This window comes from Bacteroidota bacterium (genome assembly GCA_016213405.1).
GTDB lineage: Bacteria > Bacteroidota > Bacteroidia > Palsa-948 > Palsa-948 > Palsa-948.
This window is the reverse complement of sequence record JACRAM010000095.1, coordinates 1-42,655: the sequence shown is the minus strand read 5'-3', so window position 1 is coordinate 42,655 and position 42,655 is coordinate 1. Positions and strand designations below refer to the sequence as shown.

The following is a 42,655-nucleotide window of genomic DNA, read 5'->3' as shown; positions in this document are numbered from 1 at the left end:
CCCTCCATGAGGGGGACAAACAACATCTTGTGAATGGACTTTCTCTCCTTCTTACTTCTTGCTTTCTAACTCCTTTTTCACAAACTCAATCACCGCTTTGCTGTCGTGAGGAGAGAACCATTTTATCTCTTTGTCTTTTCTGAACCAGGTCATTTGCCGTTTGGCATAGTTGCGCGTGTTTTGCTTGATGAGTTCTACCGTTCGGGAGAGGTCTTGCTTGCCTTCAAAAAAATCAAACACTTCTTTGTATCCCACCGTGTGCAGCGAGTTGCGGTGGCGGTGCGCTTTAAGTTTTTTTACTTCTTCAACCAATCCATCGCTCATCATTTTATCAACGCGCGCGTTTATGCGTGCATAAAGTTCTTCGCGCCCGAGTTCAAGTCCGATTTTTATTGGGGTAAACAAAGCCCCCTCCCTGACGCTTCGGTCAGGGCTGATAGAATCGTCAGCCCGACCTCCCCCATTAGGGGAGGAATCCTTCTTTCTGAATTCGGAATACGGTTTTCCTGTTATCAGGCAAACTTCTATCGCCCGAATGAGGCGGTGGGGGTTTTTAATATCCACTTTACGATAATGCTCGGGGTCTAATCTTTTTAATTGTTGCTGCAGTTCTTCAATTCCGTATTCTTTATATAATGCGGTAAGGTTTGCTCTCAGTTCTTTGTCGGCTTGCGGCACCGGGTCAAAACCATTGAGCACCGCATTAATGTATAAGCCGGAACCGCCAACCATCACAGCCACCCCCTCCTGAATCCTCTGCCCCCTCCTGAATCCTTTGCCCCCTCCCCCGATGCTCCGATTGGGGCAAGCTGACCTCCCCCATTGGGGGAGGACTTGTATTACTTTCTCCCTCCCTAATGGGGAGGGATGGGGTGGGGCTAATATTTTTTCAAGCACCTGCAGTGCATCGCGCTCAAACATTCCCACATTATAATCATCTGTTACGGAAAGGGAGTTTATGAAATGATGCTTTACCTGTTTGAGTTCTTCGGCAGAAGGTTTTGCGGTGCCTATGTTCATCTCGCGGAAGAACTGGCGGGAGTCGGCAGAAATAATTTCTGTGCCAAGCGCTTTGGCAACTTCAATGGCAAGAGCGGTTTTTCCAACTGCGGTGGGTCCGAGGATAACGATTAATTTTTTTTCGGATTGCATTAGCGGGAAAAGTTAAATAAGTTAAAGGGTTGATTAGGTTAAATGGTTAACTAGTTGATTAAGTTAAATGGTTAATTATAGCTGTTACTCAATCAACTTAATTAACCTAATCAACCCAATCAACCCAATCAACCTAATTAACTCAATTAACTAAGTCAACTCAATTAACTTATTCAACATCCTCCTCCTCAAATCCTTCCGAACTTTCTCCTTCTTCCTCTTCTTCTTCAGCGCCTTCTTCTTTTTCTTCGCCTGTATCCACCTCTTTGTCATCCAGCGGAAGCAATCCTTCCACTTCGTCATCATCCGAAATTTTTTCTTCTCCCGGTTCCACAATTATTTCTTTTTCATCTTTCAGGTTTAGTATAGCATCATCGTCATCTTCTACCGGGGGCGGAGGCAGGTTGGTTGCTTTGTATTGCTTTGGCGAAGTGCCAGCGCTTTTCACGCAGAGAGGATACTCTTTCTTTTCGTCAGGAATTATTTTCAAGAGTTCAACGGTGAACGTCCATTCTTTTTCAGGATCGAAAACATAAATAAACTTTTGATGCGGGTGGTTTACGTGATCGGAAATTATTTTTTTGGAGGGCGGCTCTTCTTTTTTATCTCTTCTTTTTTTTTCTTCCCCGCTTGTGTTTATGGAAATGATTTCTTCTTCTCTTCTCCAGTAATCATCGCTCATATGAAAGGTTGCCTGCTTTGAATTATCAAACGCTATTGCCTGCTGAATGGCGGTGTGCAATTCCATGAACGACTGAGAAGATTTTATCTCAATGTCGCGGAACACATCTTCGTGGTCTTCGTAAGTTATTCGGAAGCGGTATATCATATCTGCAAAGAGTGAATGAGAGGATTACTGAATTGCTTCATCAATACAAAAATATAAATACTATTCATAGTGAGAAGGTGAGAAAGTTAGCTCCGAAGGTCCGAAGGACTCCTTCGGAGAGTCCCTTCGGGAAAAGTTAATACGCTCTCACACTCTCACCTTCTCACTCCCTCACTTTCTCCCTAATCCCAGTTCCTTGCCTTTCTGAATCATGTATTCAAATGCTTTTTCATATTCGTTGGGAATGACTCCGTCAAGAATGGCTTCGCGCACCGCGTCTTTGATGATGCCGATGGTCTTTGAGGGAGGTAGATTAAAAGTTTTCATCACAATTTCTCCTGTGATGGGTGGCTGCCAGTTGCGCATCTTGTCTTTTTCTTCCACTTCTTTTAATTTCACGCGCACAATTTCAAAGTTGCGCATATACTTTTTCACCTTCTCCGGATTTTTGGAAGTGATGTCGGCATCACAAAGCATCATCAGGTCGTCAATGTCATCGCCCGCTTCAAACAATAATCTTCGCACGGCTGAATCGCTGACTTCATTCTTGGCGAGTACGATAGGGCGGAGGTGAAGCAGAACAAGTTTCTGCACGTACTTCATTTTTTCATTGAGCGGAAGTTTTAACTCGGCAAATATTTTAGGAACCATGCGCGAGCCCCTGTCTTCGTGCCCGTGAAAGGTCCATCCGTGCCCTTCTTCAAATCGTTTTGTCTGCGGCTTGGCAATGTCGTGCAGCACGGCAGCCCATCTCAGCCATAGATCATTTGTGTTTTTTGAAATATTGTCGAGCACTTCCAGCGTGTGGTAGAAATTATCCTTGTGCCCTTTGCCATCGGCATATTCCACGCCTTGCAGGAGAACCAACTGCGGAAATATCAGATTGAGCAATCCGGTGTCGAACAGAAGTTTGAATCCGACTGATGGTTTTGGCGAAAGAATTATTTTGTTCAGCTCATCGGCAATTCTTTCTTTGGAAATTATTTTTATCCGCTCTTTGTTCTTTGATATGGATTCGAAAGATTTTTTTTCAATGGTGAATCCTAACTGTGAAGCAAACCGGATGGCGCGCATCATTCTCAAAGGGTCATCGGAGTAAGTGATGTCAGGATTCAATGGCGTGCGTATGATTCCCGAGTTCAGGTCTTTTATTCCCCCGAATGGGTCCAGCAGTTCTCCGTAATTTTTTTTGCCGAGAGAAATTGCCAGCGCATTGATGGTGAAGTCGCGCCTGTTCTGGTCATCTGCCAAAGTGCCGTCTTCCACCACGGGCTTACGGGAGTTTCTGTCATACGATTCTTTTCTTGCTCCTACAAATTCTATTACATAATCCTCATAAGTAATCTGCGCTGTGCCGAAGTTCTTGTAAATAGTTACGTGATAATTATCTCCCAGCTTTTTTGCCACTCGCTCTGCCAGATCAATTCCGCTGCCGATGCAGACAAAATCAATGTCCTTGCAGTCTCGCTTCAATAATAAATCGCGCACCCAGCCGCCAAAGACATATGCATCCGCATTCATCTCCGATGCGCAGTCGGAAACAATTTTGAAGATGGGATGGGATAATTTATCTTTCACAGGTAGTAAGAAGGTGAGAGAGTTAGAGTGTGAGAAAGTTCAGTACGTACATAAACATTTTAGCTTTTTAAGAAGCCCGTTATTGAGTGCTGAGAGTTCGTTTATCTTTTCCATGATTGTATCATTTTCTTTTTGCGTGATGAACTCAAGTTGTAACAACAGTTCGCAGATGGTGTCTGCTTCTGCAATCGAGCCGTTGGTAATTCCAAGAAATTGCATGAATTCTTTCTGGTGATTTCTTCCTGCTCCTTCGGCAATATTAAGAGAAATTGAAACTGCGCATCTCCTGAGTTGAGAGGTGATTCCGTATTTTTCAGTTGATGGGAATTTTTCTGAAAGTTTATAAACGTAAACACAAAAGGCGATACTTTTCTGCCATAAAATTAATCTCCTATGTGGTTTTTGTGATGTAGTCATGACATGTACATTGAATTGTTTTCTTATTTATGTATTTGTCTTTCCTGCTTTCTAACCTTCTTACTTTCTCACTATCAAGAATTCTCCGTTCATCTTTAACTTAATAATGGAAGAAGGTTTTGATTTTGAAAAATCATCTTGTCTCCAGTTTGCAATATAATCTATTTTGCTTTTTATCCCTTCTGAAATCTCATCATAGTTCTGCGGAGCTTCGGTGCCGCTTATGTTTGCTGAAGTTGATACAAGCGGCTTTCCAAACTTATGTATTAATCGCTGGCAGAAATCATCTTTCACAATTCTTACACCAATGCTTCCGTCTTCCGCCAGAATATTTTTTGCAAATCCTCTTCCTGAATCATAAATGATTGTGAGCGGAGTGTCGCTTACTTCAATTAAATCCCATGCCTGTGCGGGAACATCTTTTACAAATCGGTTCAGCATTCCTTCATCGCTTACTAAAACAACAAATGATTTGCCCCCCGTTCTTGCCCCCCGCTCTAAAGGGAGCCCGGACAAATTGTTTTCATTCATCTGTATTTCTCCTTTCAGGGCAGGGGCTTCTTCTTTCCTTTCCTTTATTGCTATAACTTTTTCCACTGCTTTTTCATTCGTGGCATCGCAGCCGATTCCCCAGATGGTATCGGTAGGGTAGAGGATGGTTCCGCCTGTCCGGAGAACGTCAATTGCCTTTTTTATTTCTTCGTCCATCTATTCAGAATATAGCTTCATCATTTGCGATGCAATAGTTTCCGGAAGAAAGTTCTTTGCATGTTCAAATCCTTTTTCACTCATTTCTTTTCTTTTACCTGGAGAGGATAAAAGATGGGTGATTTCATGTGCGAGCTGCTCTGTGTTCATAGGGTCAATATAAACCGAATCACTTCCTCCTGTTTCTGTAAAGCAACCGCCTTTTGTCGTGATGACCGGAGTTTTGCGGGTGAGCGCTTCAATAACCGGTATTCCGAATCCTTCAAAGAGCGATGGATAAATAAAAATTTCTGCTCCACTGTAAATGGCAGGCAAATCTTCGGTTGGAACATTCGCAAGGAATAAAATTCTTTTTTCTATTTTTTCTTTTGCTATAAACTCCTGCACCTTTTTGAAATACGTTTTCTTTTTTCCAACCACCACCAGCGGAATGTCTTTTATATTTTTTATCGCTTTAACAATTGTCAGAAGATTTTTTCTTTCTTCAATGGTTCCTACATTCAGGAGATACTTTGCAGGGAGACCGTATTTGGTTTTTACTTTATTGATTTCTTCTGTTCTGTATTCTGTGTGAAATAGATCATCGCAGCTCTGGTAAACTACTTTTATCTTTTTGGAATCAACCGAGTAAAATTCCTGTATGTCATTCTTTGTCTGTTCGCTTATCGCAACTATCACATCGGCTAATTTGCAAGCAGACATACACTTCTTGTTGTACATCTTTCTGTCAATGAACGGATAAAGTTTAGGATGACGCAGGAAAATCAAATCATGAATAGTGACAATCTTCTTTCCTTTGAACTTCTGAATGTTGAACGGAAGCTCATTGCTTAATCCGTGATAGACATCAATATTGCCCAGCAGCTTTGTAATTCCATAAGAACGCCATCTTGAATTCAGCTTTGTATCAACAATTCCTTTTGGCTGGATGATAGATACATTCTTCTTTCCGGAAATAAATTCACTGAATGTTGATTTGTTTTTCTTTGTTGTGAAGAGGGTGTAATGGTTCGCAGAAAAATTCTGCACAAGCGATGTAATCACTGTTCGCGAATAGTTTCCCAGCCCGCTGGAATTCAGAAAAGCGCGCTTGGCATCAAATCCAATATTCATTGTTGAAAGGGTTCAAAAATAAAACGTGAAGATAAGTAGAATCTGCTATTTGGAAGAAGCTGATTCAGCGCATTCAATTTCCCTTACATGAAGAACCTGTCCCTGCTTCAATCTTACATATTGCTTGGGTGCTATGGCATTCAGCTCGCGTAGTTTTTTTGTAGTGGTAGCGTAATGTGTTGCAATCTCAGCGAAGGTTTCTCCTTTTTCCACAGTATGAAATTCTGTATCGGGATGAAAAGCGGCAAGCAATCCGCTCTTATTCTTTTTCAGAATAACTGTATTGAAAAGTAAGTTCCCGTAGTCGAAGGAAATAAAATACTGCGGGTCAACAGGCGCACCCATGAAGCGGACTTCAAAGTGAAGGTGTGGTCCTGTAGAATGACCGGTGCTTCCGGCAAGCCCGATTAAATCTCCTGCCGAAACTACATCGCCATCTTTCACTTTTATTTTCCATAGATGCGCGTAAACAGTTTCGAGTCCGTTGTAGTGACGAACAATCACTACGTTTCCGTAGCCACCCTGCTTTTTAGCGAAGCGCACCATTCCGTCAAAAGCAGAAGTAATAGTGTCTCCTTTTCTCATCTGGATATCTATTCCTTTGTGGTAGCGGTTGTGTCTCCATCCGAAAGTTGAAGACACAGGTCCCCATGAAGGCATGTTGAAGCACCCGAACTCTGTGTTTTCAAGTTCAAGTGTATAAGTAGCATCTAAAGTAAATTCATCTTTAAAAAGTGTGGAAAGGTCTTCATCCCATTCATTGTAATAATTTGAAGCGGGGTGAAGGAACATCATGTCAGGATCAGAAAAGGGGGCAACAGAATCAGGAAGAAGTTTTTCAATGTGCAGTCCTGATGGCTGAGAGCAGGTTTCATCCACGTCTGATTCAAATCTGTTTATCTTGCTCAGGTTTCTTTTTGCTGTTTCCATCATCACTTCGCTCCATAGGTCAGACGGCATATAAGTTGCCTCAAACATGTGGTCGATGAGAAGCATCAACTGTTCATCGCTCATTTTTTCAATCAAAGGAGAAGTGGATTCTTCATGTTTGTGCCTGAACAAGGGTTTTCGAGAAGTGGCGGACAAACTGTCTCCTGAGGTCTTTTTCCCTTTAGGAGAAAAACAATAACCTGCATGAGGCATCACGCAACTAAATACAAATGCTATTGACAAAAATAATTTCATAACAAATGAATGTGCGAATGAACTAAAAATAAATCAAATAAAAAAGCCGTTCTTACTATTATTAAGAACGGCTTTATGTGAAAAATAATGCGTCAGAAAGGAGAATTATTTGCTAACAATCATTTTTCTTGTGATTTGGTTGTCACCGGCTTTTACTGTGTAGAAGTAGATTCCAGAAGAAAGTTTAGCCGTGTTCAACTTAATAGTGTGCATACCTGCTGACTGGCTTCCGAAGTTAATCCCATCAACTTCTTGTCCCATGATGTTTCTTACAGTAAATGCAACATCGCTGCCAGAAGACAGAGTAAAGTTGATGTTTGTGTAAGTAGCAGAAGGATTAGGATAATTCTGAGAAACAGAGAAAACATTTTCATTCAGGTTGCTTGTTCCAACTGTATTAGAACCCTGAATGTTCACTTTGATCATCAAATCTTCAGCCGAGTTGTTTCTGAAAGCAGCCCAGTTTCCGCCAATGATTTCATAGTTGCGGTTTGAAAGCGGTAATGATGGGTCAGTGCCAATGTTGCTGAGAGAGTCTCCGTTCTCCAGCCAGCTTACATATATTCCACCTGAAGTGACAGTAAGAGGTGCAACGAGCGTTTTTACATTCCACTGATTGATGATGGTTGCTGTTGCTGAAATCGAATCATTAAAAAGGAGTGTTCCGGCTGAGTTGTTTACTCCATCATCATCATTGATTTGAGTAAGGTGGTAATCTGCTGCGTTAGTTCCGGTATTAACAGGAAAGTATTCTACTGAAACAACTGTTGCAGGATAGAAAGGCGGCTCAACATAAATGCCCTGTCCGCCATTGCCGCCCCATCCGTTTCCGGTAGTGGCTGTAGTGGCAGTAACATATGATAACCCTACAGTTGCCAATGTAGTATCAACTACTACCATTTCAACATCTGTAATGTCATTACCCGGATTCATATCGGCAGGCGTAGCGTTAGATGTTGTTGTGCGGTAAATGTAGGTTCCAAAAGTGTTTGAAGTGTAGGGTGTTCCGTAAGTAATCACTGTATCAGCTCCTGCCAGAAGAGAAGAAACAGATGCACTGCTGGTCCAAACCTGAGATAAGCTGATATCAAACAACTGCCCCATAACGCCTATGCCGCCTATAGTACTATTGCCGGCATTTCCAATATCAGTAGTCATATTGAGTGGTGCCGCATAGGGACCCGATACAAAAAATCCTCCATTGGCAGTATTTTGATTCCAGTTAGGAGTTGCATCATACACCTGGTAAGTAACAGGGTTAGGATAGTAAAACTTAACTGCTGTGAGCGCTGTAGGAAATGTTAAACTTGGCAATACCTGAAGCCCAATAGTGCCTGTTGAATTGCTGATGCCTGTTGCGCTGCCTTCAGAAGCTGTATAAGCAGGAGTTCCTGCAGTTGCCACTTTGTATTGAAACGTGATTGAACTGTCAGCACCGCTTAAGATAACCTGAAAGGTATACCTTCCGGCAAAACCGTTGGCAGTGTTCACCCAGTAAGGAACTGAATCGTATTGAACAATCATGGTGTCAACGTTATTTGACCAATACCATGCGCTGGTGCCGGGAACCGGCTGAGAATTTGTTTTAGTAAAAGTTAAGTCAGCCAGCAGGGGGCAAATGGTATTTTTTGCCGCTCCGGAGTTAGGTAGCGTAGGAAACGGAGCCGCAATGTTTGCAGGTGCACCGGGAAAACCAATCCATCCGTTTGAACCCACTGTTATTTTGTTGTAATCTGTCCAGTAAAAGTGAAAGGGCCAGTTAAGTTGAATGTTGGCAACTACGTTATCATCGCCAAGACCTGTGATTTGGGTTCCGGTTGCTTTGATGTCGTTCCACAAATAAGCTGGACCGGCAACATCAGCGCTGTTTTTCCAAACGTAGCCATACGCATCGGGGCCACCAGAAGTCTGAGCAAATAGTGTGCTGCCGAAAAAGAGAGCAAATGAAATTGCTGAAAGTACTTTTGTTTTCATGAAAGTTGATTTTGGTTTAAGTGGTTTAAAAATTTGAGGCGCAAAGATATATAATATGAATTAACAGACAAATTTTTTATTCCACCACAATAACAAGGTATTTTGAAGCGCTCCAGAATTCTTCTGAACTGGTGATAATTAATTTTTCCACTTTTCCGTCTTGCCCGTCAAATTTATATGACCCGCTTGGATGGTTGGTGATAAGTTTTGCTTTTTTGCAGGCAAGTGGAATAGAGGTTGTTTCAGTAGCATCAATTTGAGTGAAATAACTTTTATTGAAATCGTCTTTAAGTTTTTCTGCTTTACCTATGCCGATGAAACCGCCTTCTTTCGTGAGCACACCTTGCTTGATTAATTCTTTTGAAGTTCCGAAAGCATAAAACGCTTTGTTGAGCTTATCTGTTTTCTCTTCCAGCATTTGCTGTGCCGCTTCATAGTTCATCGCAACTTCCGAAAGCTCAATGTTCAGCTTTTCCAGCTGGCTTTTCAGTTCTGAAATCTCCACATCTTTTTCTGCAATCTGGTTATTTAATCGCTCAATCATCTGCTCGAACTCGGCAATTTTCAGATTCGCCTTTTTTAATTTCTTATTCATAGAGCCAAGCTTCTGCTTGTTCTTCACCATCAGATCATAAATAGATTGTATGTCGCCAATGATTTTGTCTTTCTGATTCTGGTCAAGTTCGCCTGACTGGCTGGAAGTAGTGAGGAGTTTCTCCTTGTCCTTAATCACATCCAGATTATCCTGAATTTCGTTGAAAGCGCGGATGAACCCGAAGATGGCAGAATCTTTTGCCACCACTTGCCCGCTCAGATTTTGATTCACGTTTTTCAGACTGTCTTCGCGTGCTTTTTCAGCGTCTTCTTTTCCATTTCCGCAGGAAAAGAAAAAAGGAGCAGCAACAATCAGCAGGAGAAATAATTTTTTCATAGTTTGAAAATTTATTTGCGAAGATATAAGAAATTCATTTGCCTCCTTCTGAAACCTATTGCTTCTCTTTCTTTTTTTTCTTCTTCTCTTTTTTAGGTTTCAGGGGCTCTTCATGAAAGTAATAACGAAAATCAAACGTGAGATAATTTCCTCCCAGTTTCATTCTTGCTATTTCCTGATTAGGAGTATAGTTGATGGAAGAAACGTAAAAGTAGGAGAGAGGCAAATGATACGAAGCTCCAATATAAAAGTATCCGCTTTTCTCCGTGCGGTATTCATAGCCAAGATTTGCGAGAGCGGAGCCTTGAAAAAGAGAGTGTCGTTTGGCGTTATGTTTAAAGTAGGTGTCTTTAGTAGTAATATTTGAAGGATACATATCCCACGACAATCCCATAGATGTATTGATGAATCCTTTTTTTGATGCCTGTAAAAATATCAAAAGCTGAACAGGGATTTCGTAGCCTATGATGGTGAAATCGGATTTGCCGGTGAAAGATGTATCGGTAATGCTGAGACCGAAATTCCGTTTCACATAATTTATTCCTGTTTCCATTGATAATCTTTTCGTAAATCCTCTTCTCAAAACCATTCCTGCACAATAGCCGAACTTCTGAGAAATGGAAAAATCAATTCCGTTCTGCGAAACAGTTTTTATTCCGGTGCTGAAAAATGCACTGGAGAAAATTGGTTTGTATTGAAATCCTGCCGTAAAAATGTTTGTTTGAGAGTAGCAAGTAGCAAGCAGCAAGTAGGGAATAAAAGCCAGAAAGAAAATGCAACGGACAGCGGTCAACGGGCAACTGACGAAAGAAATTCTTTTCATACTCTGATTCCTATTATTAATATATCATCCACCTGCTCAAGATTTCCTCTCCATGTTTCAATAGTTTTATCAAGAATTATTTTTTGCACATATCCCTAAGATTATTTTAATAAATTAGAAAAACAAAATATTTCTCTATAAAGATGGCAACAAATATACTTCAAATCACCAAACAGTTTAACACACAGAGGAAATGTGTGTCTTACCTGCGAAAAATACGATGGGGAAAAACTGTAAAGTGTCCTTTTTGCGAAAGTAAAAAGGTAAGAGTCGTAGATTCAGAACGGGGGGCGATACTTTTGTAAAACCTGTAAAGAGCAGTTTTCTGTTTTCACAGACACTATTTTTGAAGGAACGCTCATGCCATTGCCTGAATGGTTCGCCACCATTGCGTTGGTTTTAAATGCCAAAAGTGGAATGGCAGCCAAAGAAGTTCAGCGCAATATCGGAATGACCTATAAGACCGCTTTCTATACCTGTATGCGCGTGCGCGTGGGTATGCTGATGCCCGCGACCAAACTACACGGAATAATTGAAATGGATGAAGCATATTTCGGAGGAAAGGCACGAAAAAGAAAAAACATTGCCGACAGCCAGCCCAGCATATCGGACAAGGGAATAAAATTAAAGCGCGGACGAGGAACAAATCGCGTTTCGGTGGCTGCAATGGTACAAAGGAAAGGAAATGTGAAAAGCAAGGTGATTGAAAAACTTACCAAAAGAAATCTTTTAGCCATGCTGAAACATTATGCGAGCAATGAAAATTCAATACTCGTAACCGATGGCTTTAAGTCATACAAGGCGTTGGAGGACTACATTGAAAGATTGGTAATAATTCACAAAAAACAATTCAGCAAAGGAATAGTTCACATCAATACCATAGAGGGATTTTGGAGTTATGTAAAGAATGGCATCAAGGGAAGTTACAAAGCCATCAGCAAAAAATATCTGCCGTTTTATCTGGTAGAGTATGAATGGAAATACAATCACAAAACTTTTCGGGGAAATGAGTTTGAATCGTTCCTAAAAAATGCGCTCCATCACCCGAAAGAATTATATCATTGGAAAGCAACATCAACGGAACAAGTAAAACAAGTAGCGTATGGAAAATAAAAAAAAGATAAAAATTTTACGCCCAAGTCGGGACATTTTAACAAAATGGAAAAAGGACATTGATTACAGAGTTAATATGGATTTTGACAATGAGGAATTATTGATTTCTTACTATTGGAATGTAGGGTATTTAATGAGAATGGGCTTGGAGTATTATATACAATCCTACCTTGACAAGAAAGGAAATTTGCGTTCATTTTTAAATACTACGGAAAGGGAATTTTTAATCATGGGAATTGAAATAATAAAGAAAGGGAAAATTAATAAACTATTGAATGGAATATTTAAAAGAAGGACTATGAAACAGGGAAAAATTCAGGATGGTCATAATATATAACATCATGCAAAAAAGAACAATCATAACTAACTACCTTCAAATAATCTCGCCCGATATAATTCTTTTTATAGTGAGTATTGTCTCTGGGATTATTGATACATACCATCAAAGATTCTGTATCTCTAATAATGTTTTCAGTAATTCTTCCGAGAGAGCAATCTTTAATGTATCCAAGCCAAATAACAAGTTTATCAGCAGGATAATCCAATTTGCGAATAGTGTTTTTTACTTCCTTATCCACTGGTTGATACCAAGCAATACCAATATAAAGCAACGTATTACTTTTTGTAAAAGCATAGAAAAAGGTGTCTTTAAATTCAGAAAGTTCTTTAATATTAGTTTTCTCCCATTCCAAATAAATTATATCCATACTGTATTTTTTGGAGAATAAAGATAATAAAAAAATAATCTTAGGGATATGTGCATTATTTTTTGTTCATCCATTCTTTTTTCAGAAGTATTCAAAAGTAATTGCTGAAAGTTCTTGTATTTTAATTTTTTCCCTTTTTCTCCTCCAAACTGGTCGGCATAGCCATCCGTGAAGGAATAAACCAAGTCGCCTTTTTGCAGTTGAACTTTCTGCAACGTAAACGGTTTGTTTTCTCCCTGCATCCCAATTGGAAATTTATCGGGTTTGAATTCAAGCCATTGATTGTTGCGTAAAATCCACAAAGGATTGTTGGCGCAGGCAAATTCAAGTTTCCCTCCGTCTGGTGATGGATCAAAACTGCAAAGCACCGCATCCATTCCATCTTTTCCTTCTTCGTTGCCTTCAGGGTTTAACGCTTTGATGATTTGTTCCCGCAGGGAATTAAAAATCAAATCGGGCTGAGCAATATTTTTTTTCTTTCGTGATTTCATTGAGAAAAGAAATTCCGAGCAGACTCATGAAAGCGCCCGGCACACCATGCCCTGTGCAATCGCAGGTAGCAATTAAAAATTTATCACCGCATTTCTGAGCCCAGTAAAAATCTCCGCTCACAATATCTTTTGGCTTGTACAAAATAAAATGTTCAGGAAGATTTTTATTGAGAAGAGAATCGGATGCCATCAGCGCTTTTTGTATTCTCTTTGCGTAAGTAATTGAATCGGTTATGTCTTTATTTTTTTCTTCCAGTAATTTTTTCTGCAGGTTTATTTTTTCATTAAACTCGAGGTTTTCTACTTTAAAAAGTTTTATTCCCAGAAAAATCAACAGTCCGGCAAATAAAAGATTGGTCAATCCGAAAACCCCTCCTGTAGCAGAAACATCATAGAATGGCGTGAAGTACTTGTAAATAAATGTGGATGCTGTCAGCAGAATCATAGATAGAATAAAATAAAACAATGCTGTTTTTTTGCTGTCAAACACTATCATTGCCGCCATAGGCATGAATAAAAAATAGAGATGCGCCTGATTTGTTTCACCAAGGACGATTGCGAAACTAAATATGAACATCATTCCGTTGATGATACCGAAGTGATAAGAAAAAATGTATTTGCGAAGATGAGTTATCCATAAGTTAAAAGCAAAAAATAATACTTCCAGCAAAGAAAGAAATGAAATAAGATAAAGTTCCTGTATGATTCCTAATACAGAATAAAAAATGAGAATGGATGAAACAACAAGACAGGAAATGTTGAAAATCCTGATTTTGCTTTGTTCCTTGAAATTTAGTTCAGGATAAATGCCTGTATTGATAATCCGTTTAAACATATTCTTACTTAAAATATTATGTGTTTGCAGCAGATTTCATTTCTATAAAATACATATCCACTTCTCCAATGTTTTTTGCTGGAATTTTTCCTCTGTGCTTCACTTCCCATCCCTTTTCCACAAGCACTGGGGAGATAAACTGGTATGTGTTTCCCGATATATTTATTTTCCCGGATTCACCTGATTGCTCCATTCTTGCAGCTATATTCACGGTATCTCCCCATATATCATAAGCGAATTTTTTATTACCCACCACTCCTGCAGTGACAGGTCCAGTATGAATGCCGATTCTCAATTGCCACTTTCCGTTTTGACTGGTCATCCAGTTTTGCATTTCTAAACTTGCGTTAACGATATTCTCAGCATGATTATTATTCGGAGTAGGAAGTCCGCTTGCACACATATAAGCATCTCCGATTGTTTTTATCTTTTCTATTTGATAGTTAGAAATGATTTCATCAAACTTTTTGAACAAAAAATCCAGCTCGCTTACTAATTCTTCAGCAGAAAGTTTTTCTGCAATGTTTGTAAATCCTTTAAAATCGGTGAACATCACGGTAACCTGCTCATAATGTTTTGCTTTTGCCTTTCCCGAAGTTTTGAGTTCACGTGCTGTTTCAATGGGCAAAATATTCAGCAGTAGTTTTTCGCTCTTTTTTCTCTCACGGAATATGAAGAAAGCAAACACTGCTGTAAATAGCAGTCCGAAAACTGTAAACCCTGTAATTAATTTCTGTTTCCGACTTTCTGCATTTGCTACTGCGTCTTTTTTATCCTGAACGGACTTTATGGACTGTTCTTTTTTTTCAAAATCATATTGCATTTGTTTCTTTACCGATGACTTGCGTGTTTCTTCATTACTAATACTATCTGCCATTTTCTTAAACAGCACTTGCATTTCAAACGCCTGTTTGAATTTGCTCTGCACTGAATAAATATTGCTCAGCTGATTGCTTGCATTGCGAATGCTCGCGGGGAAACCAATTTCTTTTGCTAATTGCAGAGAGCGGATAAAATATTTTTCTGCTTTGCTGTAATTTTTTTGTATAAAAAAAATACCACCAATGTTAATGAGTGTGTTTGCAATTCCTGCTTTATCATTTATTGTTTCCCGTATCGCTAAACTTTTTTGATAATATTCAAGCGCTTTACTAATGTCGCCCGCCTTATGATAAATTGTACCGATGTTACTTAATGCTCCCCCTATGCCGTTTTTATCTTTTAGTTCTTCGTGTAAGGATAAACTTTTTTGGAAACATTCAAGTGAATTTGGAACATCCCCCTTTTTATTATAGACAACTCCGATATTATTTAGTGATTGGGCGGTTCCTGCTTTGTCTTTTATTTCTTCACGTATTGTTAAGCTTTTATGAAAATATTCAAGCGCCATTGTAATGTCGCCCTGGTTATCGTACACATAGGCAATATTATTTAATGAATTGGCAATTCCGATTTTGCTTTCACGAACTGCAGTTGAATCGGTTTCTTGTACAGAAAGTTCTTCCTGAATTTTTAAACTTCTGTGGTAATATTCAAGTGCCTTTGGAATATCGCCAAGGTTCATGTAGGCATAACCAACATTGTTAGAGGCATCAGCGATTCCTTTTTTATAATTTAATTTTTCGGCAAGTTGCATAGACTGCGAAGCGTAGTTGAGAACATCTCGGTCATCATTAGATTCTTCGCTTAACTGATAAAGAATATTCACCTTGTCTGTATTCTCTCTTAGGGTTTTTAGTAAATTCTTTAAAGAATCAATTGGGTTTTTTTGTGCGTAAAATGGTAACAAGAGTGCAGTTGTCAGAAAGTAAAATAAAACAAGAATTATTTTTTTCAGGAATTCAGATTTTAAATTGCACATCTTAAATAATACGTTAGGCATCACATATTTCTTCTGTATTGCCCGCCAACCTCAAATAATGAATTAGTAATTTGTCCGAGCGAACAATATTTTGCAGCAACCATCAGTTCGGCAAAAATATTTTTGTTCTGCACAGCTGCCAGTTGAAGTTTCTTCAGCGCATCATCAGATTCTTTTGAAAATTTCCTATGAAGATTCTCAATCGTTTTTATCTGCTCTTGCTTTTCTTCTTCTGTTGCTCGTATCACTTCTTTTGGAAGAATGGTGGGTGAACCTTTTGACGAAAGAAAAGTATTTACTCCAATGATCGGAAATTCTCCTGTGTGTTTCAATGTTTCATAATACAAACTCTCCTCTTGAATTTTACTTCGCTGATACATGGTTTCCATTGCTCCCAAAACTCCTCCGCGCTCGGTGATTCTGTCAAATTCTGCACACACAGCATCTTCCACCAGATCAGTCATCTCTTCTATAATGAATGAACCTTGCAGTGGATTTTCATTCTTTGCCAGTCCTAATTCTTTATTGATGATGAGTTGAATCGCCATTGCCCTGCGCACACTTTCTTCTGTCGGAGTAGTGATAGCTTCATCATACGCATTCGTGTGAAGTGAATTGCAGTTGTCGTAAATTGCATAAAGCGCCTGCAGCGTAGTGCGTATATCGTTGAAATCAATTTCCTGCGCGTGCAAACTTCTGCCCGATGTTTGTATGTGATATTTCAGCATCTGCGAACGTTCATCCGCACCGTATTTATATTTCATCGCCTTTGCCCAGATTCTTCGCGCAACCCTTCCTATTACTGCATATTCTGGATCAATTCCGTTCGAGAAAAAGAAAGAAAGATTCGGACCGAAGTCATTGATGTTCATTCCGCGATTCAGATAATATTCCACAAATGTGAAACCATTTGCCAGCGTGAAGGCAAGTTGTGAAATCGGATTCGCTCCTGCTTCTGCTATGTGATAGCCGCTGATGGAAACGGAATAAAAATTTCTTACTTTGTTATTGATAAAATATTCCTGCACATCTCCCATCATTCGCAGCGCGAACTCCGTAGAGAAAATACAGGTGTTCTGCGCCTGATCTTCTTTTAAAATATCTGCCTGCACCGTTCCGCGAACTTGCTTCAGTGTTTCGGTTTTGATTTTTTCATAAACATTTTTCTCAAGAATATTGTCTCCGGTAATTCCAAGCAGCATCAAACCAAGCCCGTCATTACCTTCTGGCATGGGTGCATTGTATTTCGGGCGAATGCATTTTTTTTCTTTGTAGAATTTTTCAATCTTCTTTTTTACTTCTTTTTCCAGTCCATTTTGTTTAATATATATTTCACATTGCTGGTCAATAGCTGCATTCATGAAGAATCCGAGCATCATGGGAGCTGGACCATTGATGGTCATGCTCACAGAAGTTTTAGGGTTGGCAAGATTGAAACCGCTGTACAATTTTTTTGCATCATCCAGACAGCAAATGGAAACTCCGCTGTTGCCGATTTTTCCATAGATGTCCGGACGATAATCAGGGTCATTTCCATAGAGCGTTACGCTGTCAAACGCGGTGGATAATCTTTTCGCTGGCAATCCTTTTGAAACATAATGGAAGCGCTTATTGGTTCTTTCAGGGCATCCTTCACCAGCGAACATTCTTGCAGGGTCTTCGCCTTCGCGCTTGAAAGGGTAAATTCCTGCTGCATAAGGAAATTCTCCGGGCACATTTTCTGCAAGCGACCATCTGAGAATTTCTCCCCACGATTTGAATCTTGGAAGAGAAACTTTCGGAACCTGAGTATGTGATAAACTTTCAGAATGAGTTTTGATTTTAATTTCCTTGTCGCGGACTTTGAAAATGTAGTTTTCGTCTTTATATTTTTTAATTTTCTTCTGCCAATCCTCAATAAGTTTCCAGTTATGAGGATCAAGAGTTTCGAGTGTTACAATAAATTTTTTTGTTAGAGTTTTTAATAACTCCCCTCCTTGTAAAGGATGGGCAGGGGTGGTTGTATTTTCCCATCCATACGCTTGTATAATTCCTTCAATAACAAAATTTGTCTGCTCAAAAATCATTTTGTTTTCAAATCTTAATACTTTTATTCCATAAGTATTAATAAATATTGTTCGCTCATAATCGTAATCCGCTCCAACTGCATTATAATGATGGTTTCCATCAACCTCTATTGCTAATTGTTCTTCCGGACAGAAAAAATCAACTATGTATGGTCCAATGGAATGCTGCCTTCTGAATTTTCTTCCTTTAAGCTTTCTGCCTTGTAATATTGTCCAGAGTTTTGCTTCGGCTGGAGTCAATGCATTTCTTTTTTCTTTGCGAAAAGTTTTTAAAACGGGATGATTCATTAATCCTTTCGAGTATTTTCCTGTAAAATCTCCTCCCCCTTTCAAAGGGGGAGAGCCATGTAATAAATCCGGACCGCCAAACAATAAAATTGTCTGATGCAACACATAAAGTTTTTCTGCAATCTCGCTCTGAGTTCTTACCCATTCATCGTATTTGCGGTTGTTATCTGTTATATCGGAGAGATAGCGTGTGCGTGAAGGAGGAATGATGTAAATCTTCTCGCTCATTTCTTTTGTGATAGCAAATTTTGATATAAACTTTGTACCCTTCCTTTCATTAATCTTGTCAATAACAGATTTGTAGAGTGAATTTGTTCCCGGGTCGTTGAACTGTGATGCGATGGTTCCGAACACAGGAAGTTTTTCGTCAGCAACCTTGAAAATATTTCTGTTGCGTTTGTATTGCTTGCGCACATCACGAAGCGCATCCATTGCACCGCGCTTATCAAATTTATTTATCGCAATCACATCAGCAAAATCAAGCATATCAATTTTTTCAAGCTGCGATGCAGCGCCAAATTCAGGAGTCATAACATAGAGCGAAACATCCGCATGGTCGGTAATTTCCGTATCGCTCTGCCCGATGCCGGATGTTTCTACAATTATCAGATCGAATCCTGCTGCCTTGAGAATATTCACAGCATCATCCGCGTGCTTGCTGATGGCAATGTTGCTTTGGCGTGTGGCAAGCGAACGCATGTAAACATGTTCGTTGAGGATGGCATTCATACGGATTCTGTCTCCCAATAATGCCCCACCGGTTTTTTTCTTCGATGGGTCAATAGAAACAATTCCGATATGTTTGCCCGGAAAGTCAAGAATAAATCTTCTCACCAATTCATCTATGAGAGAGGATTTTCCAGCGCCACCTGTTCCGGTGATTCCAAGAACTGGAGTATTGATGGCAGCGCTTTTCTTTTTTATTTTTGCAAGAATCGGTTTGCTTTCATGAGGAAAATTTTCAGCAGCAGAAATTAATCGCGCAATGTTTTTTTTATCCTTCACCGAAATAGGTGTGAATTCTCCATTCAAATTATTTCCGAATGGATAGTCGCAGGATTTCAAAACATCGTTAATCATTCCCTGCAAACCCATATGGCGTCCGTCATCAGGATGATAAATGCGCGTGATGCCGTACTTCTGCAATTCTTCAATTTCGCTTGGAAGAATTGTTCCGCCTCCGCCTCCGAAAATTTTTATGTGCTCCGCTCCCTTTTTCTTCAGCAAGTCATACATGTATTTAAAATATTCAATATGTCCGCCCTGATACGAAGTCATTGCAATGGCGTGCGCATCTTCCTGAATGGCGCAATCCACCACTTCTTCCACCGCGCGGTCGTGCCCAAGGTGAATCACTTCAGCTCCTGTGCTCTGCATAATCCTTCGCATGATGTTGATGGCGGCATCGTGACCGTCAAACAGCGAAGCGGCAGTAACAATGCGGATTTTATTTTTCGGGTGGTATGGAGTTTCGGTATTCATATATATGAGAAGAGCAAATTTAAGAAAAGTATGTGTAGTGGTGGCAGGGAACGAAAATCACTTACGATTCATCAATGAGTTTTCCATCCATTTTGCATTGGCTGGTCTCTCAGAAAGAAAAACAAATCTGTAAACTGCCAGAGAAGTAATAACGCCAATTAGTGAGCCAGCATAAACATCGTTCAGAAAATGCTGAGAGAGGTACACGCGGGAAAATCCAACAGTGAGAGCAATCGCAAACATCAGGAACTTGAGCATTTTATTTTTCACCACCAATGCAAGACAAAAAAAAGTAGTGAAAGCTGACGTGCTGTGTCCGCTCGGGAAGCTGTTGTAGAGATAATTTTCAAATCCGGGCACAAGGTTTAAAGTATTCATTCCTTCAAAAAATTTTTTTGGTCGCACAACATCATCAAAGATGGAATGCTTAAGCGATTGAGTTATACCCGCTGACAAAATATTACTCCCACCCACCAGAATTGCAAATCGATATTTATAAAGACATAGCAGAAATGTAACTGCAATTACTGTTACAAAATCTCCGAAAAAAGTAATGTATCTGAAAAAATAATCAAGGAATTCTGATCTGTACTGGTTGAGCAGTATATGTGCTTCGGCTTTTGAATGAAGGGAAAGAAAAATTCCTGCAGAAATGAGAAATAACAGGTAAGGAAGAAGAAAGGCAAGGTTCTGCAGAAGGGTTTTTTTCATTCGGAAGGAAGAAGTAGCGAGGGAGGGAGTTGAACCCTCGACCTCAGGGTTATGAATCCTGTATTTGCCTTAATTTATTTGTTTTTATTGTTTTTTCGGGTGCAAATGTATGCAAAACCCTACAATATCCCACCCAGAAATCCCACCCAGTTTGCTTTTGCCTCTCAACTATTCTTTGCAACAATCAATTCATAAATAACAACCCTAAATCAATTCACAATGCAAACATCAAATCAAAAACAACCGAATCGGAAAAGCCCTGCCGAGCAAGTAGTATTCATCGAATACTCCTCTGCTGAAAAAGGGCAGCACTTCATGACCGTCATGGGCAAGGAAAACGGCAGACGAAAAATTGAAGCCAGAATCTTCCGAGCGTTCGATCCTGCGGAAAAGAAAATGAAGTACACCGCCAAAGACCGTGAGGACAAGGAAATCTTCCCCTCGGACTTCAACCTCTACGCTCTGAAGAAAAAATTCATTGACAAGGCGAAAGAGAAAGCGCGGATGATAACCCAATCACTGTCTGAAACACCGATGACCGGAGGTGAAGAACCTGAAAAGGACAAAGTGATTGAAACAATGAAGCGAGAGAGCGAAGTGCAAGAAATCCGCAATGGAAAAACAAAAAGCAAAGGGCAAGAACTATCCCGCTAAACAAAATATGTTCAACCAAAAACCACACAACATGGAAAATAATCATCTGAGCTACACAGGCGGAATTTACGATGCGATATTGGAAAATTATCTGGAAGCGGAACATCAGAAGTTACTTGAGAAAGCCCGCATCAAAGGAAAACATTTCGCCAGGCAGAATCGCCCTGAGTTAAAGGGCGATTCTTTGGAGTCCTACACCAGCGACAGTGTTGCCGGACATAATCGGCTTATCGCCCATGTCAATCAAAAGCTGCAGGCGGAATCAAGCAAGGCGGAAGCCCAGATGCTGATTGCGCTGGCAGATGAAAAGGCAAAAGAACGGACTGAGAAAAGAAAGACCATACAAGCCGAGACACAAAACTTTGAACTGGAAAAAAGCGAAAACGGAGAATCCATGCATCAGATTAGATCCGTTCAGAAAAGCAAAAACTTCAATGTGATTATCGCTTTTATCGGACTGACGGAAATCGCCATTAATGTGGGGGCACTGCAACTCTTGGGAGGAAACTGGCTCACTGCCCTGATTATGTCCATTGGAATAACAGGCGCTTTATTCCTTCTTGCCAAACAACTTGCCAAATACCTGAAGGAAAGCAGCCACGATGGTATGAAAAAGAAATTGGTAAGCATCGGGGCTACTCTGCTTGCCCTCGGAGTGTTTTATATGCTCGCCACGCTTCGGGCAGAACGCCTGAAAGATGTGGCGCACTACAACATTCATCCGATTTGGCTGGTGTTTCTCAATCTCGTTTTCTATATCGTTACCGTGTGGTACATCTACAAAAATACCGTCCCTGCTTCGGAGAAGGAGGAACATGAAAAAAATCTGCGGGAGAAAGAACATTATGAAAACCTGAAACAACAGGATAGGGAACTGGAAGCGGAAATCAAAGCCATCAAAGACGAACTGAACCAAAAGTTAAATATGCTTTTGTATAAACCGGAATACGCAAAGCATCTGACAGAACGCATCAGGCGCTGGTCGGCAGAAGCGGTGGAAGCGTTCAAGTCGAGCAATCTTACGCATCGGCATGACCGCAAGACTCCCGATTGTTTTCTTTCTAACAAGGCACGACCATTCGATAATATACACACCATTAATTTTTAAAACACATGACCACGAAAACACTTGCATCAATTTTAATTACTCTTCTCCTCGCTTCTGCTGCTTTATTTATGTTCCAGAGTTGCAGCAGTAATTATTACGCCATAGATGAAAGTGTGCTGATAGACAAGACAGACAGTTTTCTTGCCAGCCCCGATTCAACCGTCATCAAAAATTTATTTGATGCCAGCAGCGCATTATGGCAGGGATATAGATTCCGCCTGCTTACGTTAAGCGATGTGGATTACAATTCTGTTTACGAAGCCAGTCTCAGTCCCGCCTGCGAATACCTGTCTAATGTTTATGCCAGAGAAGACGAGTCAACCGCTTTCCTCTCCAAAATAGAGAGCGCGTTTGCAAAAGTGAAATCAATCCCGTCAGGCAGAAATTATTCATCGCTCTACCTCCCGATGGCAAAGGAACTCAAGCGCCTTTCAGAAAGTGCCGCCAGGCGCAGAATACTCATCGTGTATTCTGATTTAATGGAAAACACTTCTGCCATTTCATTTTACAAAGCGGATAATCTTCAACTGCTGGAAACTAACCAAGATTCTGTTAAAAAGATTCTTGAAAGCGAAATCCCTCTGCCTGATATAAAAAACATAGAAGTGCATTTCATTTATCAGCCCAAAGACAATAAGGAGAATGAACTTTTCAGGGAAGTGTCGGGATTTTATAAAAAGTGGCTGGAAAACAAAGGAGCGAGAGTGACCATTGAAGCGAACTTAATTTTAAACAACACCAACTAAAACCAAATATCGATGGAAGGAAAGGATATTTTCTGGGGAATACTAAAATTTATAGTAAAGATTTTCCTATGGGCATTATATGGGGTCATGCGTCTTGCCGGAATAGCGCTTCAGCATTTTTCAGAATTGATAAAGAGCATTATCAGCTAACTGTAGACAAAAATGAATCTAATCGAAAAAATATTTGATACGACTATTTCAATAATGGAAGGCGCGCTGAAACTTGGTTTTGAAATGGCTGAGATGGTATTTTCAGGCATTCCGAAAAAGAAAGAAGGATACAAAGCAGAGTTTGCTTCACAGGGTTCGCTGCTTTCATCTAGGCAATATGGTTTTTGTTTGACAGGAGATAAAAATCTTTCAGTAAAAAACTCATATCAGAATGCATTGATTGTGGGCGGCACAGGCGTTGGTAAAAGTTCCATAGTTCTCATCCCAAGTTTATTCACCATGAAGGGCAGTTTTGTAATCCATGACCCTTCGGGCGAGCTATATAATAAATCCGCAGGATACCTGAAAGAAAAAGGATATTTAATCAAGCAACTGAATTTTTCCAATCCGATTGCTTCTTCCGGATTCAATCCTTTGCAGAGAGCCAATACCTCGAGCGAGATAAATAAAGTATCAAGCATGCTTGTGCAGAATGCGCTGGGGGGAAATGGCAATAGCAAAGACCCGTTCTGGCACAATCAGGCAATCTCCTTAATCGCCATGCTGATTACGCTTTTGAAAAAGCAGGATAAACAATATCAGAACTTGTACAACCTGCGCCTGCTGTTAAACGCGATGGGCGGCAATCCCAAACAGATAGACAAACTATTTTCCAAACACGCGGATGAAAATCTATTTACCGAATACAAATCTTTTCTGGCTTACGATGAAAAAGTGATGTCTGGAACCATCGCCAGTTGCAAAGCTGCTTTGCAAACATTCTCCGATGAAGCCATTGCCAGAGTGACAAGCACCGACAGCATTGATATGCAGGAGTTCAGGAATAAGTTAACGGCATTATATATTCAAAACTCCGTTGCTGACCAGAAATATTATTCCACCCTCACCAGTATTTTCACAGAACAATTTTTCTCCCATATTCTTTCAAGGTTCCCGAATGAATCGGAAAATGATGTCTGGTTTCTGATAGACGAATGTTCCTCTCTTATTTTACCCACGCTTCCTCTCGCTGTGGCGAATGTCAGAAAACACCGTTCGGGCATCATGCTCATCGTGCAGGACTTCGCCCAGATAATTCATAATTACGGACGGCATGAAGCCGAGGCGATTAAATCAAACTGTTTTGCCAAAATGTTCTTCACGGGACAATCTTTGGAAACTTCGCGCGAACTGGAGCAAACACTTGGTCGTTTTGAATACGAAAACAAAGAAGGAAAGAAAATTATCCGCGAACTGATGACCAGGGATGAAATACGCACTATGAAGATAAACCGCGCTTTATTGGTTTGCGGGCATCATTCGCCTATACTCGCCCGCCTGAAACCCTACTACCAATCGCGCCTGTTTCGCCTATACAGCGAATTGCCACCCCCGGTGCTACCATCCTGCCTCTCTGACGCTTTACCCGCCTTAACGCTTAATGACAACTGAATCCCATAGGAGAATACGGACAAACACCAGCCTTTGGGCGTATCTTGACTCTGTGGGGATATTGGAAAAGGGAACTAACACGGAAATCAAGCAAGCCAAGAAACAATATTGGAAAAAGTATTTTCTTGAATACAAGCAGAACAGGAGAAAAGACAGACCGGAATATCCCATAGGGCTTTCAAAAAAGAACGGAGAGTATGCAAGAGTAAAGAACGAAGCCAAACGGCATAAACTGACCATGACTTCTTTTCTGAAACAATCCGCGCTGGCGTACATCGGAAAAAGATTTCTCGTGCCTAACAGGGAACAAGTATCAAACATTGAGCAGACGCTCTCGCAAATTCTGAACGAAGTGCATCAAAGAAAAAATCTTCCTTATATAGAAATTGAAAAGAGGATAGAAGCCATAGAAATGAAAGTGGATAAACTGCTGCGTCATCCGCAGGAGATAACAGCCACCATAAACCATGATAGTTAAAATCAAAACACGTAAACGCCCTTCCTTCCGGCAATTGATTGAATATATGATGAAGGATAAGGCGAGACTGTTTGACAAGGACGAGCAGAGTTTTGTCATTGCTCACAATCTGCGAGGGAACAGCATTGACGAATGGGTAAAGCAATTTCAAAAGAACGAAGAATACAGAACAAGAAAAAGAAAAGACAGCGTTATGCTCACGCATGAAATTATTTCTTTTCATAGGGACGAAGAGAATATTTCCCTTGCAAAAATGGAAGATATGGCGAGGGAATACATCCGGCAGAGAAACCCCAACGGCATTTATCTTGCTGTGCCGCATACGGACAAGGAACATTACCACATCCATATCTGCGTTTCCGGTGTGGAATACAAAACAGGGAAGGCGATGCGGATGAGCAAGGAGCAATTTCAAACGCTGAAGAAAAATATTCAGCAGTATCAAAAAGATAAATACCCCGAACTCTCAAAATCCATTGTAAATCACGAAAAACAAAAGGGGAAATCAAAAAATATTTCCGATGCGGAGTATCAAATCAAACAACGTACCGGCAGAGCAAGCATGAAAGAAGAACTGGCGGAGAAAATAAATGAATGCCTTGCCAAAGCGAAATCAATGGATGGGTTTATTCGAATTCTGAAAACAGAAAATATCAGACCGTATGAACGGGGCGGAAGATTTACCGGAGTTTGGTATGAAAATGCCAAGTATAGATTCAGCCGATTGCAAATAGATATGGCTAAGGTTGTGGAGTTAAATAAAACAGTGGAGAGGGAGAGGCAGATTCAGATTATGAGAAGCGGAAGAAAAAATAAATCAAGAGGGATTTCAAAATGATTTATTACGAAATTAAAAACCCCATAATGAAAATACATGGGGTTTTAAATTTAGAATCCGACTATTTCTTTTCCTGCTTCTGTCCAAGAGTTCTGTTCTTTCTCTGCTGCTTCAATTTCAACTTTTTCCATTCTTTTATTGATAGACTCTTCTAAGTCATTCATTTGTTCATCAGTAAAAATTTTAGTTGTGCTTTTAGAAAAATTGTCATCGAATTTTTTTACTTCCTTAAGAGAAGTTTTTTTATTTTTTTTCATTGTTTATGTGGTTTTTAAGTTGCTATTATAGATATTAAAGGGAGAGATTCTAATATCCTTTCCTACGGTAATTTTACCATCATTTGATTTAAAATGCCATCTGTCAGGATATATGATGAACATCAATGCATCAAGGTGGCTTTTACTTGCCTCAGTCGCATCTAAAACAATCATACCAAATGCTTTCTTGTTTTTGCCCTTAAGATTTTTCTTTGACGAAAGTTCTGCGACCCAGACGAATCGTGACATTGTAGTTAATATGATTTTCTTTCTGACATCCTTATTCAAAGTGTCTAATGTTTCTTCAGCAGCTATCTTTCTTTTGAATGAATGACTTGAAGTGAGAAAGAAACGTAAAATAATTTCTTTTTCGGAATGATTATATCCGATACTCTCATCATCATTTACACTTTTGATATTTGAAGATAGGATAGTAAGAATTAACTCTTTTGCTACAAAAGCGTCAAGATATATTTTTTTATGTAATGGTACTACGATGCTACTTATTTGTGCAGTTGAAAATTTTTCATTTAATTTTTTTTCTTCCTCGATGTTGATATTATATTTTGAATTACCGTGTTTATCTTTATAATAATAGTAACAAGGATCATTCAAATATATTAATTGATATGGGGGAAAATTATCATCAATAGTTACATATTTCTTATTGATACATGAACTATCTATAATACTAATTTCTCCAGCAGGAGTTATGATTGGTAATTCCAGTGAGATAGCATTATCAATTTCTTTATCAGAAATTTTCTCGTGACCTATAATTAAATAGGCATGACCTGGACCTGACTGGAATTTTAGTCGCGCAAGGATGGGGATACCCGATTCAACATAAGTATTTATTATTAAATTAAAATCCTTTTTATATTGTGGTTCAGCATAAATCTTTGTTCCCAAACCAAGTTTTTTTAACGTATATGAGATTTGGTTAATTTCTAATCCTTTTGAGGGGATTTGTCTTTCATAAGAAACTCTTCTTAAAATGTTGATAATATCTGATGGCAAAATCGGTTTATATTCAGGATATTTATTTCCAAAATATTCCAAAGTACACCATATACTTGTTTCGGCACATGTCATAGTTTCTCCATCTTGAGATTGGTGTGGGAACCCCCATGTTTTTAAATCAACCCCATTAATCATGGCTTTATAGTTTACAAGACAAGTAGAAAAATGATTTTGTTTTAAAGCAGATGGCGAAAGAACAGTTCTTCCTATAACTTTTGGTTTGGATGGTCGAACGATAATGAATCCCAAAAAATTCCCTTCTTCTTGATGTTCTTTATGATATTTCTTATCAAAAAAATGGTCTTCAGTAATTGGTTTTCTAAACAGTGCTATTCTTATACATTCTCTTTGATAATTTCTTCTTTTTGTAGAAAAATATGTGTAATATGAATCTCTATATACCTTATCTACATATGGAAATTCAACGTATGCATGTATATTAGGGTTAAGATATGATGTTGTATACCTTTTTAACGCTGTAAGTGTTTGTTTTATTGGAAACGTTGTTTCACCCATTAAATCCCGTATAGCATTATCCATTTCTGTAACCGGAACAGTTTTGATTGAAATGTTCATTATACAAATTTGCGGGATTAATTGAAGAACAAATATGGAGAGAATAATATTTTTAACATTTCAATGTTTAAAAATTGGTCAAATGTATAATAAAATACAAATATTAAAGTGAAATATATCAACACTCAAAATCCACCAACTCCTTCACCTGAATGCCCAGTGCTTCAGCAATTGCTGCAAGAGTATCATAGGTTGGATTGATATAACCAAGTTCTAATCTGTAAATTTCTTCTCTGCTCAAACCACTTTCGTAGGCAAGCTGGGCTTGAGAAATATTCTGTTCCTTTCTGGTTTGCCGGATTTTCTTGCCAAGTTTCCTCCAAGCTGGTTTTGTTTTTGATTTTTTCACAGAAACAAAAGTCCATATACTAAAAAAATAAAAGAGCATTATATTGCTCATATTTAAATTCTTCCTACATTTGCCTTATGCTAGCCAAGAAGATATTGATACCACTGCTTGTCACTTCTCTTCTGATTACCTCTTGCTATTCAGAGAAACGGATGGAATATAAGAAAGCGAAGACGGAAGCTACGAACAGAAAAGGGAAGGAAGGACTTCGCCAGGAATAGGATAAGGAAATATCTGAACTCAAGCAATAATGCAACCATGAAAGATAAACAGTACAATTATTTGCTGCATGTTTTATTGCCAGTTCTTATAGGATGCATTATTTATTTTTTTTACAGAAATACTTTTATAACGGAAAGAACCAACATTACATCAGTCCCGAATTGGATAAAATATAATTTGCCGGACGGACTTTGGTTTTATGCCCTTCTTTCAAGTTTAATTTTTATTTGGAATAAAAAATTGTCATTTTATTTCGGGTTATGGTTTCTTTCAACAATTGCCTTAGGTTTTTTATCAGAAATTTTACAAGCACAAAATATTATTCGCGGAACTTTTGATTGGAAAGATTTGCTTACCTATTTTATTGCTACAGCAATTTGTGTTTTTCATTTGCCACATTTTTACAAATCTCTTTTGTTTAATCCTAAAACACCAAAACAATGAAACACATTTATTCAGCATTTACATTTATTATATTTGTAATATTATTTTTCGCTTCGGCTGGACCGCAATCTATTTCAAGAATCTCATCCTCACAGGTTACTTATGAAAAGGTTGATAAAAACACCCCTCCAACGCCTTATGAAGCAAGTTATGCTTTGCCTGTATTTAAATTAATCGGAAATACAACACAAAACCAAACCATTGGAGGCGTAACGATTTTATGCGAGGTAAATTCATTTCAAGCAGTACGCAAAACAACTGAAGAAAAAGAAATAACTACCGCTGACCCCAATAAGCCGGGATATGATATTTATAAAATTACAACTACACCATATTATGATATATCACCCGAACAGGTTGTATTCACTATCAAGGTTGTAAATAATATGGATTTTCCTATAGAGTTCAACAATGTGCCAGTTATTTTTAAAATGGATGGAATAGGTATTTCACTTTCACCTGAATTTAATACTAAATGGAAATCATCAATCGCTGCCGGAGGAGAAACAACGATATTCACAATTCCCGGACCAACAAAAGGGGAAATAGAAAACGCAAAAACCGTTATTCTTCAGATTCAGAATATTCCAACAACATATGATAAGGAAAATGGAAAGCTAAAGAATTTTGAAACTTTTAAATGGTTGTTTGAAATAAAAAAGGAAACCATTACCAAGCAGGAGCAAATTGAATATTCTTATACCGAATCTCCTGTTTATAAAGAAACATGCACTCAATGCGGAAGCAGTGGACAAGTAACAAAACAAATGCAATGCTATAAATGTTCTGGCAACGGGAAATTGGAATATAGAAATTACAATGCAAACGGGGCAGGTGATATCTAAATATATAGACAACTGCGATCAATGTCACGGCAGCGGCACAGTAACCTATAAGGAAAAATGCTCTAACTGCGAAGGGCGAGGCAACATTCCATATCCTAAATCTCAACTGCCTCGTGTAACAAATAGAGTTGATTGGTCGGGGTGGGTAGTGGAAATTCAAACAAAACCGGCAGGAGCAACCATAAATTCAGTTTCTCCAAAATCGGGTCAATATATTTATGCCGGTATAAGTAATAAATCAATAAACTGGTATTCATCAAACACATCCAGTTCAGAATCTTTCCCCATTATATTGGAATATCAAGGGAAAAAGTATAAGGTTTTACCTTATGACACTAAAGGGAACCCTTCTTCTTTAATAAAGGTAAATTTTTTGAGCGCAGGAAGTCCAACAGTAAAAGGAGGAAAGTTTATAAATTAATGAACAATAAAAGAATTAATCAATCAGATAAATTTAAAAGTAAAAATCATTAAAACAAAATTAGTCATAATAATTATTCTTACCATTTCCAGTATTTATGTATTGGCGCAAGATGGATTTTTAAATAAGAATGAGGCAGAAAATAAATTTGAAAATGATTTAAAAGAAGGCAAATGGATGGAATACGAGGACTCAAGTTGGAATGCTGTTGCTAATGAAAATATAGCAGTATATTATCGTTTAGTTATTTATAAAAAAGGGCAACCGTTCGGAATTGTAAGAGATTATTTTAAGAGTGGGCGATTGCAATTTGAAGGAAAAATAATTAATCTTCGAGAAAACGGTAAAGATGTTTTGGATGGAAAATGCAAATGGTATTATGAAGATGGTGGTTTAAAGCAAGAAGGAACATATATTGATAGTTTACCCTGTGGAGGGAAGGGTTATTATAAAAGTGGACAATTAAAATTCGAATTAGCACCATGTGTTAGTAATAAAGCAAACGGCTCTGCAAAAAACTATTATGAAAATGGGAAATTAATGGTCGAAACTCCTTATGTAAATGGCATACCGAATGGGATTGCAAAAGAATATTATGAAAGTGGAAGTTTAAAAGGAGAACAGATGTGGAGTATGGGTAAAAGAGAAGATACTCTTAAATCATATTATAAAAACGGGAGTTTAAAGTTTGAAAGCCCATATAGTAATGGTAAATTGAATGGAATTGTAAAAGAGTATTATGAAAGCGGAAAGTTAAAAGGCGAATATCCTTGGAGTGATGGTAAGCGAAGCGGTATTATTAAAATATATTACGAAAATGGGAACTTAAAGAATACAACTCCTTATTCTGACAACAAGAAAAATGGAACTGTAGAAGAATATTATGAAAACGGAAAATTAAATTGGGAGACTACTTATATTTATGATCAAAAAAATGGAGACGCAAAAGAATATTACGAAAATGGAAAATTAAAATGGGAAGGTGCTTTTAATAATGATAAAAGAAATGGAGTTGCCAAAACTTATTATGAAAACGGCAAGTTATATAAAACAATCTATTATATTGATGGTGTAATTCAGGATGAAAAATGAAAAGGCAAACCAATAATTAATCAACTAAACAATGAAGATATATCTGCTTCTCATATTCTTCACATTCATTTCTTTTTCTGTCAGCGCCCAAGCAAAAGAAGAACCCAAGGGCATACGTTTTGAAACAGGAACTTTCGCGGAAATCCTTGCCAAAGCAAAAAAAGAAAATAAGCTCGTCATGGTGGACGCATTCACCAGCTGGTGCGGTCCATGCAAGCAGATGGTAAAGAATGTTTTTCCGAATGATACCGTTGCCGAGTTTTATAATAAAAATTTCATCAATGCGGAATTTGACATGGAGAAAGGAGAGGGAATCGAGCTGGCGAAAAAATACGAAGTCGGCTGTTACCCCACTTTTCTTTTCATTGACGGAAATGGAGAACTGGTTCACAGAGTGAGCAGTTCCATGTCTGCAAAGGGCTTTGTGCAACTTGGCGCTGATGCCATGAATCCCGAAAAGCAATTCACGTCTTGCAAGAAAAAATATGATTCGGGCAATACTTCTTCTGCGGATATGATTCAATACATAACCATGCTTTCCATGGCCTGTATGCCCGTTAAAGAGGAACTGGCAAAATATTTCAGCACACAGAAGGAAGAAGAACTCACCAACAGGCAGAACTGGACTATGCTCATGTGTTTTACAAGCGAAACGGATTCTAAAGAATTTCAATATCTCATTGCCCATCAAACCGACTTTGAAAAACTATACACCGCGGATTCTGTAAACATGAAGATAGAGCAGGTATGTATTTACTCCTTGTTCAGCTTCCTCTACAAGAAAGAGCCAGATATTGAAGGATACAAAAAAATGAAAGAGCAGATAGTGAAAATGAACCTTCCGTCATCGGAGAAAATTGTTTCAAGGGCGGACATGGGATTTTATGCGGCAACAAAAGACTGGACGAGCTATGCGAAAAGGGCAGTCGTTTACATTGATAAATACGCGAAAGAAGATTACGGACTGCTGAATAACGTAGCGTGGAATTTCAGTGAGCATGTGAGCGACAAAATTCTGCTTGCTAAAGCGGAGGAGTGGATAAAACATTCGGTGGAACTGCATCCCGAGTATTTCAACTATGACACCTATGCTGCTGTGCTTTACAAGCTCGGCAAAAAAGAAGAAGCAAAGGCGGCAGCCGAGAAACTGCACTGCGCAATATGCGTCCACACGCTGGCAAGATGATGTTTGGTTTTCAATAACTCCGAGCAATAGCAATCCTCTTACAATTACGGTTCATCCGACATCAAATTCTTCAGGCTTTGATCCTGATGTTTTTATTTACACTTATGATTGCGTTCCAGCAACACCAACATTTACGCAACAATATTGTGGTTGTAATATAGGCTGGATAGATGACCAAATAACATTTACACCAGTTGCCTTAACTCCATATTTGATTAGAGTATTTAGTTATGGTACATCCGTTACAAACGAAGGAAATTTTACAATTTGTGTAGTCGACCCACTAGTTGGTATTGTTGAATCTACAAATACAAATAATATTAATATTTATCCCAATCCATCTTCGGGAACATTCACCATTGAAACCACAGAGCAGGAATCTGAACTTATTATTCTCAATACGCTCGGAGAAATAATTCTCTCTCAAAAAATTCAGAATGGAAAAACTGAAATTGATTTAAGCAATCAACCTAACGGAATTTATTTCCTCCATCTAACATCCGAAAATGGAACGACAACAAAAAAACTTAGTATTCAAAAATAATACACGATGAAAACATTTTACAAATTTCTTCTCATTTCATCATTTCTTTTTCCTTACCCCTCTTTTACCCAAGGCACATGGACGCAAAAATCTGACTTTGGCGGAACAAGGCAAAGCGCCATTGCCTTCTCCATCGGCAACAAAGGATATATCGGAACAGGATACGATGGCGGATACACAGGCGATTTCTGGGAATGGGATCAGATAACAAACGTCTGGACGCAACAGGCAAATTTCAGCGGCACAGCAAGAACGCAGGCGACAGGTTTTTCCATAGGAACAAAGGGATATATCGGCACAGGCAATGACGGAATATTGAAACAGGATTTTTGGGAGTATGACCCCGCGACCAATTTATGGACGCAGAAAAACAGCTTTCCCGGAGGCGCAAGAAGAGATGCTGTCGGTTTCTCCATCGGCACAAAGGGATATATAGGGGCAGGTTATGACGGAGCGTATCTTCTGGACTTTTGGGAGTATGACCCTGTTTCTGACGCTTGGACTCCAAAAGCCGGCTTCACCGGCACAGCCAGACATGCGGCAGTCGGTTTTTCCATCGGCACGAAAGGATATGTGGGAACAGGAGGCGGAGCGGCACCGACAAATGATTTTTGGGAATGGGATCAGTCAAACAACACATGGACTCAGAAAGCCAGTTTGGGCGGAACGGCAAGATTTCGCGCGATGGGTTTTTCCATTGGCGCGAAGGGATATATTGGGTTGGGAAGCGATGGGAACAATGCGAGTTACAAGGATTTTTGGGAATGGAATCAGGCAGGCAATGCGTGGACTCAAAAAACAAACTTTGTCGGAACGGCAAGAAGCGGAGCCGTAAGTTTCTCTATCGGTAACAAAGGATTTGCAGGAACGGGCTATGACAGCACCGGCAACTTCAAAAAAGATTTTTGGGAATACGACCCTGCCGGTATTGGCATTAACGAATTAAATAATCAAATCAATATTTCTGTTCGTCCCAATCCTTCAACTGGAAAATTCATCCTTGATTCTGAAATTACTAAAGGAGATATTTCTATTTATCACATTACAGGAGAAAAAATCCTCTCTCAAAAAACGCAGAACGGAAAATCCGAAATTGATTTAAGCGCACAGCCGGACGGGATTTATTTCTTGCAACTCAAAACTGAACAGGGGAGTGCGGTGGAGAAAATTGTTATTGATAAATAAAATCCAAACACAAAGCGTGTATTAATTCTCAGTTATTTTTTTAAAAAGTTTCAACAAGTTCTTTATTCCTTCATATTCATCAGGACCCGAACTATCAAAAGTAACCTTATGAATTTTACCTGCATAATTAATCTCAATCCATTCAGAGGTTCCGTCATCGCCTCCCGGATTTCCAATTTTTTCTGGCATAGCAAAAAAAGAACTTATATCAATTGAGCTTATTAACATATCCCACTGAGTTTGTATTGTTCGCGCGGTGTCAGTTTTTATCGGATAATTTTTTTCTGCCCGCAAAGATTTACTTACAGTAACCGTATTGATTGAATCAATGCTGGATTCATGAAAACAATAGCCAGCGCACTTTCCCTCACTTGTGCCGTGTTTTGCATAATAAACCGAACCCTGATTACTTTGGGGAGAAGATTGAATTTCTTTGGTTATGTCTTTTGGGGGCGTTTTTTTGGTTTTTTGGAAGAGGTTAAATGTATCCGTCTTGTTTCTCTGAGAGAATGAAAGAAGTGATACGGAAATAAAAAGAACAAAAAATAAAATACGCTTCATAAAACAAAGATATATAATTCAGATAGGAGAGAAAGGTTTTTGTAGTACAAATCACTACATGAGCGAAGGCTGATACGCAGAAACTCTGATAAGGTTTCAACATTTTAATAACTCCCAAAGTTCTGAATGTTGGAAAAATATTTCCATAAAACATTTGGAGAATTCATCCCAAATCTTTTTCTTTGAACTCTAATTCCATTTTACATGAAAAAAGTTTTACTCCCGCTAGCTGCCATTTTTGTTTCCATCATCTCCCACTCTCAGAGCGGTGAGAAATGGTCGTTTGGCTTGAATTCACCCAGCGGAACTGCTGCTTTCGGCACAAGCAACCTCTTTCCGGTCATTATAAAGACCAACGGCACGGAATGGATGAGGGTAACGCCTGCGGGCAATGTGGGAATCGGCACAAGCAGTCCGGTTTATAAATTAGACATTGCAGGAAAAATGCATTCAAGAGGCAACGCTTATTTTGACAGCTTACTCACCGCCTTCACCGTTCAATGCGATGCCCTGTATGTACAAAACGATGCGGTAATAAAAGGTAGTGCGCACATTAATAAAGATGCGCACATAGTCGGTGTGCTGACAGTAGGAAGTAATGTGGTTCCCTGCCCCAAATGCGGACCCGGCAGCGGTGGCAGCGGCACCATTGTTATTGACGGAATAAAAGGAAGCATTATTTCTTCATCAGGCAAAATTGATTTTGATGCCAACGAGCTAAAAACAACCGGGAGAACCATCAGCGATTTTGCAACCATCAATAAACAACTGTCAGCAGGGAATATTACAATTCAAACCGGCAACAGTGGCGCTGGCAGCATTGTTTCTTCATCGGGTAAAATTGACTTTGACGGCAACGACCTCAATACCACAGGCACTGTCAACAGCAGCAATATTTCTTCTTTGCAAACATCGGTAGGCAATCAGCAAACTCAGATTTCAAACCTCAGTTCCCGTGTTGATTCAATAAATGCTTCGCAATGGATTACCAATCAAGATTCAAGTATCTCCTTTCCGGGAACTGTATTTGTAAAAAATCTCAACGCGGAAAATAGCATCTCAATCGCGAATTTCCGGTTCAGCAATGGAGGAGCAATCCCTCAGCCCATCATAAGAGATTCCATCCGCACACCCAATCAACTGGTGCTGGCATCAGGAGCGGAAAAAATCATGTTCGATGCCGACAGTGTGATGATGGGAAACACCGCGAGGGTGGGCAACGGACAGTTAAGCGTTGCGGGCAACATCACCGCCAGCGGAGATATTTCTTCCAACACCCTAACCACAGGCAGCATCGTAACCTCCCAGTTAATCATTGACACCCTTCACGCCATCAGCCGTGTAGCCGTAAATCATTCCCTCATGATTGAAAAACAAACTGCAAAAAGTTATGCCGAAGTTTCCACCACCGATACTGCCGTTGCGCTTGTGTTGCAAAAAGACAGTGCGGGCAAAGGGGTGGGCATCGGAATCACCCCTTCCGCAGGTGAACGTCTTTCGGTTTTAGGAAATGTAGGAGTTAGCGGGAAGTTGCGCTTGACAAATTTAGCAGGCAACGGGGACAGAGTTCTTGCAGTGGATTCAAATGGCGTGTTGAAAGATTTCCCAAATTCATGTTTCGGTTTAAATGCGTTTTGGAAAACAGATGGAAATATTGTTCCTGCGAATTGCAATCCGTTTATCGGAACAACCAATAATTTCGCGCTTAATTTTCGCACAGCAAATCTTCCGAGAATGACAATAACAGCAGCAGGAAATGTAGGCATTGGCACAACTACTCCAGGAATAAATATGAGCCTTGAAGTTCAGGGAAGTGTTTCAATTTATGATGGAAATGGAAATACTTCTTTATTTTTTGGACGCGAACAAACTTCCCTGCAGAACCAAATAGCCGCTGACTATGGTGAATGGGGAATTCAATATTGGTCAGCGAGTTCCAATGGAAGTAGTTTGGGAGGGCTTAATTTTTGGAAACCATCTGGCAGTGATGCAGGATATGGTAATCATGTAGGAGGTTCTGTAAATGCTTTTTTATTTCTTGGAGATGACGGAAACATAGGTATGGGAGTAGATCCCTCAAAAATTGACCCTCAATATAAACTTTCAGTAAATGGCGCCATAAGGACAACGAAAGTAGTAGTTGAAATCGGATGGAATGACTGGGTTTTTAATAGTAACCATAAACTCCAGCCATTCACCGAAAGGATGAATGATATTTTTACAAACCAACGCATGCCCGATATGCAGAGCGAACAAGAAGTAGTTGCAAATGGCGCTGATTTAGGAAAAAACCTAAGCGGGCTGCAAAGAAACACTGAAGAAATTTATCTCTACATGAACCAGATGTACAATATCATTCAGCAACAACAGAAAACGATTGAGCAACTGAAACTTGAAATTGAAAAAAAATAATTCGAGAAATAGTAAAATAAAAAAGTGTACATGAAAAAGCAATATTATCTTCTACTGTTGTTCTTGTTTGTTTTAAATATCTTCTATGCTCAAAATATTAATCCTATCTGGAAATTTGTTGGTCCGAAAGCAGAAAATGAAATACCGAGCAATCGGTTCAGGTCAGGACAAATAGATGATATTACAGTTGAGCCGGGAAATCCCAATCATATTATTGCAAGCAGTTTTTTCGCAGGTATTTGGGAAACCAATAATTATAATCCCAATATACCAAGTGCCGATTGGCATATTTTACCGGGCTTTGATAATTATCTTCCGGATGGTATGGGCGCAAATGGTGTCAGTGCAGTGGCATTCAGAAACACCAACGAATTATATGCTGCTAATTTTTTTGAAGCAGGTGGAAATAATTTTTACTCTAATGCCGTTTTAAAATATGATTTTAATACAACACAATGGTTTACCACCGGAATTCTTCCTTTTTATAATTCTAAAGATGTTGTTATAAATAAAATTGTTTTTTTCCCAAACAACCTGAATACCATTTTTCTCTGTACAAGTTCAGGTCTCGTTGAAAGCACCAATGCAGGCGTGTCATGGTTTCAGGCTCCGGCATCTTCTCCTATTACAGGCAATATACATGATATACTATTTATTCAAAAATCTAACGGGACAGATTATTTCTGGTACGTTGCGGGCTGCACTGTTGCCACTAAAGATCTTATAGGCGGTTCAATGGGCAATGCTCTTCTGATGGAATCTACAGACGATGGGGCTAATTTTTATAATGTATCCCTACCATATATGAATCAAATGAGCAGTCAATTCAATTCTTATGCAGGTATTTGTTTAGGAGATCAAACTCTTTCCGGAGGGGACAGAGATATTTATATCTCTACTGCTGTAAATTTAAGTGATCCTTCTGTTCCTGATCCTGCTCAAAATTCTTCATGGCCGTGTTACCCCAATTGCCCTCCAGCTGATCCATGGGAATATGCTCAGCGCCAATTTCATAAACTTACAAAAAATATTACCAGTGGTTTAATAACCAATCCTTACCAAACAATTATACCTAATACAGATAATGATTACTACTATAACAGTCCGGCTCGGCTTGTTATTGGTTATGACGCAACAACGAAGCATGTTTTGACAGGTGGAGTAGATCTGCATGATTTCAATTTAACAACAAACAACCCAATTTTTATAGGAAGCATACATGATGATTATCATGGCATATATATTAATACATCTATTAGTCCGAATCAAATATTTTTTGCTTGCGATGGAGGGTTTGCTTCACTTTCTTTTCTATCCCCTTTATACAGTGTTAAGAGATTAAATAATGGATTAGATATTTCCCTGCTAAATGGTTTTTCAGGTGCAAGTGAACTTCATCCCATTACACATGGTAATATTTATGTATATGGTCAGCAGGATGAACCAATTTCTGACCTTTATGATGATTATACCGGAAAAGTTATTCAGCATGGCGCAGGGGAGAATGATGGAGCTTTAATAGACAAGTTTAACAACAATTTAATTATTACTGATGCTTCCGGCTTTAACGCAGGATATTACCTGACAACTGGCGGGTCTGCAGGTTTTACTTCTTCGTCTTATAAATATATGTATAACCCGGCTTCAACCCCAAACCGTTATTTACAACCCGGAACTCCTATGCTTCAAGATAAAAATTTGCAAGGTTTTGGACGGCATCCATTTTTTCAGGATCCATTCAGGCCAGGGCGTATTTACAATACCCTAAAAGGCAATGGCATTTCTCAGTACGATCCTATTTCAAAGAGTTTCGTACTTAAAGTAAATTTATCAGAATATGTTTCGTTTTTTACCAATTCAGCTCCAAACTATACTTCCAGTAACTTCGGTACAGTTAATACAAACGATATCCATTTTATCGGATGGCAAGCCCAACCGCTTGGAATGTCGTTCTCTCAGATTGATAAAAATATTATGTACATAGTAAGTTCAAATAATTCCGGTGATGCCCCAAAATTCGCATCTCAGGTAATAAAATATATTGGAAGTAATTTGGATGAAGGTTGTTGGGGCGATGGCTATGGCAATGGTTATTATCTGAGTAATAATACGGATTTGAGCACTGGTAATCCACAATGGCAACTCATTACTCCTGCATGGAGCAATTTAGTACCCGGAATACAACCCGCAGATATTTATCATATTGGATTGACAAATGTTGAAACAAGCAATTGGGATAAAAATAAAATTTATGTTTCATGCGCTCTCGATATTCCCAATTCATCTATGATAACGCCTGTTTACAATAAAGTGATAAAGTATGACGGAACTTCATGGAGCGATTATAGCGGCACTAACATACCTTCCGATGAAAATGTTACGGCAATGATTATGGATCACGCAAGCAATGATGGCATATATATATCAACCGAAAAAGGAGTGTATTACCGCGAACCGGGCATGAGTGACTGGGTTTCCTATAATATGGGTGTACCCAATAAAGTTTTACCTTTTATCAGAAGCACTCAAATGGAAATAAATTACAGGGAAAATACAGTTCGTGCCGGAACGTATGGCAGAGGCATTTGGAAGTCAGACCTTGTTTGCCCTTCCACTTCCAATCTTGTAATTCCTTCAGGCACTGTAAGCGGCTATAAAGAAGCAGATGATATTAGTACAACAAATGGAAATGTCAATACAACACCCACAGCGTCCACAGGCTCGACAGTATTCAGAGGAACAAATTCAGTTACGCTTGAACCGGGTTTCACGGCAGATGCGACAACAGGTACAAATTATTTCACTGCATTCATTCATGGTTGTTCAGGCGGCTCAACAAGTTCCTATAATTACTTCAGAACAAATTCCGATTCTTCTCAAACAAGTGCCATTAAAAATACAGACATAAATATTCAGGATAAAAAATTAATTGTTTATCCAAATCCGACTGCTGCCAAATTTTCATTTAGAATTTTAGGAGATGAGCCAAATCAAGTTCTCATCTATAATAGTTTTGGACAGATTATATTGAATCAATTAATTGAATCTGAACAAAAGGAAATAGATTTTACGCATCAACCGGAAGGAATTTACTTTATAAAAGTATTATCTGCGGATAATACCTATACTACTAAAATTATTAAGAGGTAATTTTGTATATTTGCATATATAAAAATGAAAATAAAATTACTTTTTACATTTACTGCAATTTCACTTTTTTCTTCTTTGTCTTTTGCCCAATCGCCCAACTGGCTTTGGGCAAAAAGCGCGGGCGGTAATGCTAATGATAAAGCTTTATCAATTGCTGCCGATACTCAAGGAAATACTTACGTAACCGGATATTTTTATAGCTCTTCAATTTCATTTGGAACGACAACATTGATTAATCGGGGAATGTTTCTTACTAAATATAATTCTTCGGGCAATGTAATTTGGGCAAAAGATGCTGTGCAAAAAAATAAAAATTATTTAAGTGGTGGATATGCTGTTGCCTTAGATAATTCGAGAAATATTTATGTAGCTGGGCAATTTTATGATACTATAACATTTGGTACAATTACATTAACCCAGCCAGGTATCTTTATAGTAAAATATGATTCTTTAGGAAATATATTATGGGCAAAGGACACAAAGGGAGGAGGTGGGCTTGCAGCAACTGCTATTGTAACAGACAATTTTGGAAATTTCTTTGTAGCAGGAAATTTTATTGATACTCTTGTCATCGCTTCTGATACATTAATACATACACTTGCCAGTTCTAAGTTCATTGCCAAATATGATACAGCAGGTAATCCTATTTGGGCAAAAGGCATATACACATCCGGATATTCAGATTTATCTGTGGCTGCAGATAAATTCGGAAACGTTTGTATAGCCGGAGACTTTGGAACAGGAACTCTCACTATAGGTACTTATACATTAACCAATCAGGGCAATCAAGATATATTCGCTGCAAAATTTAATCCCGCAGGCAATGTGTTATGGGCAAAAAGCTATGGAAATTTTGGCGATGATGAAGGCACTTCGATTGCAACAGATACCTTAGGTAATATTTCTATATCAGGATTCTTTGATAGCCCATTTATTGCATTTGGTTCAACTACTTTGTGGACTGGAGGAAATAATATTTTTATTGTAAAAAACGATGGCGCAGGCAATACGCTTTGGGCAAAAGGCGCTCATGGAAATAATACAATACGAGCGCCTTCTATAAAAGCAGATAAATCCGGCAATGCTTATGTGGCAGGATATTTCTCTTCTTCTTCTATAATTTTTGATGCAACCGATTCATTGATAAATAAAGGAATGTTTCTCGCAAAATATGATCCCAACGGCAATTTCAAATGGGGGAGAGACGCTTTAGGAGGAAGTAGAGCAACCGCTGTTACGGTAGATGCTTTTGCAAATCCTTATGTAGCGGGATATTTTAGTTCCGACAGTATTACTTTTGATTCGTCTGTTCTTTTAAATGATACTACTTCTTCCTTTGATATTTTTGTTGCGACAATTGATGCCTTAACCGGAATAGAAGATTTTGCAAAACCAAATAAAAATGGCAGCATTTTTATTTATCCTAATCCTTCCAATGGAAAGTTTACAATTCAGAATGATGAATTGCTTGTGGAAAATTATAATTTAGAAATTTACAATATAATAGGAGCAAAAATTTATTCAATATCTATCAGTAATCAATCAAATTATAAAATAGATATTTCTTCCCAACCCAAAGGAATTTATTTTGTTAAAATAAAAACAGCAGATGGAATAATTGCGAAGAAAATCATACTGATCAAATAAATGAGCAGGAAGTCTTCTGCAGATAACTTGTCATCAAAATGAAAAAAGTTTTTCTTATGCTGATGGCAGCTGCAACAATTGCTACTATCGGATGCAAAAAATATCCTGACGGACCCGTGATGAGTTTAAGTTCCAAAAAAGGAAGAGTGGCGAACACTTGGAAGTTCGAAAAAGTATTTGAGGTTGCATCAGGAGCAGAGTACACACCCTATTATAGCGATCAATACATTGAATTTAAAAAAGAGGGTACTTATATCTGGACTTATGGTTTATCATCCTACGTAGGCACATGGGTTTTTGCTTCTGATAACGCAGACATTGTTCTTACAAGAAATGGCAAAAGCACTTCTGATGCTTATCATATCAGAAAGTTAAAAGGAAAAGAATTTTGGTTTAGAGACGATGTTAGTCCAGGTTTTTCAGTAGAGTTTCACTTAGCTCCCAGATAAAATCTACATCTAAAAAGTAGTAGTAATACTATAACTTCTGTATTTTATTAGGGGGCACGGGGGAAACTTCCCCCGCAAGATTGCGTTTGCCATTGTACATTTGGACAAGGCAAACGCAATCTTGCTACGTGTCTGCAATAAGTCCTGTGAACGAGAGCAGTTTAATGTTTTCGGGAAGGGAATTGAGATGTCCTTTAACCGAGTCCGTTAGATTCCTTGATGTATTCATCAAGTTTTGACAACGCTTCATTGACCGATTCCATGTCAAAATACTGCGCGTCATACTTATCACCGAGCCATTCAAGCATTTCTTTTTTCTCCGGATGTTTCTTGCTTTTTATGATTTCAAGCATCCGGTAAAAGCCGGGGATTCCGCCACAATCCTCAGGCGGACAGTTTAATTTTCCATCTATGCAAAGCGGGTATTGCATGCCTTCTTCTTTCGGTAGAAATTTTTCAACGAGATTCTGTGTTATCTCCAAATTTTTTTTGAAGATTTTTATATACTATTTCACTATTTAAAACTTTTCTATTTTTGCCCTTGCAAGACCAATTTAATTTCTTGCCTTAGAGCAAACAGAGCGGACAAGATCCAGCTCGTG

The 42,655-nt window shown here is 38.9% G+C and carries 41 protein-coding genes; 20 read left to right on the top strand and 21 right to left on the bottom strand.

The window, feature by feature from the left end; translation table 11 throughout:
• Positions 1–51: 51 nt before the first annotated feature.
• The 10 genes from HY841_11805 to HY841_11760 all read right to left on the bottom strand — a co-directional run bounded on the left by HY841_11805 (position 52) and on the right by HY841_11760 (position 10,710).
• Positions 52–1,152, bottom strand: coding sequence for a tRNA dimethylallyltransferase (locus HY841_11805; protein MBI4931442.1), 1,101 nt, complete (start codon positions 1,150–1,152; stop codon positions 52–54).
• A gap of 169 nt (positions 1,153–1,321) precedes the next feature.
• Positions 1,322–1,981, bottom strand: a complete 660-nt coding sequence (locus tag HY841_11800; protein ID MBI4931441.1) for a hypothetical protein — start codon at positions 1,979–1,981, stop codon at positions 1,322–1,324.
• Positions 1,982–2,152: 171 nt separating this feature from the next.
• Positions 2,153–3,559 (bottom strand): HD domain-containing protein, encoded by a 1,407-nt coding sequence (locus tag HY841_11795; GenBank protein MBI4931440.1) that lies wholly within the window; start codon positions 3,557–3,559, stop codon positions 2,153–2,155.
• A gap of 39 nt (positions 3,560–3,598) precedes the next feature.
• Positions 3,599–3,976, bottom strand: coding sequence for a four helix bundle protein (locus HY841_11790; GenBank protein ID MBI4931439.1), 378 nt, complete (start codon positions 3,974–3,976; stop codon positions 3,599–3,601).
• Positions 3,977–4,036: 60 nt separating this feature from the next.
• Positions 4,037–4,684: a Sua5/YciO/YrdC/YwlC family protein gene (locus HY841_11785; protein ID MBI4931438.1), complete on the bottom strand. Its 648-nt coding sequence runs from the start codon at positions 4,682–4,684 to the stop codon at positions 4,037–4,039.
• Positions 4,685–5,797, bottom strand: a complete 1,113-nt coding sequence (locus HY841_11780; protein ID MBI4931437.1) for a glycosyltransferase family 4 protein — start codon at positions 5,795–5,797, stop codon at positions 4,685–4,687.
• A 45-nt stretch (positions 5,798–5,842) separates the two neighbouring features.
• Positions 5,843–6,982 carry a peptidoglycan DD-metalloendopeptidase family protein gene (locus tag HY841_11775; protein ID MBI4931436.1) on the bottom strand — a complete coding sequence of 380 codons (1,140 nt, stop codon included), beginning with the start codon at positions 6,980–6,982 and terminating at the stop codon, positions 5,843–5,845.
• Positions 6,983–7,087: 105 nt separating this feature from the next.
• Positions 7,088–8,956 (bottom strand): T9SS type A sorting domain-containing protein, encoded by a 1,869-nt coding sequence (locus HY841_11770; GenBank protein MBI4931435.1) that lies wholly within the window; start codon positions 8,954–8,956, stop codon positions 7,088–7,090.
• 76 nt (positions 8,957–9,032) lie between these two features.
• Positions 9,033–9,887 carry a hypothetical protein gene (locus HY841_11765; protein MBI4931434.1) on the bottom strand — a complete coding sequence of 285 codons (855 nt, stop codon included), beginning with the start codon at positions 9,885–9,887 and terminating at the stop codon, positions 9,033–9,035.
• Between the two features lie 55 nt (positions 9,888–9,942).
• Positions 9,943–10,710: a hypothetical protein gene (locus HY841_11760; protein MBI4931433.1), complete on the bottom strand. Its 768-nt coding sequence runs from the start codon at positions 10,708–10,710 to the stop codon at positions 9,943–9,945.
• A 143-nt stretch (positions 10,711–10,853) separates the two neighbouring features.
• On the opposite strand from HY841_11760, the gene HY841_11755 reads away from it, so the two are divergent.
• Genes HY841_11755 through HY841_11745 form a run of 3 tightly spaced genes read left to right on the top strand, consistent with a single transcriptional unit; the run spans position 10,854 to position 12,160 of the window.
• Entirely contained in the window at positions 10,854–11,015 is a 162-nt protein-coding gene (locus HY841_11755) for a transposase (protein MBI4931432.1), read from the top strand.
• A 55-nt stretch (positions 11,016–11,070) separates the two neighbouring features.
• A complete protein-coding gene (locus tag HY841_11750; GenBank protein MBI4931431.1) occupies positions 11,071–11,823 on the top strand; it encodes an IS1595 family transposase in 753 nt (250 codons plus the stop codon).
• A complete protein-coding gene (locus HY841_11745; protein ID MBI4931430.1) occupies positions 11,813–12,160 on the top strand; it encodes a hypothetical protein in 348 nt (115 codons plus the stop codon). The genes HY841_11750 and HY841_11745 overlap by 11 nt, the downstream gene beginning before the upstream one ends.
• On the opposite strand, the gene HY841_11740 is transcribed toward HY841_11745, so the two are convergent.
• The 6 genes from HY841_11740 to HY841_11715 form a co-directional block, all read right to left on the bottom strand.
• Positions 12,120–12,530, bottom strand: a complete 411-nt coding sequence (locus HY841_11740) for a hypothetical protein (protein MBI4931429.1) — start codon at positions 12,528–12,530, stop codon at positions 12,120–12,122. The genes HY841_11745 and HY841_11740 overlap by 41 nt on opposite strands.
• Positions 12,521–13,021 carry a SpoIIE family protein phosphatase gene (locus HY841_11735; GenBank protein MBI4931428.1) on the bottom strand — a complete coding sequence of 167 codons (501 nt, stop codon included), beginning with the start codon at positions 13,019–13,021 and terminating at the stop codon, positions 12,521–12,523. The genes HY841_11740 and HY841_11735 overlap by 10 nt, the downstream gene beginning before the upstream one ends.
• A complete protein-coding gene (locus HY841_11730; protein ID MBI4931427.1) occupies positions 12,972–13,856 on the bottom strand; it encodes a hypothetical protein in 885 nt (294 codons plus the stop codon). Before HY841_11730 ends, HY841_11735 begins: the two co-directional genes overlap by 50 nt.
• A 16-nt stretch (positions 13,857–13,872) precedes the next feature.
• Entirely contained in the window at positions 13,873–15,564 is a 1,692-nt protein-coding gene (locus HY841_11725) for a tetratricopeptide repeat protein (protein MBI4931426.1), read from the bottom strand.
• A 173-nt stretch (positions 15,565–15,737) separates the two neighbouring features.
• Positions 15,738–19,553, bottom strand: a complete 3,816-nt coding sequence (locus tag HY841_11720) for a DUF559 domain-containing protein (GenBank protein MBI4931425.1) — start codon at positions 19,551–19,553, stop codon at positions 15,738–15,740.
• Positions 19,554–19,610: 57 nt separating this feature from the next.
• Positions 19,611–20,264, bottom strand: a complete 654-nt coding sequence (locus HY841_11715; protein ID MBI4931424.1) for a phosphatase PAP2 family protein — start codon at positions 20,262–20,264, stop codon at positions 19,611–19,613.
• A 219-nt stretch (positions 20,265–20,483) separates the two neighbouring features.
• Here HY841_11715 and HY841_11710 point away from each other — a divergent pair, with 219 nt between their 5' ends.
• From HY841_11710 to HY841_11685, 6 genes are all read left to right on the top strand, one after another.
• Positions 20,484–20,918 (top strand): hypothetical protein, encoded by a 435-nt coding sequence (locus HY841_11710; GenBank protein ID MBI4931423.1) that lies wholly within the window; start codon positions 20,484–20,486, stop codon positions 20,916–20,918.
• Positions 20,878–22,026 (top strand): hypothetical protein, encoded by a 1,149-nt coding sequence (locus tag HY841_11705; protein MBI4931422.1) that lies wholly within the window; start codon positions 20,878–20,880, stop codon positions 22,024–22,026. Before HY841_11710 ends, HY841_11705 begins: the two co-directional genes overlap by 41 nt.
• Positions 22,027–22,031: 5 nt before the next feature.
• Positions 22,032–22,772: a hypothetical protein gene (locus HY841_11700; protein MBI4931421.1), complete on the top strand. Its 741-nt coding sequence runs from the start codon at positions 22,032–22,034 to the stop codon at positions 22,770–22,772.
• Between the two features lie 162 nt (positions 22,773–22,934).
• A complete protein-coding gene (locus tag HY841_11695; GenBank protein ID MBI4931420.1) occupies positions 22,935–24,374 on the top strand; it encodes a type IV secretory system conjugative DNA transfer family protein in 1,440 nt (479 codons plus the stop codon).
• Entirely contained in the window at positions 24,364–24,852 is a 489-nt protein-coding gene (locus HY841_11690) for a hypothetical protein (protein ID MBI4931419.1), read from the top strand. Before HY841_11695 ends, HY841_11690 begins: the two co-directional genes overlap by 11 nt.
• The gene (locus HY841_11685) at positions 24,842–25,690 is read left to right on the top strand and encodes a relaxase/mobilization nuclease domain-containing protein (GenBank protein ID MBI4931418.1); all 849 of its coding nucleotides are present in this window, start codon (positions 24,842–24,844) and stop codon (positions 25,688–25,690) included. Before HY841_11690 ends, HY841_11685 begins: the two co-directional genes overlap by 11 nt.
• A gap of 50 nt (positions 25,691–25,740) precedes the next feature.
• Here the strand turns inward: HY841_11685 and HY841_11680 are convergent, their stop codons facing one another.
• The 3 genes from HY841_11680 to HY841_11670 form a co-directional block, all read right to left on the bottom strand.
• On the bottom strand, positions 25,741–25,947 hold the full coding sequence (locus tag HY841_11680; protein MBI4931417.1) for a hypothetical protein: 207 nt from the start codon (positions 25,945–25,947) through the stop codon (positions 25,741–25,743).
• A gap of 3 nt (positions 25,948–25,950) precedes the next feature.
• Positions 25,951–27,546 (bottom strand): hypothetical protein, encoded by a 1,596-nt coding sequence (locus HY841_11675; protein ID MBI4931416.1) that lies wholly within the window; start codon positions 27,544–27,546, stop codon positions 25,951–25,953.
• Positions 27,547–27,664: 118 nt separating this feature from the next.
• On the bottom strand, positions 27,665–27,895 hold the full coding sequence (locus HY841_11670) for a helix-turn-helix transcriptional regulator (protein ID MBI4931415.1): 231 nt from the start codon (positions 27,893–27,895) through the stop codon (positions 27,665–27,667).
• Positions 27,896–28,153: 258 nt separating this feature from the next.
• Between HY841_11670 and HY841_11665 the strand changes: the two genes are divergently transcribed.
• The 7 genes from HY841_11665 to HY841_11635 all read left to right on the top strand — a co-directional run bounded on the left by HY841_11665 (position 28,154) and on the right by HY841_11635 (position 33,834).
• On the top strand, positions 28,154–28,561 hold the full coding sequence (locus HY841_11665) for a hypothetical protein (protein MBI4931414.1): 408 nt from the start codon (positions 28,154–28,156) through the stop codon (positions 28,559–28,561).
• Positions 28,558–29,406, top strand: coding sequence for a hypothetical protein (locus tag HY841_11660; protein ID MBI4931413.1), 849 nt, complete (start codon positions 28,558–28,560; stop codon positions 29,404–29,406). The genes HY841_11665 and HY841_11660 overlap by 4 nt, the downstream gene beginning before the upstream one ends.
• Entirely contained in the window at positions 29,396–29,827 is a 432-nt protein-coding gene (locus HY841_11655; GenBank protein ID MBI4931412.1) for a hypothetical protein, read from the top strand. The genes HY841_11660 and HY841_11655 overlap by 11 nt, the downstream gene beginning before the upstream one ends.
• 102 nt (positions 29,828–29,929) lie before the next feature.
• Positions 29,930–30,919: a toxin-antitoxin system YwqK family antitoxin gene (locus tag HY841_11650; protein MBI4931411.1), complete on the top strand. Its 990-nt coding sequence runs from the start codon at positions 29,930–29,932 to the stop codon at positions 30,917–30,919.
• A gap of 31 nt (positions 30,920–30,950) precedes the next feature.
• Positions 30,951–32,105, top strand: coding sequence for a thioredoxin fold domain-containing protein (locus HY841_11645; protein ID MBI4931410.1), 1,155 nt, complete (start codon positions 30,951–30,953; stop codon positions 32,103–32,105).
• 211 nt (positions 32,106–32,316) lie between these two features.
• Positions 32,317–32,649 (top strand): T9SS type A sorting domain-containing protein, encoded by a 333-nt coding sequence (locus HY841_11640; GenBank protein ID MBI4931409.1) that lies wholly within the window; start codon positions 32,317–32,319, stop codon positions 32,647–32,649.
• A gap of 6 nt (positions 32,650–32,655) precedes the next feature.
• The gene (locus tag HY841_11635) at positions 32,656–33,834 is read left to right on the top strand and encodes a T9SS type A sorting domain-containing protein (protein MBI4931408.1); all 1,179 of its coding nucleotides are present in this window, start codon (positions 32,656–32,658) and stop codon (positions 33,832–33,834) included.
• A 21-nt stretch (positions 33,835–33,855) separates the two neighbouring features.
• On the opposite strand, the gene HY841_11630 is transcribed toward HY841_11635, so the two are convergent.
• The gene (locus HY841_11630; protein ID MBI4931407.1) at positions 33,856–34,395 is read right to left on the bottom strand and encodes a hypothetical protein; all 540 of its coding nucleotides are present in this window, start codon (positions 34,393–34,395) and stop codon (positions 33,856–33,858) included.
• A gap of 204 nt (positions 34,396–34,599) precedes the next feature.
• Here HY841_11630 and HY841_11625 point away from each other — a divergent pair, with 204 nt between their 5' ends.
• Genes HY841_11625 through HY841_11610 form a run of 4 tightly spaced genes read left to right on the top strand, consistent with a single transcriptional unit; the run spans position 34,600 to position 42,053 of the window.
• Positions 34,600–36,807, top strand: a complete 2,208-nt coding sequence (locus tag HY841_11625) for a hypothetical protein (protein MBI4931406.1) — start codon at positions 34,600–34,602, stop codon at positions 36,805–36,807.
• A gap of 30 nt (positions 36,808–36,837) precedes the next feature.
• The gene (locus HY841_11620; protein ID MBI4931405.1) at positions 36,838–39,957 is read left to right on the top strand and encodes a T9SS type A sorting domain-containing protein; all 3,120 of its coding nucleotides are present in this window, start codon (positions 36,838–36,840) and stop codon (positions 39,955–39,957) included.
• 24 nt (positions 39,958–39,981) lie between these two features.
• The gene (locus tag HY841_11615) at positions 39,982–41,604 is read left to right on the top strand and encodes a T9SS type A sorting domain-containing protein (GenBank protein MBI4931404.1); all 1,623 of its coding nucleotides are present in this window, start codon (positions 39,982–39,984) and stop codon (positions 41,602–41,604) included.
• Positions 41,605–41,642: 38 nt separating this feature from the next.
• Positions 41,643–42,053 carry a hypothetical protein gene (locus tag HY841_11610; protein ID MBI4931403.1) on the top strand — a complete coding sequence of 137 codons (411 nt, stop codon included), beginning with the start codon at positions 41,643–41,645 and terminating at the stop codon, positions 42,051–42,053.
• A gap of 194 nt (positions 42,054–42,247) precedes the next feature.
• Here HY841_11610 and HY841_11605 read toward each other — a convergent pair whose 3' ends face one another.
• On the bottom strand, positions 42,248–42,535 hold the full coding sequence (locus HY841_11605) for a plasmid pRiA4b ORF-3 family protein (protein MBI4931402.1): 288 nt from the start codon (positions 42,533–42,535) through the stop codon (positions 42,248–42,250).
• Between the last annotated feature and the right edge of the window lie 120 nt (positions 42,536–42,655).

Excerpts from the sequence above, each read along its gene's own strand:
- HY841_11675 (MBI4931416.1), bottom strand. The coding sequence starts at position 27,546 with ATGAACATTTCAATCAAAACTGTTCCGGTTACAGAAATGGATAATGCT.
- HY841_11660 (MBI4931413.1), top strand. The coding sequence starts at position 28,558 with ATGAAACACATTTATTCAGCATTTACATTTATTATATTTGTAATATTA.
- HY841_11710 (MBI4931423.1), top strand. The coding sequence starts at position 20,484 with ATGCAAACATCAAATCAAAAACAACCGAATCGGAAAAGCCCTGCCGAG.
- HY841_11705 (MBI4931422.1), top strand. The coding sequence starts at position 20,878 with ATGGAAAAACAAAAAGCAAAGGGCAAGAACTATCCCGCTAAACAAAAT.
- HY841_11695 (MBI4931420.1), top strand. The coding sequence starts at position 22,935 with ATGAATCTAATCGAAAAAATATTTGATACGACTATTTCAATAATGGAA.
- HY841_11790 (MBI4931439.1), bottom strand. The coding sequence starts at position 3,976 with ATGACTACATCACAAAAACCACATAGGAGATTAATTTTATGGCAGAAA.
- HY841_11730 (MBI4931427.1), bottom strand. The coding sequence starts at position 13,856 with ATGTTTAAACGGATTATCAATACAGGCATTTATCCTGAACTAAATTTC.
- HY841_11755 (MBI4931432.1), top strand. The coding sequence starts at position 10,854 with ATGGCAACAAATATACTTCAAATCACCAAACAGTTTAACACACAGAGG.
- HY841_11635 (MBI4931408.1), top strand. The coding sequence starts at position 32,656 with ATGAAAACATTTTACAAATTTCTTCTCATTTCATCATTTCTTTTTCCT.
- HY841_11780 (MBI4931437.1), bottom strand. The coding sequence starts at position 5,797 with ATGAATATTGGATTTGATGCCAAGCGCGCTTTTCTGAATTCCAGCGGG.
- HY841_11690 (MBI4931419.1), top strand. The coding sequence starts at position 24,364 with ATGACAACTGAATCCCATAGGAGAATACGGACAAACACCAGCCTTTGG.
- HY841_11665 (MBI4931414.1), top strand. The coding sequence starts at position 28,154 with ATGAAAGATAAACAGTACAATTATTTGCTGCATGTTTTATTGCCAGTT.
- HY841_11805 (MBI4931442.1), bottom strand. The coding sequence starts at position 1,152 with ATGCAATCCGAAAAAAAATTAATCGTTATCCTCGGACCCACCGCAGTT.
- HY841_11685 (MBI4931418.1), top strand. The coding sequence starts at position 24,842 with ATGATAGTTAAAATCAAAACACGTAAACGCCCTTCCTTCCGGCAATTG.
- HY841_11765 (MBI4931434.1), bottom strand. The coding sequence starts at position 9,887 with ATGAAAAAATTATTTCTCCTGCTGATTGTTGCTGCTCCTTTTTTCTTT.
- HY841_11610 (MBI4931403.1), top strand. The coding sequence starts at position 41,643 with ATGAAAAAAGTTTTTCTTATGCTGATGGCAGCTGCAACAATTGCTACT.
- HY841_11760 (MBI4931433.1), bottom strand. The coding sequence starts at position 10,710 with ATGAAAAGAATTTCTTTCGTCAGTTGCCCGTTGACCGCTGTCCGTTGC.
- HY841_11775 (MBI4931436.1), bottom strand. The coding sequence starts at position 6,982 with ATGAAATTATTTTTGTCAATAGCATTTGTATTTAGTTGCGTGATGCCT.
- HY841_11745 (MBI4931430.1), top strand. The coding sequence starts at position 11,813 with ATGGAAAATAAAAAAAAGATAAAAATTTTACGCCCAAGTCGGGACATT.
- HY841_11715 (MBI4931424.1), bottom strand. The coding sequence starts at position 20,264 with ATGAAAAAAACCCTTCTGCAGAACCTTGCCTTTCTTCTTCCTTACCTG.
- HY841_11770 (MBI4931435.1), bottom strand. The coding sequence starts at position 8,956 with ATGAAAACAAAAGTACTTTCAGCAATTTCATTTGCTCTCTTTTTCGGC.
- HY841_11680 (MBI4931417.1), bottom strand. The coding sequence starts at position 25,947 with ATGAAAAAAAATAAAAAAACTTCTCTTAAGGAAGTAAAAAAATTCGAT.
- HY841_11735 (MBI4931428.1), bottom strand. The coding sequence starts at position 13,021 with ATGAAATCACGAAAGAAAAAAAATATTGCTCAGCCCGATTTGATTTTT.
- HY841_11750 (MBI4931431.1), top strand. The coding sequence starts at position 11,071 with ATGCCATTGCCTGAATGGTTCGCCACCATTGCGTTGGTTTTAAATGCC.
- HY841_11785 (MBI4931438.1), bottom strand. The coding sequence starts at position 4,684 with ATGGACGAAGAAATAAAAAAGGCAATTGACGTTCTCCGGACAGGCGGA.
- HY841_11625 (MBI4931406.1), top strand. The coding sequence starts at position 34,600 with ATGAAAAAAGTTTTACTCCCGCTAGCTGCCATTTTTGTTTCCATCATC.
- HY841_11615 (MBI4931404.1), top strand. The coding sequence starts at position 39,982 with ATGAAAATAAAATTACTTTTTACATTTACTGCAATTTCACTTTTTTCT.
- HY841_11620 (MBI4931405.1), top strand. The coding sequence starts at position 36,838 with ATGAAAAAGCAATATTATCTTCTACTGTTGTTCTTGTTTGTTTTAAAT.
- HY841_11720 (MBI4931425.1), bottom strand. The coding sequence starts at position 19,553 with ATGAATACCGAAACTCCATACCACCCGAAAAATAAAATCCGCATTGTT.
- HY841_11700 (MBI4931421.1), top strand. The coding sequence starts at position 22,032 with ATGACCACGAAAACACTTGCATCAATTTTAATTACTCTTCTCCTCGCT.
- HY841_11740 (MBI4931429.1), bottom strand. The coding sequence starts at position 12,530 with ATGGATATAATTTATTTGGAATGGGAGAAAACTAATATTAAAGAACTT.
- HY841_11630 (MBI4931407.1), bottom strand. The coding sequence starts at position 34,395 with ATGAAGCGTATTTTATTTTTTGTTCTTTTTATTTCCGTATCACTTCTT.
- HY841_11645 (MBI4931410.1), top strand. The coding sequence starts at position 30,951 with ATGAAGATATATCTGCTTCTCATATTCTTCACATTCATTTCTTTTTCT.
- HY841_11800 (MBI4931441.1), bottom strand. The coding sequence starts at position 1,981 with ATGATATACCGCTTCCGAATAACTTACGAAGACCACGAAGATGTGTTC.